Annotated in this window: 52 protein-coding genes (1 of these 52 only partly in view); 28 read left to right on the forward strand and 24 right to left on the reverse strand. The window is 59.3% G+C overall.

Annotated features, from left to right (window positions below; translation table 11 throughout):
• The first annotated feature begins 111 nt into the window (after positions 1-111).
• From AC1Q8Q_RS09315 to AC1Q8Q_RS09335, 5 genes are all read left to right on the forward strand, one after another.
• Positions 112-753: a thiol:disulfide interchange protein DsbA/DsbL gene (locus AC1Q8Q_RS09315; protein ID WP_020798035.1), complete on the forward strand. Its 642-nt coding sequence runs from the start codon at positions 112-114 to the stop codon at positions 751-753.
• A gap of 14 nt (positions 754-767) precedes the next feature.
• Positions 768-1,646, forward strand: coding sequence for an endonuclease/exonuclease/phosphatase family protein (locus tag AC1Q8Q_RS09320; protein WP_020798034.1), 879 nt, complete (start codon positions 768-770; stop codon positions 1,644-1,646).
• Entirely contained in the window at positions 1,643-3,634 is a 1,992-nt protein-coding gene (locus tag AC1Q8Q_RS09325) for a GGDEF domain-containing protein (protein ID WP_151143774.1), read from the forward strand. The genes AC1Q8Q_RS09320 and AC1Q8Q_RS09325 overlap by 4 nt, the downstream gene beginning before the upstream one ends.
• 102 nt (positions 3,635-3,736) lie before the next feature.
• Positions 3,737-4,516 (forward strand): N-acetylmuramoyl-L-alanine amidase, encoded by a 780-nt coding sequence (locus AC1Q8Q_RS09330; protein ID WP_033038845.1) that lies wholly within the window; start codon positions 3,737-3,739, stop codon positions 4,514-4,516.
• A 75-nt stretch (positions 4,517-4,591) separates the two neighbouring features.
• Positions 4,592-6,202, forward strand: coding sequence for an EAL domain-containing protein (locus AC1Q8Q_RS09335; RefSeq protein WP_020798031.1), 1,611 nt, complete (start codon positions 4,592-4,594; stop codon positions 6,200-6,202).
• A 7-nt stretch (positions 6,203-6,209) separates the two neighbouring features.
• On the opposite strand, the gene AC1Q8Q_RS09340 is transcribed toward AC1Q8Q_RS09335, so the two are convergent.
• Positions 6,210-7,994: a KinB sensor domain-containing domain gene (locus AC1Q8Q_RS09340; protein ID WP_151143773.1), complete on the reverse strand. Its 1,785-nt coding sequence runs from the start codon at positions 7,992-7,994 to the stop codon at positions 6,210-6,212.
• Between the two features lie 10 nt (positions 7,995-8,004).
• Positions 8,005-9,351 (reverse strand): sigma-54-dependent response regulator transcription factor AlgB, encoded by a 1,347-nt coding sequence (gene algB, locus AC1Q8Q_RS09345; protein WP_020798029.1) that lies wholly within the window; start codon positions 9,349-9,351, stop codon positions 8,005-8,007.
• A gap of 435 nt (positions 9,352-9,786) precedes the next feature.
• On the opposite strand from algB, the gene AC1Q8Q_RS09350 reads away from it, so the two are divergent.
• The 4 genes from AC1Q8Q_RS09350 (at position 9,787) to AC1Q8Q_RS09365 (ending at position 13,624) form a co-directional block, all read left to right on the forward strand.
• A complete protein-coding gene (locus AC1Q8Q_RS09350) occupies positions 9,787-10,074 on the forward strand; it encodes a hypothetical protein (RefSeq protein ID WP_083349947.1) in 288 nt (95 codons plus the stop codon).
• Positions 10,075-10,145: 71 nt separating this feature from the next.
• A complete protein-coding gene (locus AC1Q8Q_RS09355; RefSeq protein WP_020798027.1) occupies positions 10,146-10,310 on the forward strand; it encodes a DUF1328 domain-containing protein in 165 nt (54 codons plus the stop codon).
• 662 nt (positions 10,311-10,972) lie between these two features.
• Positions 10,973-12,304 carry a glutamate/aspartate:proton symporter GltP gene (gene gltP, locus AC1Q8Q_RS09360; protein ID WP_020798026.1) on the forward strand — a complete coding sequence of 444 codons (1,332 nt, stop codon included), beginning with the start codon at positions 10,973-10,975 and terminating at the stop codon, positions 12,302-12,304.
• Positions 12,305-12,394: 90 nt separating this feature from the next.
• Positions 12,395-13,624, forward strand: coding sequence for a nucleoside recognition domain-containing protein (locus AC1Q8Q_RS09365; RefSeq protein ID WP_033045657.1), 1,230 nt, complete (start codon positions 12,395-12,397; stop codon positions 13,622-13,624).
• A 128-nt stretch (positions 13,625-13,752) separates the two neighbouring features.
• Here AC1Q8Q_RS09365 and AC1Q8Q_RS09370 read toward each other — a convergent pair whose 3' ends face one another.
• The 9 genes from AC1Q8Q_RS09370 to AC1Q8Q_RS09410 form a co-directional block, all read right to left on the reverse strand.
• On the reverse strand, positions 13,753-14,379 hold the full coding sequence (locus tag AC1Q8Q_RS09370) for an ABC-type transport auxiliary lipoprotein family protein (protein WP_492614990.1): 627 nt from the start codon (positions 14,377-14,379) through the stop codon (positions 13,753-13,755).
• A complete protein-coding gene (locus AC1Q8Q_RS09375) occupies positions 14,376-15,314 on the reverse strand; it encodes an MlaD family protein (RefSeq protein WP_020798023.1) in 939 nt (312 codons plus the stop codon). The genes AC1Q8Q_RS09370 and AC1Q8Q_RS09375 overlap by 4 nt, the downstream gene beginning before the upstream one ends.
• A 1-nt stretch (position 15,315) precedes the next feature.
• Positions 15,316-16,119: an ABC transporter ATP-binding protein gene (locus AC1Q8Q_RS09380; RefSeq protein WP_020798022.1), complete on the reverse strand. Its 804-nt coding sequence runs from the start codon at positions 16,117-16,119 to the stop codon at positions 15,316-15,318.
• Positions 16,116-17,264 carry an ABC transporter permease gene (locus AC1Q8Q_RS09385; RefSeq protein WP_020798021.1) on the reverse strand — a complete coding sequence of 383 codons (1,149 nt, stop codon included), beginning with the start codon at positions 17,262-17,264 and terminating at the stop codon, positions 16,116-16,118. Before AC1Q8Q_RS09385 ends, AC1Q8Q_RS09380 begins: the two co-directional genes overlap by 4 nt.
• Positions 17,265-17,318: 54 nt before the next feature.
• Positions 17,319-18,347: a DUF5924 family protein gene (locus AC1Q8Q_RS09390; protein ID WP_168757032.1), complete on the reverse strand. Its 1,029-nt coding sequence runs from the start codon at positions 18,345-18,347 to the stop codon at positions 17,319-17,321.
• Positions 18,348-18,411: 64 nt separating this feature from the next.
• A complete protein-coding gene (locus AC1Q8Q_RS09395; RefSeq protein WP_020798019.1) occupies positions 18,412-19,788 on the reverse strand; it encodes a M16 family metallopeptidase in 1,377 nt (458 codons plus the stop codon).
• Positions 19,789-19,954: 166 nt separating this feature from the next.
• Positions 19,955-21,613 carry a Na/Pi cotransporter family protein gene (locus tag AC1Q8Q_RS09400; protein ID WP_168757031.1) on the reverse strand — a complete coding sequence of 553 codons (1,659 nt, stop codon included), beginning with the start codon at positions 21,611-21,613 and terminating at the stop codon, positions 19,955-19,957.
• A 213-nt stretch (positions 21,614-21,826) separates the two neighbouring features.
• Positions 21,827-22,594, reverse strand: a complete 768-nt coding sequence (locus AC1Q8Q_RS09405) for a TerC family protein (RefSeq protein ID WP_020798017.1) — start codon at positions 22,592-22,594, stop codon at positions 21,827-21,829.
• Positions 22,595-22,679: 85 nt separating this feature from the next.
• Positions 22,680-23,987 carry a CitMHS family transporter gene (locus tag AC1Q8Q_RS09410; protein WP_020798016.1) on the reverse strand — a complete coding sequence of 436 codons (1,308 nt, stop codon included), beginning with the start codon at positions 23,985-23,987 and terminating at the stop codon, positions 22,680-22,682.
• A gap of 409 nt (positions 23,988-24,396) precedes the next feature.
• Between AC1Q8Q_RS09410 and AC1Q8Q_RS09415 the strand changes: the two genes are divergently transcribed.
• On the forward strand, positions 24,397-24,798 hold the full coding sequence (locus AC1Q8Q_RS09415) for a GFA family protein (protein WP_020798014.1): 402 nt from the start codon (positions 24,397-24,399) through the stop codon (positions 24,796-24,798).
• Here the strand turns inward: AC1Q8Q_RS09415 and AC1Q8Q_RS09420 are convergent, their stop codons facing one another.
• Positions 24,799-25,125, reverse strand: a complete 327-nt coding sequence (locus AC1Q8Q_RS09420; protein ID WP_008064666.1) for a DOPA 4,5-dioxygenase family protein — start codon at positions 25,123-25,125, stop codon at positions 24,799-24,801. It lies immediately after the preceding gene.
• 85 nt (positions 25,126-25,210) lie between these two features.
• Here AC1Q8Q_RS09420 and AC1Q8Q_RS09425 point away from each other — a divergent pair, with 85 nt between their 5' ends.
• Complete coding sequence (locus AC1Q8Q_RS09425) at positions 25,211-25,873, forward strand: NAD(P)-dependent oxidoreductase (RefSeq protein ID WP_020798013.1); 663 nt, start codon at positions 25,211-25,213, stop codon at positions 25,871-25,873.
• Here the strand turns inward: AC1Q8Q_RS09425 and AC1Q8Q_RS09430 are convergent.
• On the reverse strand, positions 25,870-26,820 hold the full coding sequence (locus AC1Q8Q_RS09430) for a choline sulfate utilization transcriptional regulator (RefSeq protein ID WP_020798012.1): 951 nt from the start codon (positions 26,818-26,820) through the stop codon (positions 25,870-25,872). The genes AC1Q8Q_RS09425 and AC1Q8Q_RS09430 overlap by 4 nt on opposite strands.
• Positions 26,821-26,934: 114 nt before the next feature.
• Here AC1Q8Q_RS09430 and betC point away from each other — a divergent pair, with 114 nt between their 5' ends.
• The 3 genes from betC to AC1Q8Q_RS09445 all read left to right on the forward strand — a co-directional run bounded on the left by betC (position 26,935) and on the right by AC1Q8Q_RS09445 (position 31,120).
• Positions 26,935-28,449 (forward strand): choline-sulfatase, encoded by a 1,515-nt coding sequence (gene betC, locus AC1Q8Q_RS09435; RefSeq protein WP_492614991.1) that lies wholly within the window; start codon positions 26,935-26,937, stop codon positions 28,447-28,449.
• 16 nt (positions 28,450-28,465) lie between these two features.
• Positions 28,466-29,386, forward strand: coding sequence for a choline ABC transporter substrate-binding protein (gene choX / locus AC1Q8Q_RS09440; RefSeq protein WP_492614992.1), 921 nt, complete (start codon positions 28,466-28,468; stop codon positions 29,384-29,386).
• Positions 29,387-29,551: 165 nt separating this feature from the next.
• Positions 29,552-31,120 (forward strand): SulP family inorganic anion transporter, encoded by a 1,569-nt coding sequence (locus tag AC1Q8Q_RS09445; RefSeq protein ID WP_033045433.1) that lies wholly within the window; start codon positions 29,552-29,554, stop codon positions 31,118-31,120.
• A gap of 121 nt (positions 31,121-31,241) precedes the next feature.
• Here AC1Q8Q_RS09445 and aroE read toward each other — a convergent pair whose 3' ends face one another.
• Both aroE and hemF read right to left on the reverse strand, forming a co-directional pair.
• Positions 31,242-32,063: a shikimate dehydrogenase gene (aroE, locus tag AC1Q8Q_RS09450; protein ID WP_033045432.1), complete on the reverse strand. Its 822-nt coding sequence runs from the start codon at positions 32,061-32,063 to the stop codon at positions 31,242-31,244.
• A 13-nt stretch (positions 32,064-32,076) separates the two neighbouring features.
• Positions 32,077-32,991, reverse strand: a complete 915-nt coding sequence (gene hemF / locus AC1Q8Q_RS09455; protein ID WP_168757029.1) for an oxygen-dependent coproporphyrinogen oxidase — start codon at positions 32,989-32,991, stop codon at positions 32,077-32,079.
• A 162-nt stretch (positions 32,992-33,153) separates the two neighbouring features.
• On the opposite strand from hemF, the gene AC1Q8Q_RS09460 reads away from it, so the two are divergent.
• Positions 33,154-34,131 (forward strand): NADPH:quinone reductase, encoded by a 978-nt coding sequence (locus AC1Q8Q_RS09460; RefSeq protein ID WP_020798006.1) that lies wholly within the window; start codon positions 33,154-33,156, stop codon positions 34,129-34,131.
• Positions 34,132-34,246: 115 nt separating this feature from the next.
• Here the strand turns inward: AC1Q8Q_RS09460 and tsaC are convergent, their stop codons facing one another.
• The 3 genes from tsaC to AC1Q8Q_RS09475 form a co-directional block, all read right to left on the reverse strand.
• Complete coding sequence (gene tsaC / locus AC1Q8Q_RS09465) at positions 34,247-34,804, reverse strand: L-threonylcarbamoyladenylate synthase type 1 TsaC (RefSeq protein WP_020798005.1); 558 nt, start codon at positions 34,802-34,804, stop codon at positions 34,247-34,249.
• A 54-nt stretch (positions 34,805-34,858) separates the two neighbouring features.
• On the reverse strand, positions 34,859-35,965 hold the full coding sequence (gene dprA, locus AC1Q8Q_RS09470; protein WP_020798004.1) for a DNA-processing protein DprA: 1,107 nt from the start codon (positions 35,963-35,965) through the stop codon (positions 34,859-34,861).
• Positions 35,966-36,044: 79 nt separating this feature from the next.
• Positions 36,045-37,070: a LysM peptidoglycan-binding domain-containing protein gene (locus AC1Q8Q_RS09475; RefSeq protein ID WP_168757027.1), complete on the reverse strand. Its 1,026-nt coding sequence runs from the start codon at positions 37,068-37,070 to the stop codon at positions 36,045-36,047.
• A 175-nt stretch (positions 37,071-37,245) separates the two neighbouring features.
• Between AC1Q8Q_RS09475 and def the strand changes: the two genes are divergently transcribed.
• The 5 genes from def (at position 37,246) to AC1Q8Q_RS09500 (ending at position 41,922) form a co-directional block, all read left to right on the forward strand.
• On the forward strand, positions 37,246-37,752 hold the full coding sequence (def, locus tag AC1Q8Q_RS09480; RefSeq protein ID WP_008064647.1) for a peptide deformylase: 507 nt from the start codon (positions 37,246-37,248) through the stop codon (positions 37,750-37,752).
• 69 nt (positions 37,753-37,821) lie between these two features.
• On the forward strand, positions 37,822-38,781 hold the full coding sequence (gene fmt / locus AC1Q8Q_RS09485) for a methionyl-tRNA formyltransferase (protein ID WP_492614993.1): 960 nt from the start codon (positions 37,822-37,824) through the stop codon (positions 38,779-38,781).
• Complete coding sequence (gene rsmB, locus AC1Q8Q_RS09490; protein WP_020798001.1) at positions 38,778-40,088, forward strand: 16S rRNA (cytosine(967)-C(5))-methyltransferase RsmB; 1,311 nt, start codon at positions 38,778-38,780, stop codon at positions 40,086-40,088. Before fmt ends, rsmB begins: the two co-directional genes overlap by 4 nt.
• Positions 40,089-40,110: 22 nt before the next feature.
• Complete coding sequence (trkA, locus tag AC1Q8Q_RS09495) at positions 40,111-41,484, forward strand: Trk system potassium transporter TrkA (protein ID WP_020798000.1); 1,374 nt, start codon at positions 40,111-40,113, stop codon at positions 41,482-41,484.
• A 123-nt stretch (positions 41,485-41,607) separates the two neighbouring features.
• Entirely contained in the window at positions 41,608-41,922 is a 315-nt protein-coding gene (locus AC1Q8Q_RS09500; protein ID WP_020797999.1) for a tetratricopeptide repeat protein, read from the forward strand.
• Positions 41,923-41,947: 25 nt separating this feature from the next.
• On the opposite strand, the gene AC1Q8Q_RS09505 is transcribed toward AC1Q8Q_RS09500, so the two are convergent.
• Positions 41,948-42,835 carry a lysophospholipid acyltransferase gene (locus tag AC1Q8Q_RS09505; RefSeq protein WP_020797998.1) on the reverse strand — a complete coding sequence of 296 codons (888 nt, stop codon included), beginning with the start codon at positions 42,833-42,835 and terminating at the stop codon, positions 41,948-41,950.
• Positions 42,836-42,875: 40 nt separating this feature from the next.
• The gene (tag, locus tag AC1Q8Q_RS09510) at positions 42,876-43,433 is read right to left on the reverse strand and encodes a DNA-3-methyladenine glycosylase I (RefSeq protein WP_033045429.1); all 558 of its coding nucleotides are present in this window, start codon (positions 43,431-43,433) and stop codon (positions 42,876-42,878) included.
• 81 nt (positions 43,434-43,514) lie between these two features.
• On the opposite strand from tag, the gene glyQ reads away from it, so the two are divergent.
• The 4 genes from glyQ (at position 43,515) to AC1Q8Q_RS09530 (ending at position 47,905) form a co-directional block, all read left to right on the forward strand.
• The gene (gene glyQ / locus AC1Q8Q_RS09515) at positions 43,515-44,468 is read left to right on the forward strand and encodes a glycine--tRNA ligase subunit alpha (RefSeq protein WP_003213601.1); all 954 of its coding nucleotides are present in this window, start codon (positions 43,515-43,517) and stop codon (positions 44,466-44,468) included.
• Positions 44,465-46,519: a glycine--tRNA ligase subunit beta gene (gene glyS / locus AC1Q8Q_RS09520; RefSeq protein ID WP_020797996.1), complete on the forward strand. Its 2,055-nt coding sequence runs from the start codon at positions 44,465-44,467 to the stop codon at positions 46,517-46,519. The genes glyQ and glyS overlap by 4 nt, the downstream gene beginning before the upstream one ends.
• A gap of 6 nt (positions 46,520-46,525) precedes the next feature.
• Complete coding sequence (gmhB, locus tag AC1Q8Q_RS09525) at positions 46,526-47,059, forward strand: D-glycero-beta-D-manno-heptose 1,7-bisphosphate 7-phosphatase (RefSeq protein ID WP_033045461.1); 534 nt, start codon at positions 46,526-46,528, stop codon at positions 47,057-47,059.
• Between the two features lie 66 nt (positions 47,060-47,125).
• On the forward strand, positions 47,126-47,905 hold the full coding sequence (locus AC1Q8Q_RS09530) for a lysophospholipid acyltransferase family protein (protein WP_020797994.1): 780 nt from the start codon (positions 47,126-47,128) through the stop codon (positions 47,903-47,905).
• A 264-nt stretch (positions 47,906-48,169) separates the two neighbouring features.
• On the opposite strand, the gene gyrB is transcribed toward AC1Q8Q_RS09530, so the two are convergent.
• The 4 genes from gyrB to dnaA are packed head-to-tail and all read right to left on the reverse strand — an operon-like array spanning position 48,170 to position 54,376.
• A complete protein-coding gene (gyrB, locus tag AC1Q8Q_RS09535; protein ID WP_033041074.1) occupies positions 48,170-50,587 on the reverse strand; it encodes a DNA topoisomerase (ATP-hydrolyzing) subunit B in 2,418 nt (805 codons plus the stop codon).
• Between the two features lie 5 nt (positions 50,588-50,592).
• Positions 50,593-51,696 carry a DNA replication/repair protein RecF gene (gene recF, locus AC1Q8Q_RS09540; protein ID WP_008064628.1) on the reverse strand — a complete coding sequence of 368 codons (1,104 nt, stop codon included), beginning with the start codon at positions 51,694-51,696 and terminating at the stop codon, positions 50,593-50,595.
• Positions 51,697-51,716: 20 nt separating this feature from the next.
• Positions 51,717-52,820, reverse strand: a complete 1,104-nt coding sequence (dnaN, locus tag AC1Q8Q_RS09545) for a DNA polymerase III subunit beta (protein ID WP_020797992.1) — start codon at positions 52,818-52,820, stop codon at positions 51,717-51,719.
• Positions 52,821-52,858: 38 nt separating this feature from the next.
• The gene (gene dnaA / locus AC1Q8Q_RS09550) at positions 52,859-54,376 is read right to left on the reverse strand and encodes a chromosomal replication initiator protein DnaA (RefSeq protein WP_033041071.1); all 1,518 of its coding nucleotides are present in this window, start codon (positions 54,374-54,376) and stop codon (positions 52,859-52,861) included.
• A gap of 567 nt (positions 54,377-54,943) precedes the next feature.
• Here dnaA and rpmH point away from each other — a divergent pair.
• The 4 genes in view from rpmH to yidC are tightly spaced (at most 16 nt apart) and all read left to right on the forward strand, a layout consistent with a single transcriptional unit that may run on beyond the window.
• The gene (rpmH, locus tag AC1Q8Q_RS09555; protein ID WP_003213577.1) at positions 54,944-55,078 is read left to right on the forward strand and encodes a 50S ribosomal protein L34; all 135 of its coding nucleotides are present in this window, start codon (positions 54,944-54,946) and stop codon (positions 55,076-55,078) included.
• Positions 55,079-55,094: 16 nt separating this feature from the next.
• A complete protein-coding gene (rnpA, locus tag AC1Q8Q_RS09560; RefSeq protein ID WP_197677877.1) occupies positions 55,095-55,496 on the forward strand; it encodes a ribonuclease P protein component in 402 nt (133 codons plus the stop codon).
• Complete coding sequence (gene yidD, locus AC1Q8Q_RS09565) at positions 55,489-55,734, forward strand: membrane protein insertion efficiency factor YidD (RefSeq protein ID WP_080725322.1); 246 nt, start codon at positions 55,489-55,491, stop codon at positions 55,732-55,734. Before rnpA ends, yidD begins: the two co-directional genes overlap by 8 nt.
• A gap of 2 nt (positions 55,735-55,736) precedes the next feature.
• Positions 55,737-56,934 carry the 5' portion of a membrane protein insertase YidC gene (yidC, locus tag AC1Q8Q_RS09570; protein WP_492614994.1) on the forward strand. The gene runs 482 nt beyond the window's last position, so 1,198 of the gene's 1,680 nt are visible here — the first part of the coding sequence; its start codon is at positions 55,737-55,739; its stop codon lies beyond the right edge, outside the window.

The following is a 56,934-nucleotide window of genomic DNA, read 5'->3' on the forward strand; positions in this document are numbered from 1 at the left end:
CTTTGGCCGCCCTTTTTTGTGGCCGCTGCCGTTACACTACAGAACTCAAGCCCGCCATGACCTGTCTGAAATCAGGTCTCGCGAGGCGAAAAAATTGTCCAGGAGTAAAGCATGCGTAATCTGATCATCAGCGCCGTTTTTGCCGCTGCCAGCCTGTTCGGCATGACTGCCCAAGCCGCTGAAGCCCCCGCTGCACCTTATGTCGAGCTGAGCAACCCGGTGCCGGTCGCCGTGCCCGGCAAGATCGAAGTGGTGGAGCTGTTCTGGTACGGTTGCCCGCACTGCTACGCCTTTGAACCCGTGATCAACCCATGGGTTGAAAAACTGCCTTCGGACGTGAATTTCGTACGTATTCCGGCCATGTTCGGCGGCCCATGGGATGCACACGGCCAGATGTTCCTGACCCTCGAAGCCATGGGCGTCGAGCACAAGGTCCATGCTGCAGTGTTCGAAGCCATCCAGAAAGAACACAAGAAGCTGACCGACAAGAACGATATGGCGGACTTCCTGGCTACCCAGGGCGTCGACAAGGACAAGTTCCTCGCCACGTTTGACTCCTTCGCCATCAAGGGCCAGATCAACAAGGCGCGAGAGCTGGCGAAAAAATATGAAATCACCGGGGTTCCGACCATGATCGTCAACGGCAAATATCGTTTTGACGTAGGTTCCGCCGGCGGCGCTGAACAAGCCCTGCAACTGGCCGATAAACTGGTCGATCAAGAGCGAGCGGCTAACAAGGCTGCCGCCAACTGAGCGAGGCGCCCGCCATGCGCCGCTGGGGAACCGAACGCATCGTTGGCCTGCATGATCCGCGGGTCAACGAACATCACCTGGAATCGACAGGCCTGCCCGCCGACAGCCGTCTGCGCTTGCTCAGCTTCAATATCCAGGTGGGTATCAGCACCGAGCGGTATCGGCATTACCTGACCCGGGGCTGGCAACATCTGTTGCCGCACACCGGGCGTGCCGACAATCTGCAAAAGATCGGCAATCTGCTGGGTGACTTCGACCTGGTCGCCCTTCAGGAAGCCGATGGTGGCAGCCTGCGTTCAGGCTACGTCAACCAGGTCGAACACCTGGCCCAGCTCGGCGCCTTTCCCTACTGGTATCAACAACTCAATCGCAATCTCGGACGCCTCGGCCAGCACAGCAACGGTGTGCTCAGTCGCCTGCGGCCTTGGGCGATCGAGGATCATCCACTGCCAGGGCCGAAGGGTCGCGGAGCGATTCTGGTGCGCTTCGGCGAAGGTCCGGAAGCGCTGGTGGTGGTCATGATGCACCTGGCACTGGGCGCACGAGCCCGCAGCATGCAATTGGCTTACATTCGCGAAGTCATTGGCGGTTACAAGCACCAGGTGCTGATGGGCGACATGAACACCCACGCCAGTGACCTGCTGCAACACTCTCCATTGCGCGACCTCGGGCTGCTGGCCCCGCAAATGGAAGCGACGTTCCCCAGCTGGCGCCCGCAGCGCTGCCTGGACCATATTCTACTGAGCCCGAGCCTGACCCTTGAAAAGGTCGAGGTGCTGGCACAACCCATTTCCGATCACCTGCCGGTCGCGGTAGAGATTCGTCTGCCGGGTTCGCTCACGGCCGATGCATTGCCCGCGTTGAGTCCTGCCCCCCGCGGATCCCATGAATGAGCGACGAAGCACAACGCTGGAAAGAGAAGTACCTGCAAAGCATCGAACAACAGGAAAAGCTCGAACGTCGCTGGGATGCCAGGCTAGACCTGTTGCGCCGGGGACTGGTGCGCAGCACGCTGGCAGCGGAAGGCACCGACCGCGCCGTTGACCAATGCATGAAGGAGATGCGCGAAGTCGTGCGCACCGACGACATGGACGCCGGACTCGCCGCCCTGCTGCCTCGCCTGGAAAAAGCCGTACTCGACTCCGAGCAGCGTCGGGAAACCCGGGTCAACCAGACCAGCGCCGCACTCACCGCCCTGGTCACGCAGCTGCAAACATTACCGCTACCCCGGGAAGTGAGCCGCCCCCTCAAGCACTTCGCCAAACAACTGGACAGTCGCGTCAGCCAGGCACGCGAGATCCCGCTACTGCTCGGCGAGCTGAGCGGACTGCAGGGCAAGGCCCTGAGCCAGCTGGAAAGTCCGGCGGAACCGGAACGACCGGGACTGCTGCAGCGGCTGTTCGGTCAGCGTGACACCGAAGAGGCGACCGTCCCCGCAGAACACGCTCTTATCGTGCAGACGGCCGAAACCGTTCCGGCGTCCGTGGTCGCAACCCGACCGGTCATTGCAGACACCGTGCCGCAGGTGCTGCAAGTAACGCCAGATACGACCCAGCCCATTGCTGTTGCGCCAGCCCTGGAGCCACAGCAAGCGCCGGCCCGGCCTGCGCAAGTCATGGCCGAAGCCGAATCGCTACAACCCGTGAGACTGTCCGAACCTGTCGGCACTCCCACCCTCCCAGCTGAAACGGCAGTCAATCCCGACGAATTGAGCCCGGCGGTACTGCTCGATACCCTGCCGCTGCCCTCGCCCATCGCCCAGGCACTGGCTGCGATCGATCCGCAGCAGCCCGAGCAAGACATGCTCTACGCCCTGCCCGACTCGCCCGAGCCGTCCTATAGCTCGGTGGCCAAACACATCGAAGATACCTTGCTGGGCTTGCTCGAGGATCTGACAGTACCGGAGCGTCATCGCCCCCAAGCCGAATCAATGCGTGAACGGCTGAAAAATGGCCTTAACTGGTACGAGTTGCTGCCGATTCTCGACGATCTGGCGACTTTGATGCTGGCAATCTCCGACGGTGGCCAACACGAATTCGAAGCTTATCTGCAGCGGCTCAACGAACGCCTGGAATCGTTCCAGAGCAACTTGCAGGCCGCCAGCGCCGGCCATGCCGACAGCCGATCCGCCGCACATGCGATGGACACGCAGATTCGCGAACAGGTCGACGGCTTGCAGAACAGCGTGCAGGAAGCGGCCGATCTGGATGATCTCAAGCACGTGCTGGAAAACCATCTGGAAGTCTTGCTCGGCACCATGGACCAGCACCGCCAGCAGCGCGATGAGCGCGAGCAGGAAGTGGCGGCCCGCCTGCAGAGCCTGGCCGAGCGGGTTGCCCATATGGAACAGGAAGCCCAGGGATTTCGCGAGCACCTCGAAGAGCAACGCCAGAAAGCCTTGATCGATCCGCTGACCGGACTGCCAAACCGCGCGGCCTGGAGCGAGCGCCTTGAGTATGAGATCGGCCAATGGCAGCAACACGGCAACACCCTGATGCTGGCCATGCTCGACCTCGATCACTTCAAGCGCATCAATGATAATTACGGGCACCTGGCGGGCGACAAAGTGCTGAAAATCATTGCCAGCGTGTTGCGTAAGCGCCTGCGCCCGACAGACTTCATTGCGCGATTTGGCGGCGAGGAATTTGTCCTGCTGATGCCATCCACCGTCCCGGCGAACGGCATGAAACTCCTGGAAACCCTGCGCGCCTCTATCGAAGCCTGCCCTTTTCACTTCAAGGGTGAACCGGTGACCATCACCCTCTCCATAGGCCTGGCGGCTTTCAGGGCCGGCGAGCATGGCGATGCGGTGCTCAAAAGAGCTGATCAGGCGCTGTACCGTGCAAAAAATGCCGGGCGCAACCGGGTGGAGCTGGGCTGAGCGCTTATCGCTCCATGTTGTTCAAATCGTTGCGATGGCCCAACACGCACAAGACAGTACGTTACACTGTTGCATTACTGTCTTTAGCGTGTTGGCTTCCCCATGAAATATCTTGCTCTCATCGTGTCGCTGATCCTGCTGGCCGGCTGCGCCAGCGGTCCCCGCTACGACACCAGCCATGCTTCGGCCAATCACGACAGCCGTATTCAGTTCGTCGTGCTCCACTACACCAATGCATCACAGGAGCGCTCGCTGCAACTGCTAACCCATGGCGAAGTTAGCAGCCACTACCTGATCGGCGACGACAAGAAGGCGACCATCTACAAGCTGATGGATGAAAACCTGCGGGCCTGGCACGCCGGAGAAAGCCAATGGCAAGGCCGGACCTGGATGAATTCCAGTTCCATCGGCATCGAAATCGTCAACCCGGGCTTCAAGGACACCCCGACCGGGCGCCTGTGGTATCCCTACTCCGAAGCGCAGATCGAGTCCCTGATCGTCCTGCTCAAGGACATTAGCCAGCGCTACGCAATCAGTCCTCGCAGCATTGTCGGGCATAGCGACATCGCCCCCTTGCGCAAGCTGGATCCGGGGCCCTTGTTTCCCTGGAAGCGCCTGGCTGAGCAAGGGTTGGGTATTTGGCCGAACGAACAAGCCGTAGCCCGTCAGCAGACCCGGTTCGAAACACAGCTGCCGAGCATCAGCTGGTATCAGGCACAACTGGCACGCGTCGGTTATGACACACCGCAAACGGGCGAACTGGACGTCGCCACCCGCCACGTGCTGGCGGCCTTCCAGATGCATTTCCGACCGTCGCGCTTCGACGGTACGCCGGATGCACAAACCGCCGCGCTGCTTCAGGTTTTAAATCAGACAAAATAATGACGATCGCCCGACGGTCAGCGCGTTTCTCAAATAGCAGCTATAACTCATTGGTAATTCGTCGGATATTACATAATGACTGTTGCTCGAGAGACACTTCGCAGCTGGTTCTATCGCCCTTGGTTTCTGGCGATGCTGGCTGCTGTCTTGAGCGCTACGTTGATGATGGCCGGCAGTTACTTCGTTGCCATTCACCAGGTTGAGCAAAACGAAAGCTGGGAAATGAACGCCCAGGGTGAACGTTTTCTTGCTCGTCTGGAGCAACTGTTCGGGCAATTGCGCGAAAGCCTTGACGACCTGGAAGCCCAGCCGTTGCGCAGCTGCGATGACGACATGATCGCGACTTTGCAGCAGGTCACCTTCAATTATCGCTTCGTCTATGAGGCAGCCTACATGGACGCCTCGCGAATCTGTTCCAATCGTCCGCGCCAGGAAGGTTTGTCATTGATACGCCCACCGGACATCAAGGGCCCCACCTACAGTTACTGGTTGAATACCACCACCGAACCCGATGAAAACCGTGCCGCGCTGATGCTCGGACGCGGCAATTTCCGGGTTGCGACATCTCGCGGCCATTTGACCGACATGGTCGACCTTTCGCCGGGAAGCAGCCTGCTGGTGGTACTTGACCATGGCACCCGGGCAATTCCGGTACTGGGCGTCTCGCAAGCCTGGCCACCGAGCCAATGGCCGCCAAAAACCCGCGATGCGCTGCAAGTCACCCAGACACGCTTGATTTACCGCATGCCCACCGACAACCCGGAATACCAACTGGTGCTGATCAGCCCGCGCAGTGGCACCCATATACCGCCCGTGTGGTGGTGGTTGCTGCCTGCCTGTCTGCTATTGGCTCTTTGCGTAGGTTTCCTGGTGTTTTTGCTGGTGCGCCAGCGCCAGTCACTTGACGCAGAGCTGACGGGAGCCATCCGCCGAGGTGAGTTGCAGGTGCTCTATCAGCCGATCTTTGACCTCGACAGCCGCAACTGCGTCGGGGCCGAAGCCTTGCTGCGCTGGCGAAGGCCGGACGGCACCCTGACCAGTCCCGACCTGTTTATCCCGATGGCAGAGAACACCGGGCAAATCCGCCAGATGACCGACTTTGTCCTGCAACGCCTGCTTGAGCAACTGGGGCAACTGCTGCGGGCCAACCCGCAGTTGTACATCTCGGTCAACCTGGCGGCCTGCGATGTCATGATCCCGCGGATCGGCCAAGTGATGGCTCGCTTGCTGACCCTGCACCGGGTCGCGGCGAAGCAGATTGCCTTTGAAGTCACCGAACGCGGATTGATCGATGTGGTGGTGGCCCGGGAAAACCTGCAAGCCTTGCGGGATGTCGGGCACCAGGTACTGATCGATGACTTTGGCACCGGCTACTGCAGTCTCGCGTATCTGCAGACCTTGCCGGTGGATTGCCTGAAAATCGACAAAGCGTTCATCGATGCGCTGGGCCATGACGCAGCGAGCAGCGGTGTTGCGCCGCATATTATTCACATGGCCCAGTCATTGCATTTGAAGGTGATTGCCGAAGGCATCGAACATGAAGCCCAGGCGGCGCTCCTCAGCAGTGAGGGGGTGAGATTCGGCCAGGGTTGGCTGTTTGCCCATGCATTAAGTGCGGTGCAGTTCATTGAGCTGATAACCCGAGGCCGCCGACTGGCCGGTCGACGCCTGGATGACGAAGCGTAAAAAGCGCTTACACCGTCAACGTCATATAAAACTGAGTCCCCTGCCCCGGTCTCGAGTAAACACCCATTCGTCCTCCATGCAGCTGCACAATTTCCTTGCACAACGCCAAACCGAGGCCGGCCCCGCCTTTCTTGCGGCCGACCTGGACAAACGGCTCGAAGATCCGGCCCTGTTGGCCATAGGCGATGCCTTCACCGTTATCTTCGACGCTGATGATGACCCGCTCCCCATGACGCCTGGCTTGCAGTCGTATCCGCCCGCCGGTGGCGGTATGACGCAGTGCATTATCGATCAGATTGTCGAGCACCCGGTCCAGTTGCGCCTGATCGGCTTGCAACCGTGGCAAGGGCCCCTGGACTTCTACCAACAGCTCGACACCCTTCTCTCGCGCCCCGTCGGTAAAACGACTCTGCGCTTGCTCCAGCAAATCCTCGATGGAGCATGGCGCCAGAGTGAGTTTCTGCAAGCCGTTCTGGTAACGGGAGAAATTCAGCAAGTCATTGATCAGTTGCATCAGCCGCTGCATTTCTTCGTTTACCGTGTCCAGCAGGTCCGCCTCCCGGGACTCCGGTGGAAAATGCGAGCGCTCGCGAAACAGCCCAAATGCCATGTGCATACCAGTCACGGGCGTGCGCAGTTCATGGGAGGCGCGCAAGACGAACTCGCTACGCACCCGTTCGAAGGCACGTTGTTCAGTCACATCGTGCAGCACCATCACTGCACCAAGAATATGCCCTTGGGTGTGGATGACTGGCGTCAGGCTATACGTCAGCAACCGCGTCTCGCCATCGACCTCGATGCTCAGGTCATCCGGCATACGTTCCAGCGTACCGCCACGCAGTACCAGCTGCAGTTGCTCATCGAGTTCGGGATGCTCAAGCGCCTCACCCAAGCCTCGCCCGAGCCGATCGGAGTCCCAGCCTAACTGGCGCTGCGCTACAGGGTTAAGGTGCTCCAGATGCCCCTGGCGATCAATCATCAGCAAGCCATCGTCGATACCGTCGAGCACCGCTTGCAAACGCTGCTGTCCCGCCAGCAACTCATCGACGTTAGTGGCCTGATGTTCACGCAACGCCTCCGCCATGATCCCGAAGCGCCGGGTCAGCTGATTCAGCTCCACGGCCGAAGACACCGGCAGCGTGACGTCGAAATCACCCTGGCCAATACGATCCGCTGCCTGCGCCAGAGCCTCGATGGGCTCACCGAATCGCCGGGCGATGGCGTGTGCGGTAATGAAGCCGATGATCAACACCGCCAGCCCAACCAGGCCAAGCAGCCCGGCGATCAGCAGTGCACGCTCACGGGCTTTGCGTTCGACAGTGCTGATGTCATCCAGCGCCCGCTTGTGCTCCGTGATCAAGCCATTGCGCAATAGATTGAATTTTTCGGTCAGCTCATCGTTGCCACTGAGTACGCGCGTCGGGTCAGCGGACACTTCATACGCACCCATAAAGCTCAAATAATCGGCCTTGGCCTTTTTGAAGCCGTGGGTTTCATCTGAGGGTTCCTGGGCAATGCCTTCCTCCAGCAACTCAAGGTAACGCTGCTTGGACGCCTCGAGGGCGGCGGGATCGCTTTTTTCACTGAGCATGATGAGCAGCTGATCACCCAGCGTCTGTCGCAATTTGAGCCCCAGGTCCAGAGTGACGAAGTTGTTGCGCACCAACGCTTCCTGGCTCCCAGCCATCTGCAGCACACTGACAAGACCGAGCAGTAGCCCAAGCAGTGCGACAGTGATCAGTGCAGAAATGCTGAGGAAAAGCCGGGTCTGCAACTTCATCGCCGGTTTCATCGCCGCGAACTCACAGGTTGTACTGCTTGCGCTTGCGGTACAGCGTCGACGCATCGATTCCCAAGGTCTTGGCGGCTTGATCCAGCGTGCCTGCGGTGGCAAGGACGGCACCGATATGGGCCTTTTCCAGCTCATCCAGGCTTAACGGCGCACCAATACGCGGTGCGTTGTTGATCGGCGCTTCGGCCATGCCCAAGTGGCTGATCTCGACCCGCTCCTGCGGGCAAATAATGCTCGCACGCTCCACTACGTTACGCAGCTCGCGAATGTTCCCCGGCCAGCGGTAACCCAGGAGCGCTTCACGGGCCTCGTCGCTGAAACCCCGCGCCGGACGTGCATATTCCTTGACGAAACGGGCCAGAAACCGGTCTGCGAGGTTGAGAATGTCTTCCCGGCGTTCGCGCAGTGGTGGCAGGTGCAACGTAATGACATTGAGCCGATACAACAGGTCCTCGCGGAAGCGCCCGTCGCGGACCATGTCTTCCAGGTTCTGGTTGGTGGCCGCAAGAATGCGCACATCGGCCCGGCGCGTGACGGGGTCACCCACCCGCTCGTATTCCTTGTCTTGAATGAAGCGCAGCAACTTTGGTTGCAAAACCAAGGGAAAATCACCGATTTCGTCGAGAAACAAGGTTCCGCCATCAGCTTGGTTAACGCGCCCCAAGGTGCTTTCACTGGCACCGGTAAATGCACCCCGGCTGTGGCCGAATAACTCGCTTTCCATGAGCTCGGCCGTCAGCGACGGACAGTTGATGGTGATACAGGATTTTTTCGAGCGCTTGCTCCAGCCGTGAATCGCCTGGGACAACTCGCCTTTACCGGTGCCGGACTCCCCAAGGATCAGGATGTTGGCATCGGTATTGGCCACCTGGCGGGCGGTCTCGAGCACGACCTTCATGGCCGGGCTGTGAGAGTCCAGACCTTCCTTGGGTTTACGCATCTCACCTTCCAGAGCCTCCAGACGAGCCGACAATTGCCGCACTTCCAGCTGTTTGGCCGTGGCCAAGCGCAATTGATCGGGGCTGCACGGCTTGACCAGATAATCCGCGGCACCCGCCTGAATCGCATCAACGGCGGTGTCTACGGCCGAATGCGCGGTGACGATCACCACGCGCATCCATGGGGCCTGGATGCGCATCTGTGCCAGAACGTCCAGACCGTTGTCCTCCCCCAGGCGCAAATCGAGGAAGCACAGGTCGAAAACTTGACGTTGCAGCAAGGCTTCAGCTTGCGCAGCGCTGTTAGCGGTCGCAACGCTGTAGCCTTCATCTTCAAGGCAATAGCGGAAGGTTCGCAGGATGGCAGACTCATCATCTACCAGAAGAATGCGGCCTTGATGCTCAGTGGCGGATTCCATTTTCCTACGCTCCTTAAAGAATGATCTTGGTTAGTCCCGGAAAAATCGGGCAAGTTGCATGGTTTATTCTGATCCATTCCTGCCTTAGCAGGGTAGCTAACTCCTGTCCCCTCGCTGCAACGCCCGAAATTAGCTTACTGGAACGCAAAACCCCTTTATCAGAGATGCCTTGCGTCCATTTCTGACAGCCGCGCCCTCCTCTCAATTCAAAAAGATTGCGATGTGTTTGCCAAGAGTCGTGCATTACGCACGACCGGACGAGGGCTCATCGTGCAGGATGCGTCGACTCACATTCACACGACAAACATAACTTGTTGTTTTTAAAGGTTTTTTTTAATAAAAAAAGCTGGCATGCAGGCTGCAATAACCTGATTAACGCAGGGCAAGAAACAAATGCCCTCAGTCTGATTTCCCCAGCGTGGGAGGAGCTTCAGGATGAATCGCCAACTTGCCGCCCAATTGCATTTCTCGCCACTGCATGTTCAGCAAGGCCTGTTTGCGGTACTTGCACTGGTGATCACCTTGATCGCCGGTCAACAGTTTCTTCTATGGGAACAGAGTCAGCAGCCAGAAGCCCCGCGCATTTCGTTTGAGCATCCGACCCAAACCCATTTCAGCGCGGCAGGCAGCGGTTTGGTAGATAACACCCCGATGAGAATGATGGACGTCGACCAGGCGCAACCGGCCAATGAGATGCCCCGTCAGGAACGCTGGGTGTTCTGAGCACATCAACTTGGTGCGCTCGACGCGCCGGGATAGCAACACCTCTTAATAGAAGCGTAAGGAGAATCATCATGTTGAGCTGGGCAATCACGTTCCTGATCATTGCCATTGTCGCCGCCGTCCTGGGCTTCGGTGGTATCGCGGGCACCGCCACGGGTATCGCCAAGATTCTCTTTGTCGTGTTCCTGGTGATGTTCATTGCATCTTTCTTCTTTAGCCGTCGCGGTCGTGGCTGAACAAAGTTCAAGACGCGAAAGAAGCACATCGCTTCTTTCCCACTGCGCCACCTGAGGAAGGAAAGGCGCATGACCAAGGGGTCGGGACGTTCTGCCTGCTTCAGGGGCGGAGTGACCTACGGGTACAGGGAGTGCCTGCGCAAGGGCCGGGTCAGGTAAAGCTGCCACGCAAGTTCGCCGGCCGAGTTGGGTTCGACGAGCTTGCGTAGTGCTTGAAGGTTGCAGCACCTGCGGGAAAAGTCCCCAAGGGCGTCATGAGCGACCGTACATCGAGAAAAATCGCCTTTCTTTTGCGCTCATATCTCTGCGCAGATCTGCTGAATTCCAATCATTTTGACACCCTTCCCCGCTGTTCAAAAAACATACAATCTGCTCTGTGATGGCCGGTTCACGGCACTTATGCCTGCCAATATGTCGTATTCGAACCGGTTGGGACGCGCGTTTCACTCAAAAAACCTCATGCCGATTCGGCATAGGGTAGGCGTTTACGGCATTAGACGTCGCTTCCTTGCATCGGAATAGTTGCGCCTTTTTTCGCCTGCCAGAGAGCCACTAACAAGCGCTCCGGGGCTCCTTATACGGGGGCAAGTGCACTAACGTTTTCGCCACAAGCGAAGCCGTTCATGCATCTGCCCGAGTCAAACTGAAGTAAGGGTAAAGATATGAAGAAGGCAAAGCTTAGCCTCGCCTGGCAGATCCTCATCGGTCTGGTATTGGGGATTGCAATCGGTGCGCTGCTCAACCATTTCAGTGCCGAAAAAGCCTGGTGGATCAGCAACGTCCTGCAACCGGCAGGCGATATCTTTATCCGTCTGATCAAGATGATCGTAATTCCGATCGTCATCTCTTCCCTGATCGTCGGCATTGCTGGCGTCGGTGACGCCAAGAAACTTGGGCGCATCGGCCTCAAGACCATCATCTACTTCGAGATCGTCACCACCATCGCCATTGTGGTGGGTCTGCTGCTGGCCAACCTGTTCCATCCAGGTGCCGGTATCGACATGAGCACCCTGGGCACTGTGGACATTTCCAAGTACCAGGCAACAGCTGCTGAGGTTCAGCATGAACATGCGTTCATCGAAACCATCCTCAACCTGATCCCGTCGAATATCTTCGCGGCCATGGCTCGCGGCGAAATGCTGCCGATCATTTTCTTCTCTGTGCTGTTCGGCCTCGGTTTGTCGAGCTTGCAGGCGGACCTGCGCGAACCGCTGGTGAAGATGTTCCAGGGCGTTTCGGAAAGCATGTTCAAGGTCACCCACATGATCATGAACTACGCACCGATCGGCGTATTCGCACTGATCGCGGTGACCGTGGCCAACTTCGGCTTCGCTTCCCTGCTGCCACTGGCAAAACTGGTCATCCTGGTTTACTTCGCCATCGCCTTCTTCGCCTTCGTGGTGCTGGGCCTGATCGCTCGACTGTTCGGCTTCTCGGTGCTCAAGCTGATGCGCATCTTCAAGGATGAGCTGGTACTGGCCTACTCCACCGCCAGCTCCGAAACCGTGCTGCCGCGTGTGATCGAAAAAATGGAAGCCTATGGCGCGCCCAAAGCCGTTTGCAGCTTCGTCGTGCCAACCGGTTACTCGTTCAACCTGGACGGTTCGACCCTGTACCAGAGCATTGCGGCCATCTTCATTGCCCAGCTCTATGGCATCGATCTGTCGATCAGCCAGCAATTGCTGCTGGTGCTGACCCTGATGGTCACCTCCAAGGGCATCGCCGGTGTACCTGGCGTGTCCTTCGTAGTCCTGCTCGCTACCCTGGGCAGCGTCGGCATCCCGCTCGAAGGCCTGGCATTCATCGCCGGTGTCGACCGTGTCATGGACATGGCACGTACCGCTCTGAACGTGATCGGCAATGCCCTGGCCGTGCTGGTCATCGCTCGTTGGGAAGGCATGTACGACGACGCCAAGGGCCAGCGCTACTGGAACTCCCTGCCGCACTGGCGCAGCAAGGAAAAGCTGCCAGCGGGTGAAACCTCCAGCAACTAATGTAATACCAGACAAACCCCGGAGAAATCCGGGGTTTGTCGTTTCTGGCCACCCCGCTATCATTCGCGCATCTTTTGGGGGATTTGACTGATGCTTAATGGCCTGTGGCTTGGCTTCTTCATCGTGGCTGCCGTGTCGGCGCTGGCGCAATGGTTGATCGGCGGCAACGCCGGGATCTTCGCGGCGATGGTGGAAAGCATCTTCGCCATGGCCAAGTTGTCCGTCGAAGTCATGGTCCTGCTGTTCGGTACCCTCACCCTGTGGTTGGGCTTTCTGCGGATCGCCGAGAAGGCCGGGATCGTCGAATGGCTGGCCAAGGCCCTCGGGCCGCTGTTCTTGCGCCTGATGCCGGAAGTCCCGCCTGGCCACCCCGCCATCGGTCTCATCACCCTGAACTTCGCCGCCAACGGCCTGGGCCTGGATAACGCCGCCACGCCCATCGGCCTCAAGGCCATGAAGGCGCTGCAGGAGCTCAATCCCAGCGATACGATTGCCAGTAACGCGCAGATCCTGTTCCTGGTGCTCAACGCCTCCTCCCTGACCCTGCTGCCGGTGACGATCTTCATGTACCGCGCCCAGCAAGGTGCGCCCGACCCGACACTGGTGTTCCTGCCGATCCTGCTCGCCACCAGTTGCTCGACCATTGTCGGTTTCCTGGCCGTAGCCTTCATGCAACGCCTGCGCGTCTGGGACCCGGTGGTGTTGGCGTACCTGATTCCCGGCGCCCTCGCCCTCGGCGGTTTCATGGCGCTTCTGGGAACGATGTCAGCGACCGCACTGGCGGGTTTGTCTTCGATCCTCGGCAACTTGACGCTATTTTGCTTGATCATGCTGTTTCTGGTGATTGGCGCGTTGCGCAAGGTCAAGGTCTACGAAGCGTTCGTCGAAGGCGCCAAGGAAGGCTTTGACGTGGCGAAGAACCTGCTGCCGTATCTCGTGGCGATGCTGTGCGCCGTAGGCGTGTTGCGGGCGTCCGGCGCCCTGGATTTCGGCCTGGACGGGATTCGTCACCTGGTGGAATGGGCCGGCTGGGACACGCGCTTCGTCGATGCGCTGCCAACGGCGATGGTCAAACCCTTCTCCGGCAGCGCCGCCCGGGCGATGCTGATCGAAACGATGAAAACATCGGGTGTGGACAGCTTCCCGGCACTGGTGGCGGCGACGGTTCAGGGCAGTACAGAAACCACGTTCTATGTGCTGGCGGTGTACTTTGGCGCAGTAGGCATCCAGCGAGCGCGGCATGCGGTGGGGTGTGCGTTACTGGCGGAATTGGCCGGTGTACTGGGCGCCATCGGGGTCTGCTACTGGTTCTTCGGCTAACCACAATCCCCTGTAGGAGCGAGCATGCTCGCGAAAAACGTCAACGATAACGCGGGGTGTCTGGTAACCAGCGTTGCTTTGGCGTCCATCGCGAGCATGCTCGCTCCTACAGGGGTTTTGCGCCAGGTTCATGGCCTTGGGGGCGGTGCGACTTTTTGCCCTTGCTCAACCGCCCACGCCACCACCTGCGTCGTCAGTTGATCGCTGGCCTGGCCAAATCCGGCCACCACCGCCGGCACCTTCACATCACTCAAAGGCTGGCGCACTTCAAAACGCTTGCTGGCGAGGATTCGCTGGTCATAACCACGCACCAGTAACGCGTCCAAGCGCACGATCACGCCGGCGTTGGTACCCTGATATTCGGTCTGAAACGCCTGCAAGCTGCCACCCAGCTCCAGATCCGCCTGAAAGTTGCTGTCATCGGTGCTAAGCAGCGTCACCCGACCATCACGCTGGAAACCATCGAGCAGGCGATTGCGCATCAGCACCGGCGCCGGGTCGCTCCAACGTGCGCCCTTATAGCTGCTGATCACGTCACCCTGGGGGATGACGGCGATGTTGGGGCTGTTCAACGCTTCACTGGCCTGGGGTTTGTTCAGGCGCAACGACCAGCGCTGCGGCGTGGCGTGAGCAGGCGCCACACTGCTTTGCGCCGAAGGCAATCGATAGAGTTCGAAGGGTTCGGGCTTGGGCAGGATCGAGCAGGCGCTGATCAACGTGAAGCTGGCGAAGAGGGTGAGGGCGGACAGCTTCATGGGGTGAATTCCTTGTTCTTGTCACTGCCCAGCAGGTAACCGCTGGGGTTGGCCTCAAGGCGTTGGGAGATGGAGCGCAACGAGGTCAGGGTTTCACGCAGCTCGCGTATTGCCGGGGCCAGGCCATTGAGGCCCTGCATGCCGCTGTTCAACGAGTCCTGATTGGTGCTGAGCAGCTTGTTGATCGTCGCGCTGCTCTGCTCCAGGGATTTCATGGCTTGTTCGGCGCTGCCGAACATCTGCTTGCCCTGATCATTGAGCAAGCCGTTGGCGCTGCGCATCAGCGTCGACGTCTGTTCCATCATGGTGCTGGCCTGTTTGCCGACCGCCGCCAGTTGCTGCATGGCCTGGCGGATATCGCCACGCTGGTCGGCGATGGTGCCGGTGGTGACTTCAAGATGCTCCAGGGTCTTGCTGATGCGCTCGATGTTTTCCGTGGAAAACATCAGGTTGGCGTTGTGCATCAGCATGTTCACCCCGGCCATGAGGTCGTTGCTGTCATTGAGCAATCGGGCGATGGGCGAGGGCGAAGCGACAATGGTCGGCAGTTTGCCGTCCTTGCCCTTGAGTGGCGGGCTCTGGGGCGTACCGCCGCTGAGCTGGATGATCGATGTTCCGGTGACCCCGGTCAGCGCCAGCTTGGCCTGGGTATCTTCCTTGATCGGTGTGTCGCCACCCAGACGAATCCTGGCCAGCACCCGACGCGGGTCTTTCGGGTCCAGCCGCAGCAGCACGACATCGCCGACCTTGATCCCGCTGTACTGCACCGGGCTGCCCTTGGATAGACCACTGACCGCCTCGTTGAACACAACCTCGTAGTCCTTGAACTCGGTGTCGACACTGGACTTGGCCAGCCAAAGGCCAAAGAGCAGGGCGCCTGTCACCACAATCACGGTGAACAGGCCGATCAATACATGATGGGCTCGGGTTTCCATGTCAGACCTCGTTGAGCTGTTGAGCGGCCGTCAGCGCCGCGCGGCCGCGAGGGCCATGGAAGTATTCGTGAATCCATGCATCGTCGGTTTCCGAGACGACATCAATGGCATCGGCCACCAGCACTTTCTTCTGCGCCAGCACCGCCACGCGGTCGGTGATGGTGTAGAGCGTGTCGAGGTCGTGGGTCACCAGGAACACGCTAAGGCCCAAGGCATCGCGCAGGGTCAGGATCAGTTGATCGAAGGCGGCGGCACCAATCGGATCGAGACCGGCGGTGGGCTCGTCGAGAAACAGGATGTCCGGGTCCAGCGCCAAGGCCCGTGCCAGTGCCGCACGCTTGATCATGCCGCCGGACAGGGACGCGGGGTACTTGTCCGCCGCCGACAGCGGCAAGCCAGCCAGGGCCAGTTTTACCGCCGCCAAGTGCTCGGCATCGTCACGGCTCAATCCCGCGTGTTCGATCAGGGGCAGGGCGACGTTCTCGGTCACCGTCAACGAAGAGAACAGGGCGCCTTTCTGGAACAGCACTCCAAAGCGCCGTTCGATCAGGGAGCGCTCGTGCTCAGGCAGGGTCGGCAGGTTTTTACCGAAGACTTTCACCACGCCCTCGCTGGGCTGGCGCAAACCGACGATGCTGCGCAGCAGCACGGACTTACCGCTGCCGGAACCACCGACCACAGCCAGGATCTCGCCCTTGTACAGATCCAGATCGAGGTTTTCGTGCACGCTCTGGCTACCGAAACGATTGCACAGCCCGCGGACTTCGATCACCGCCTCGGCGGGCGCTCGGGGTAAACGACTCACCAACTCATCTCCATGAAAAACAGCGCGGCCACGGCATCGAGCACGATCACCACGAAAATCGACTGCACCACGCTGGACGTGGTGTGAGCGCCGACGGACTCCGCACTGCCGCTGACTTTAAAGCCTTCCAGGCAACCGATCGCTGCAATGAGAAACGCGAAGATCGGCGCTTTGACGATCCCCACCAGAAAGTGCTGGACGCCGATGTCCGATTGCAGCAGCGACAGAAACATCGCTGGCGAAATATCCAGCGCTACTGCGCAAACGACGCCGCCACCGATAATCCCCGAGACCATCGCCAGAAAGGTCAGCATTGGCAAGGCGACCAGCAACGCCAGGACCCTCGGCACCACCAGCAACTCGATCGGGTCGAGGCCCAGGGTGCGAATGGCGTCGATTTCCTCGTTGGCCTTCATCGAGCCGATTTGCGCGGTGAACGCACTGGCGGTGCGCCCAGCCATCAGGATTGCGGTCAGAAGCACACCGAATTCGCGCAAGAAGGCAAACGCCACCAAGTCCACCGTGAACACACTGGCGCCGAACGTGGTCAACACCGTCGCCCCGAGAAAGGCCACCACGGCGCCCACCAGAAAGGTCAGCAGGGCAACGATGGGCGCGGCGTCGAGACCGGTCTGTTCGATGTGCGCCACCATCGGCGTGATGCGCCAGCGGCTGGGGCGAAACAGACCACGCACGATGGTTTCCAGAATCAGGCCGACGAACCCCAACAATTGCAGGGTGTCCTGCCAGACCGCGTCCACCGCGCGGCCGATGCGGGTCAGCAATTGAATGCCGACGCTGATTTCGGGCTCCTTGAGCGGCACGCAGAAATCCGTCATCGACTGATAGACGGTTTGCAACAACGCGCGGTCGGCAGTGGAGAGGGTGCAATCGGGATGTTCGGCGGATCGACCCAGGCGCTCGGAACCCAACAGTTCCACCAGCAGCGAGGCGCCGGCCGTATCAAGGGCCCCGAGGCCATTGAGGTCGATATGGGTGCTGTCGTCGTACTGGCCTTCGAGCTTTTCACTCAGGTGCTTGAGGTCGGCGTAATGGGCAAGCGTCCAGTCTCCCGTCACCCGAATCTGAGGCGGGGAGTGCGAGGTGTCCAATTGGGCATTGCCGGCCACTGTGCTGCTTGTCATAAGCTCCGTGCTTTTTCGGCTATTACGCAGAGCTATGTAATAACACGAACTCACTCACTTTTCTTTGACCGGTGTGCTGTCTAATACCTTGAAGCGCAGCACACCGATCAATTGGCCGTCTTCGGTCAACACCCGCACCTGCCATTTGCCTGCCGGATTGCCAGGAAAATTCTGCTTGTGAGTCCAGGCCCGGTAGCCTTCCTTGCGTCCACCGTGAATATCGAGAGGGATGCGATCGACCTCTTTGCCGTTGAATTGCCAGACGTGATAAATCCGCTCGTCCAGTCCGCGTGGCGCATTGATCGCCGTGTAGGCATAGAGGCCACCGCCGCGAATCTGCTCGGTGCTGACTTCTTCGAGGCTGGCGCCGGGGGTGCGATCCTGCATCTGCGTGCTGATGGCCACGTCGGTCATCCACAGGGTCGCGGGCGGTACCCACGAACGCAGTACCCAGCCGACACCGCCGATACCCACGGTAATACTCAGGATCGCCAGGGCATTGCGCACGGTGCGGATCGGAAAGATCGACGCGAGGCTGGGGAACGACAACAGCACGGCGATGCCCAGTGCCCATTTGAAGCTTTGCGAGGTGGTCAGGTGCATGATCACCGGCAATGCGGTGAGGAGGGCGGCGAACAGGGTCAGGGTGTGCAGCGCCAGGAACGCCCAGCGCCGGGGTGCCAGCCACTTGTAGTAGAGCGGGTCGATGATGGAAATCAGCGCCGCGATACCCAACAGCCCGGTGAAGAAAAACTGGCCGCTGTTCCACGTCGTGGTGATGAAAAAGAACGGCAGGACGAAGAACAGGCTTTCCTGGTGAATCATCTGCGTCGCATAACGCAGAAGAGGCTGGGGAATTTCCCGCTTGAAGATTCTGGTGAACAGCTTGGTCAGGCTGTTTTCCAGCATTAGCCAGACCCAGCTGATCAGCATGATGGTGGTGATCCAGCTCGCCAGACCCTGCTGGCGATCCACCAGAATGAAGCTGCCGATTCCGGAGATAAAGCCACCGGCCGCGATGACCCCGGGGTAACGCTTCATCAGCTCGAGGATGCGCTGGACGAAGAGGGTCAGGGTCGGCATTCGGCGGTTCACATTAGTCGTAGGAAAAATCCCTGACAGGTTACCGCCTCATCAGCGAAAGTGCTTACTTTCTGCGATGAAAACGCCACGCCGCCAGGCTCAGCAGCAACAATCCCGACAACCCGGCGATCATCCACATCAATTGGTCATAACTCACCAACGGTTTTTCGATCCGCACATAGCCCGGTTGCAAGAGCAATTCGCGCATGGCCTTGTTCGCTTGCGCCAGCGTGACGGCTTGCAATTCCCTGACCGGGTTGGCGAAACGGCCGTCTGCATAGTCTCCCAAGGAACTCCAGTAGTAATCGGCCAGGGCGCTGTTGCCTTGAACGGCCCACGACTGGCGGGCGATGGCGGCCTGTTTGAGGCGATTGAAGGTCTCGGCGTTGAGACCATCCTTGAGCAAACCGGCCTTCAGCTCATCCAGCACCTCTTGCGCTTCGGCCACGTCGTCGCGATCCAGGTCGGCATTCAGGCTCATGAAGCCAACGCCGCCAAACACCTCACGCTCGGCCCAGGGACCATAGGACAAGCTGTGCGCCAGGCGCAGTTGGCGATAGAGTGCCCAGTCCAGATAGTCCTTGAGCAGGTCGAAGGTTTCGTCGTGCTGATTGTCCAGCACCGGCTCCGGTACCAGCCAGTGCAGCTTGGCCCCACCACCGACGAAGCCGCGAATCAGGTTGCGCTCATGGGCCGCGCTGGCCTGGATTTGTGGCAGGGGCGGGTGCTCTGTCGGGTCGATGGCGGTCAACGCGCCATAAGCCCGATCCAGATAGGCCGGCAGCAAGCGGTCGAGGTCGCCGACGACAATCAGCGTCATGTTGTTGGGCGCGTACCAGCCCTTGCGCACATTCTCCAGCTGTTCGCGGGTCAGGTGATGGACTTGCGCACGCTCAGGGCATTTGAGGCCCAGTTCCACGGCCAGTTGTTTGCTGGCGGTATTGCCCAGGTCCTGGCGATCCAGCCAGCGTTGCAGGTGGGTGTAGTGGCCACCATCTTCACGCTCGACCACTTGCTTGGCGGCGTGGATGGCGTCGTCGTCGAAATGAGTCTGCGTCAGCAACGCCAGCAGCAGATCGAGCACCTTGCGCTGGTTTTTCGCCGGGGCCTCGATCACAAAGGTGGTGTCGGCGTTGCTGGTGAAAGCATTCCACTCGCCACCCAGCGCCTGCATGCGCTCCTCCAGGCCGCCTTCACCGCTGGCGTCGATGCCGCTGAACAGCAGGTGTTCGAGCAGGTGTGGCAGTTCTTTATCGGCGCAACCGAAATCATCCAAGCCTACCCCGACCACCAACCGGATCGCCACGTGGCCGCGCTCAGGGGCGGGCTTGAGCACCAACTGCAAACCGTTGCGCAGGGTGTAGCCTTCGACCTGGAAACGATCCAGGGCAAACGAAGGGAATGAGCCAAGCAACAGACAGGCGAACAACAGACAACGCATAACGAGCTTCCAGACGGCTGATTGGAGATCCGTGTCGCTTTCCAGGCAGCCATCGCGAGCAGGCTCGCTCCCACAGAGGCTTCTCAAATCAACTGTGGGAGCGAGCCTGCTCGCGATGATCTTGAACCCGAAACCAATGTTACTGACTGACCACCGTGCCAGACGTTCAAGGCGAATGCGTGATGTCAGCCAAATCGTCGACGGCCAGCGCGCCAGTGTCGGAAGTTTCCAGCACCACGTAGGCACTGCTGCAAAACAGCGAATTCAAACGCTTCATGTCGGCAATCAACTCCAAGTGCAGCGAACTGGTCTCGATACTTTGCACGATCTTACGTTGCAAACGACTGACATGCGCGTGGGCCAGGCGGCGTTCCTGTGCGCGAAAGCGACGTTTCTCACGCAGTAACTGGCGGGCACTTTCCTTGTCGGCACTCAGGAAAACCGACAAGCCCAGGCGCAGGTTGGAGATCAACTGGCTGTGCAGCCCGGCCAACTCTTCCAGACCCACTTCGGAAAACGACCGGCGCTGGGAGGTTTTCTGTTGCTGGACTTTGCGCAGCATGCGCTCGATCAAGTCACTGGCAAGCTTGAGGTTGATCGCCAGCTCGATGATTTCCGCCCAGCGCCGGCTGTCCTGGTCACTCAAGTCTTCCCGGGGCATTTGCGCCAGGTACAGCTTGATCGCACTGTAGAGCGCCTCCACGTCATCACTCAGACGACGCACCTCCTGGGTCACTGCAGTTTGCTTGCCGTGCAGCACGTCGAGCATGGCTTCCAACATGTTGTCGATCAGATCGCCCATGCGCAGGGTTTCCCGGGCCGCGTTGGCCAATGCCAGGCTTGGCGTGACCAATGCTGTCGGGTCAAGGTGCCGGGGTTTGGCCATACCGTTGGTTTGCGGACGTTCGGGCAGTATCCACGCACAGAACCTGGCCATCGGCCCGACACTGGGCAGCAGGATCAGGCAACGCGCCGTGTTGTAGAGCAGGTGGAAGCCGATGACCATTTCCTGGGGGCTGAAGTCGAGGCTGTCGATCCAGTGCACCAAGGGGTCGAGCACGGGAATGATCAGCAACAGCCCGATCATCTTGTACAACAGGCTGCCCAGCGCCACCTGGCGGCCGGCGGCGTTCTGCATGCTGGTGCTGAGGAACGCGAGAATGCCGCTGCCGATGTTGGCGCCGATCACCAGGCCGATGGCCACCGGCAGGCTGATCACGCTGGCGCCGGCGAGGGTTGCGGTCAGCAGGACCGCCGCCAGGCTGGAGTAGGAAATCATCGCGAACAACGCGCCGACCAGGGCGTCGAGCAAAATGTCGCCGGTCAGAGAGGCGAAAATCACTTTCACCCCTTGGGCGTTGGTGATCGGCGCGGCTGCTTCGACAATCAGTTGCAGCGCCAGAATGATCAACCCCAGGCCGATGCTGACCCGGCCCATTTGCCCTAGTCGCGTCTGTTTGCGCGACAGGAAGAAAATCACCCCGAGAAAAATCAGCAGTGGCGAGAGCCATGACAGATCGAAGGTCAGCACCCGTGCCATCAACGCCGTACCGACATCGGCCCCCAGCATGGTTGCCATAGCAGGGGTCAGCGCCATCAGGCCCTGGCCGACGAACGACGTGACAAGCATCGCCGTGGCGTTACTGCTCTGGACCATCGCGGTCACGACGATCCCCGAGATGAACGCCAGCCAGCGCTTGGACATGTTCTGGCCGATGACGTGGCGCAGGTTGGAACCGTAGACCCGCAAGATGCCGGTTCGGACGATATGCGTGCCCCAGATCAGCAAGGCCACGGCTGAGAGCAAATTGAGCAGGGTGAGCATGCTGGCCCCCTGTGGTGGTAGCGCCCCAAAGGAGCAAGTTGGCGGTGCCGCGCGACATTCTACGTTCTGTAATTAAGCTGTAGTTGGCTAACGGTCTGGGCGCCAGCATCGCATAGCTAAAGAAGCGATTGAAATGAAACTGTCATGAAAACAGTTTGATGCAGACAAAAAAGGGGCCTCTCAAGGCCCCTTTTGTTCAGCACAACATTCCAGTTACTGCCCCGGAATGTCCTTGCGCAGTTTCACCGGGTCCTGCTGCTTTTTCTTTCTTGCAATGGCGGTGCGCATCTTGATGTTGATCGCTTCCACCGCCAGCGAGAACGCCATGGCGAAGTAGACGTAGCCTTTTGGCACGTGCACGTCGAAGGATTCGGCGATCAGCACCGTACCCACGATCAACAGGAACGACAGCGCGAGCATCTTCAGCGAAGGGTGCTTGTCGATGAACGCGCTGATCGTGCCCGAGGCTAGCATCATCACCAACACCGCCACGACAATCGCCGCCACCATGACCGGTACGTGGGAAACCATGCCGACGGCAGTGATCACCGAGTCCAGGGAGAACACGATGTCGATGATCGCGATCTGGATGATGGTGTAGAGGAAGTTGCCGCCCTTCATCGAAGGCTCGTCATCGGTTTCGTCTTCACCTTCCAGCGCGTGGTACATCTCTTGCGAGCTTTTCCACAGCAGGAACAGGCCACCGAAGAACAGGATCAGGTCACGCCCGGAGATACCCTGGCCGAACACTTCGAACAAGTCGGCGGTAAGGCGCATGACCCAAGTGATCGACAACAGCAACAGAATCCGCGTGATCATGGCCAGCGCCAGGCCGAAAATCCGGGTGCGCTGTTGCATGTGCTTGGGCATCCGGCTGACCAAGATCGAAATCATGATGATGTTATCGATACCCAGGACGATTTCCAGGGCAGTCAGGGTAAAGAAGGCAACCCAGATTTCAGGGTTGGTCAGCCATTCCATGTGTATTCCTTTGAGCGATTGTTAAACCAAAAAGGGCCCCGACTTCAAACCGCGAAGCCTGGACCCGAAATGGTGAGTCTTGGGCTTATAGAGTGCTGAACAGCGGAAAAATCCCCATCAGCAATGCGGCAACCAGTATGCACATGCAAACCAGCACTGCCCACTTCAGGGTGAAGCGCTGGTGATCACCAAAATCGATGCCAGCCAGGGCCACCAAGAGGTAAGTCGATGGTACCAGCGGGCTCAACAAGTGGACGGGCTGACCGACGATCGAGGCACGTGCCATTTCCACCGCGGTAATACCGTAATGGCTGGCGGCTTCGGCCAGTACCGGCAACACTCCGTAATAAAATGCATCATTCGACATGAAGAAGGTGAATGGCATGCTCACCAACGCCGTGATCACTGCCAGGTATGGGCCGAGGAAGTCCGGAATCACCGACAGCAGGCTTTTGGACATGGCATCGACCATGCCTGTGCCCGACAGGATACCGGTGAAGATACCCGCGGCAAAGATTAGCCCGACCACCGCCAGTACGCTACCGGCGTGGGCCGCGACGCGATCCTTCTGCTGTTGCAGGCACGGGTAGTTGACGATCATCGCGATACTGAACGCCACCATGAACAGCACCGGCAGCGGCAACAGGCCGGCGATCAGGGTGCACATCAGGACCAGGGTCAGGGCGCCGTTGAACCAGATCAAGCTTGGCCGACGTGCATCCGGGAATTGCGAAACGGTGATCTCGCTGTGATCGACCTCATCGCCGACCAGATGCAACTCTCCCAGACGCGCACGTTCACGTTTGCCGTAGAAGTAGGCAATGGCAAGGATGGCCAGGACACCGGCGGCCATCGCGGGAATCATCGGCACGAAGATGGCCGATGGATCGACGTGCAGCGCACTGGCGGCACGGGCGGTCGGGCCACCCCACGGAGTCATGTTCATCACGCCACCGGCGAGGATGATCAAGCCGGCCATGATCCGCGGGCTCATGCCGATACGGCTGTAGAGCGGCAGCATGGCGGCCACGCAGATCATGTAGGTGGTCGCGCCGTCACCGTCGAGGGAAACGACGAGCGCCAGGACGGCGGTACCCACCGACACTTTCAACGGGTCGCCCTTGACCATTTTGAGGATCTTGCGCACGGCCGGGTCAAACAGGCCGGAGTCGATCATCAGGGCAAAATAGAGAATCGCGAACATCAGCATCACGCCGGTTGGCGCGAGCTTGGTAATGCCTTCGAGCATCATCGGGCCGATTTTCGGGCCGAAACCGCCAAACAAGGCGAAAACGATCGGGATGATGATCAAGGCGATCAACGCGGACAGGCGCTTGGTCATGATCAGGAACATGAACGTGATGACCATGGCGAAGCCAAGGAAAGTCAGCATGGGAATACTCCAGGCGTAGCGCGGCTAGGGAAATGGGCGGATCGGATGGGATCAGCGCAGAACGGGAAGCACGAGACGTACGGGCGGAGTTGCAGCGAAGCGGCGGATAGAAGAGGACATCAGGGTCACCATTGTTGTTGTTTAATGGGCTGGGCGAACAATCGAACATTCGCTTTAGCCAACCGGTCTGTTGCCGGCAGTGAGGGCGATCCTAATCGTGGAAGCTTTCAGCCAGCTTTCGCCGATGAAAGCATTGACCGGATGTGCAACCGGTCGTCGGACCGGGGCAGAGAGGGGAAACCGAGTTGTGCCCTTCGCGAGCAGGCTCGCTCCCACAATGATTTTGATCCCCTGTGGGAGCGAGCCTGCTCGCGAAGACGTCAGTGAAAACGCATCTGGAGGAAAAGGAATGGTCGACTTTCACACAGGCGGCTGCCACTGCGGACAACTGCGATATCAATTCAGCGGGCCTTTACACGATATCGCCCATTGCCATTGCTCGATTTGCCGGCGGGTCAGCGGCGGGATCGTGACCACCTGGATCACTGTGCCGGCGACAACCTTTCAATGGCTCGCGGGAAAACCGGCGCGGTACGACTCTTCGCCAACCTGCGCGCGCTATTTTTGCGGCAACTGTGGGGCGCAACTGGCATTGGAGACTCACCTGAGCCCGGGCAGCATCGACGTGACCATCGCCACCCTCGATCACCCGGAGCGGGCCCCGGCCGAACGCCACATCTGGACCGACAGCCGCCTGCCGTGGTTGCATCTGGATGAGCATTTACCGGGCGAAGCCGAAGAAACACTCTGATCAGAAAATAGACAGGTCGAGCGGGCGAATCGCGCCCATCCAGATCGCGTGCTCGCTGTGATCCAGCAGATCGTTGCCGGTGTCGGGGTGCAGGAACACCACCAACCCCTTGCGGTTGAGCGCCAACCACGGCAGCACATCACCGATCAGTTCAGGGCCGAACGCCAGTTGGCAGCTCCAATCCGGGTGCGGGCCGACGGGGCGTTCGTGCACCCGGCCCATTTTCAGCGGGAACAATTGTGCCGCTTGCTCACACAGGGCCCGCGCCTGGTCGATGGTGCTGGCATCGAAATAGACATGGGCGTGGTAACCCTTGATCCGTTGCATCTGAATCCCTCCAAAACCGAGTCGAACCCTCACCGTTTCCTAAAGGTCAAATGCCATACAGGAAAGAGAACAAGGGAGTTCAGCCATGAAAAATGCCGAAACCCCAGTGGTGAAAGTGGTGCTTTATGGTGCCATGAGTAGCTTGGGCAGTGCGCTGATGGCTGAAATGTTGCGGCGCCAACATGAAGTGATCGCCATTCTCGATGACTTGACGGCGCTGGCGCCGCGCCCGGGTTTGCGTACCAAGGCCGGCGACCTGTTCGACGCACAACGGGTCAAGCAAAGCGTGGCCGGCAGTTCGGCGGTCATCTGTTTATTAGACGCACCGGGGTTGCCATTCAATAGTGAACACGTGGAAAAAAACATTGTGCCCGGCCCGGTCGAGCAGGTGCTGGCGGTGGATGCATTGCTTGATGGCATGCAGGCAGCAGGCATTACCCGATTGTTTCTAGTGGGGGATTTCGAGGTGCTGGACGATCCGGAGTTCGAGGACGGGTTGCAACGCCACGCCGCCGAAGAAATCCGCGAAGCGCTACAAAGCAGCCCCTTGCACTGGACGATGGTAAACGCTCCGCGCGGGGTGCCGGGGCTGACCATCGAGCACTTCAGTCAAATCGGCGGCAACCTTGAGCCGGGACTGGCCGAGCCGCTCGCACGTTTGGCCCGCACGGCAGTGGGGATCGCTGATGAGTTGCATCTGAACCTGCATATTGGCGAGCACGTTAATTTTGTTGCCACCGATAGCTAGATCGCAATTGAGGGCAGTGCCATCCCGTTCAACGATTGCGCACTGCTGGCCTGCTCGGCCATCAACCAATCGACAAACTGCTGGATCAAGGCGCCACGCCGTTTGCGTTGTGGTAACACGACGTAATAACCCAGCCTGGAGATCACCGTTTCGGCAATCGGTCGACACAACAAACCTTGTGCCAACAAGTTATCCACAAGGTGCCGCCAGCCAATCGCCACGCCCTGGCCGCCAATGGCGGCCTGAATCAACAAGGTGTAATTATCGAAACGCAATTGGCCGGGCGCCGGGGGCGAAGTGATGCCCAACTCGCGAAAGACACCGCTCCAGTCAAACCAGTGGCTGCTGTTTTCGCCACGCAGGTGCAGAAGTGGAAACTCCAACAATGATCGAGCGGGTAGGGGCAGGGTGCGATCATTGAGTACTTGCGGGCTGCACACCGGGAACACTTCCTCGCTGAATAGCCAATGACTCTCTCCCTGTTTGAAGCGGCCATCGCCGAACAGCACTGCTACATCGATATCGCTGCGCAACATGTTATGGCTACGTTCACTGGTCACCAGACTGACGTCGACCTGTGGGTTGGCCGCGTGAAAGCGGTGCAATCGAGGCATCAGCCAATAGGCGGCAAAGGCAAAATCGGTGGCGACTTGTAGCACTTCATGCTGATGCTGGGCGCTGATCGCGCTCAATCCTGCATCGATATTCTGCAAACCCAGCTGAACTTGCTCGAAAAGGATAGCACCTGACTCAGTCAGTTCAATGCCGCGATAGATGCGGTCGAACAGTCGAGCCCCCAACTGCTCCTCCAGTCGCTTGATTTGCTGGCTGACCGCCGGCTGCGTGGTTCCCAGCTCGACCGCCGCCGCCGTAAAGCTGCGTTGACGGGCCGCTGATTCGAAAGCGCGGAGCAAATCCAGAGAAAGGTCACCAAGCGCGTCATACATAAGCTGTGCTTATCCTAGTCATTGCCGCCCGTGGGCTTTACCGCAAAGTGTGTGGGTTACATCCTCGACCCCAGCACTCTCGCATAAACATCCACTATGGAATGCCGCGATCACATGAAGCGCAAGAACATTCTTTTCATCATGGCCGATCAAATGGCCGCGCCAATGTTGCCGTTCTACGGTCCTTCGCCTATCAAATTGCCTAATCTGAGCCGCCTCGCCGCCGAGGGCGTGGTATTCGACAGCGCTTATTGCAACAGCCCGCTGTGCGCACCTTCGCGCTTTACCCTGGTCAGCGGCCAGCTGCCGAGCAAGATCGGGGCTTATGACAACGCGGCGGATTTCCCGGCCGATGTGCCGACTTATGCCCATTACCTGCGGCGCCTCGGCTATCGCACTGCGCTGTCAGGCAAAATGCATTTCTGTGGTCCGGACCAATTGCACGGCTATGAAGAACGCCTGACCAGCGATATCTACCCAGCCGACTACGGCTGGGCCGTGAACTGGGACGAACCGGACGTGCGTCCGACCTGGTACCACAACATGTCGTCGGTTCTCCAGGCAGGCCCTTGCGTGCGCACCAACCAACTGGATTTCGATGAAGAGGTAGTGTTCAAGGCCCAGCAGTACCTGTTCGACCACATTCGCGAGGATGGCGAGCAGCCGTTTTGCCTGACGGTTTCGATGACTCACCCCCACGACCCGTACACGATTCCCAAGGCTTTCTGGGACCTGTACGACGACGCCGACATTCCTTTGCCGGAAACACCGGATCAACACGAACTCGATCCGCATGCCCAGCGATTGCTCAAGGTTTATGACCTGTGGGACAAACCATTGCCTGTGGATAAAATCCGCGACGCTCGCCGCGCCTACTTCGGTGCTTGCAGCTATATCGACAGCAACGTCGGCAAACTCCTGCAAACCCTTGAGGATACTGGGCTAATCGATGACACCATCATCGTATTCTCCGGCGACCACGGTGACATGCTGGGCGAACGGGGCCTCTGGTACAAAATGCACTGGTATGAAATGGCCGCTCGTGTCCCCCTGTTGATAAGTGCTCCAGGGCAATTCGGCGCCGGCCGGGTCAGTGCATCGGTATCCACCGCCGACCTGTTGCCGACCTTTGTAGAACTGGCCGGCGGCACCCTTGAACCGGGCTTGCCGCTCGATGGCCGTTCGCTGGTTCCGCATCTGCAAGGGCAGGGCGGACACGATGAAGTGTTCGGCGAATACATGGCCGAAGGCACCATCAGTCCATTGATGATGATTCGTCGTGGCGCTTACAAATTCATCTACAGTGAAGATGACCCTTGCCTGCTCTTCGATGTAGGCAATGACCCGCGAGAACTGGAAGAACTCAGCAAATCGCCGCAACATCGTCAACTTTTCGACGAATTTCTCGCCGAAGCTCGCGCCAAATGGGACATTCCAGCTATCCATCAACAGGTGCTCGCGAGCCAGCGGCGCCGGCGTTTCGTCGCCGATGCCCTGACCATCGGCAAGCTGAAGAGCTGGGATCACCAGCCACTGGTGGATGCCAGTCAGCAATACATGCGCAATCACATCGACCTCGACGATCTGGAGCGCAAAGCACGTTATCCACAACCCTGCCAAAACCAATAATGTTAAGGGGAAGTCCATGCAAAAGTTATCCACAGTACTGACGGTCGGACTTCTGGCCCTGGGCAGTGCATCGGTGTATGCCGATCAAAGTTGCGAGATGGTGAAAATGGCCGACCCTGGCTGGAGCGATATCGCCGCAACCAACGCCATTACCGGGTTTCTGCTGGACGGCATGGGCTACAAGGCCAAGGTCGACACCCTCGCGGTGCCGATTACCTTTGGCGGGCTCAAGGATGGCCAGGTGGATGTTTTCCTCGGCAACTGGATGCCGGCGCAGCAGGGTTTCTACGACAAGTTCATCGCCACCGGGGACGTCACGCAACTGGCGAAGAACCTCGACGGCACCGAGTTCACCCTCGCTGTCCCGGATTACGTCTGGGATGCGGGTGTGCATAACTTTGCCGACCTGAACAAATACGCCGACAAGTTCGACCACAAGATCTATGGCATCGGGTCTGGTGCACCGGCAAACATTTCGCTGCAAGAGATCATCAAGAAAAATGATTTCGACATGGGTCAATGGAAACTGATCGAATCCAGCGAGCAGGCCATGCTTGCGGAAGTGTCCCGCGCGGTGAAGAAACAGAAGTTCGTGACCTTCCTCGGCTGGACACCGCACCCGATGAACGTGCAGCTGAAAATGCATTACCTGAAGGGTGGCGAGAAATACTTCGGCGACACCGGCAGCGTCCACACCCTGACCCGCAAAGGTTATGCACAGGCCTGCCCGAACGTCGGCAAGCTGCTCACCAACCTGAGCTTCACCCAAGAGATGGAGAACAGCATCATGGCCGAGGTGGTGAACAAGAAAGTCAGCAATGCCGATGCGGCCAAGGCGTGGATCAAGGCCAACCCGGCAGTGCTGGACAAGTGGCTCGATGGCGTGAAGACCGTGGATGGCAAGGATGCGTTACCGGCAGTGAAAGCCAAGCTCTAACTCCCGCCACTGATCGTTCCCACGCTCTGCGTGGGAATGCATCCCGTGACGCTCCGCGTCGCACTCCAAGGGCAAACGCGGAGCGTCCATGGCGGCATTCCCACGCAGAGCATGGGAACGATCAGCGTCTGTTAACCTTGTGCAAAACCCAATCCGAGAGGACCCATGGCCCTTCCCAGCCGCCATTCACTCTTCCCATTCCTCACATGGTTACCCAGGCAAACCCGCGCCAGCGTCGGTCGTGACCTGATCGTCGGCCTCAGTGGCGCGATTCTCGCGTTGCCGCAATCCATCGCCTACGCACTGATTGCCGGCCTCCCACCGGAATACGGCTTGTATGCGGCGATCATCCCGGTGTTGATCGCTTGTCTGTGGGGCTCGTCGTGGCATTTGATCTGCGGTCCGACGGCGGCCATTTCCATCGTCCTGTACGCCAGCGTCAGTCCCCTGGCCATTCCTGCGACGCAGGACTACGTCACCGTGATCCTGTTGCTGACCCTTCTGGCAGGGATTTTCCAGTGGCTGCTGGGGTTGCTGCGCTTTGGTGCGCTGGTCAATTTCGTCTCTCATTCGGTGGTGCTTGGCTTCACCCTCGGCGCGGCGGTGGTCATTGCCGTTGGCCAGTTGCCCAACTTGCTGGGGCTGGAGCTGCCCAGCCAGGCCACCGCACTGGACAGTTTCATCACACTGACCACACACCTGGGTGAAGTGGATAAACCTTCGCTCATTCTCGGATTGGCCACCGTGGCGGTCGGGCTGATCCTCAAGCTGTGCTTGCCGCGCTGGCCGACGCTGTTGATTACCCTGGTGCTGGCTGCCGTGATGGTCTGGCTTTGGCCCTCCATGTTCGGTCACGTAAAACTGGTGAGCGCCTTCACCGGTAAGCTACCGCCTTTTAGCCCATTGCCGTTGGACCTCGACCTGATCCTGCGCCTGCTGCCCAGTGCCGTGGCGGTCGGAATGCTCGGGCTGGTCACCAGCCTGTCGATTGCCCGTTCGCTGTCGGCGCGCTCGCAACAGTTGCTCGACGCCAATCAGGAAGTCCGCGCCCAAGGCTTGTCCAATATTGTCGGCGCGTTTTTTTCCGGATCGCTGTCGGCCGGCTCCTTCACCCGTTCAGGCCTGAGCTACGAAGCGGGGGCCTGTTCGCCGTTGGCGGGAGTCTTTTCGGCTTTGTGGGTAGCGTTGTTCGCCGTCTTCGGTGCCAGTCTGATCGCACACATTCCCATCCCGGCCATGGCCGGCAGTATTTTGCTGATCGCCTGGGGCCTGGTGGACCATCGTGGCATTCGTGCGTTGCTACGGGTCAGCCGCGCCGAGTTCGTGGTCATGGGCCTGACCTGTGTCGCCACGCTGCTGCTGGAACTGCAGACAGCGATCTATGCCGGGGTGCTGGCATCGCTGTTCTTTTACCTCAAGCGCACCTCGCAACCACGGGTGCAGCATTTGCGTGACGGCGATGAAGACATTCTGCGGGTCGGCGGCTCGATCTTCTTCGGCGCCAGCCACTACCTGCAAGTTCGCCTGCAACGAATGCAGGGTGCACGCGTGGTGATCGAGGCGCAGCAGATCAACTTCATCGACTATTCAGGGGTTGAGATGCTGCATCAGGAAGCACGGCGGTTACTGCGCCAGGACCGCAGCCTGACCCTGCGCCGGGCTCGGCCGCAGGTGGTGGATGAATTGAGGAAGCTGGAAGGGGCAGAGAAATGCCCGATCCGGTTTGAAGACTGAAACAACCTAATACGTGTAGGAGCGAGCCTGCTCGCGATGGACGTCAACGATAACGCGTGCATTCAGGATGCATGCGTTGTCCTTGGGTTCTTCGCGAGCAGGCTCGCTCCTACAGGGGGTCTTACTCAGCCAGTTGCCGACGAAGTTCGGCCAGCACCGGCGCCGTATCCGGACGCACGCCGCGCCACAGGAAGAAGGCTTCCGCCGCCTGCTCGGCCAACATCCCCAGCCCATCCATCGACACCGCCGCGCCATGCTCGCTGGCCCAACGGCAAAACGAGGTCGGCTCCTTGCCGTACATCATGTCGTAGCACACCGTCTTGCCCGGTTCGATCAGGCTGGTGGCAATCGGCGGAACATCGCCCGACAGACTCGCGGACGTCGCATTGATGATCAGGTCTACCGACTCTTGAAGCCAGTCATAACCACTGGCCGATACCGGGCCCAGATCGCAGAACAGTTCGGCCAGCAACTCGGCCTTGTCCACCGTACGGTTGGCGATGACCACCGACGCCGGCTGCTCAGCCAACAACGGCTCCAGCGCACCGCGCACTGCGCCGCCGGCACCGAGCAGCAGGATGCGCTTGCCCTTGAGGCTGAACCCGGCATTGACCGTCAGGTCCCGTACCAGGCCAGCACCGTCGGTGTTATCGCCCAGCAAACTGCCATCTTCCAGCTTGCTCAGTGTGTTTACCGCGCCGGCCCGCTGTGCCCGCGCCGTGAGTTTGTCGGCCAGGCGATAAGCCTCTTCCTTGAACGGTACTGTCACATTCGCGCCACGGCCTTCGAGGAAAAACGCCCGGGCACAGCTCGAAAAATCATCGAGGGGCGCCAGTGAAGTGCTGTAGTCGAGTTTCTGCCCGGTCTGCTCGGCGAACAGACGATGAATCAACGGCGATTTGCTATGGCCAATCGGGTTACCGAATACGACGTAACGGTCCATCTGGATTCCTCGTTCAGGCCTTGGCCAACCAATCGCGATCTTGCAGGAAATACTCAGTCAGGCGTGCTTCTTCGCTGCCAGGCTCGGCTTTCCAGTCGTAACCCCAGCGGACTTGCGGCGGCAGCGACATGAGAATCGACTCGGTGCGACCGCCCGATTGCAGCCCGAACAAGGTGCCACGGTCGTAGACCAGGTTGAATTCGACGTAACGCCCACGACGGTACTCCTGGAACTCCCGCTGCTTGGCGGAATAGGCGTCGTTTTTGCGGCGCTGCACGATTGGCAGGTACGCCTCGATGTAGGCGTCACCGATAGCACGCATGAACGCGAAGCTGGTGTCGAAATCCCACTCATTCAGGTCATCGAAAAACAAGCCGCCGATTCCCCGCGGTTCGTGGCGATGCTTGATGTAGAAGTAGCTGTCGCACCAGGCCTTGTAACGCGGGTAGACGTCCGCACCGAACGGCGCACAGGCCTGTTCGGCGACGCGGTGCCAGTGCACGCAATCTTCTTCATTCCCGTAGTACGGTGTCAGGTCGAAGCCGCCGCCAAACCACCAGACCGGCTCTTCACCTTCTTTTTCGGCGATGAAAAACCGCACGTTGGCATGGGAAGTCGGTACATGTGGGTTGTGCGGGTGGATCACCAGCGACACACCCAGGGCCTCGAAACCGCGTCCGGCCAGTTCCGGCCGGTGGGCACTGGCCGACGGTGGCAAACCGCTGCCGAAAACGTGGGAAAAGTTGACGCCGCCCTTTTCGATGACCGCGCCATTTTCGACCACGCGGGTGCGTCCGCCACCGCCGGCAGGCCGGGTCCAGGCGTCTTCGACGAAGCGCGTGCCGCCGTCTTCGGCCTCCAGGGCAGCGCAAATACGGTCTTGCAGATCGAGCAGGTAGGCTTTTACGGCCTCGGTGCGGGTAGTCATGGCATCACCTTGGATCGGGCAAAGCTACGCGGCGCTCCACAGGAGCCAGCCTGCGCAAATGGGCGCGTAGCATACCACCGCCGAAGCGCTCGTCGCAGTTGACGCAGATCACGCTTCGCAGTCCCATAGGGCGCTTGGTAAAATAATCTCAGGAGAGTGCAGATGGCAAAGCGTATCCAGTTCCGTGCCCACGGTGGCCCCGAAGTGCTTGAGTATGTCGATTATCAGCCCTCCGAGCCCGGCCCGCAGCAGGTTCGCGTGACCAACAAGGCCATAGGCCTGAACTTCATCGACACCTATTACCGCAGCGGCCTCTATCCGCCACCGGCCCTGCCATCGGGTGTCGGTTCGGAAGGCGCGGGCGTTGTCGAAGCGGTCGGTAGCGAAGTGACCCGATTCAAAGTCGGCGATCGCGTAGCTTACGGCAGCGGCCCGTTGGGTGCCTACAGCGAGGTCCACGTCTTGCCCGAGGCCAACCTGGTACACCTTCCGGACGCCATCAGCTTCGAGCAGGCCGCGGGTGTGATGCTCAAGGGCCTGACCGTGCAGTACTTGCTGCGCCAGACCTATGAACTCAAGGGTGGCGAGACCATCCTGTTCCACGCCGCTGCCGGTGGCGTCGGTTCCCTGGCCTGCCAATGGGCCAAGGCCTTGGGCGTCAAGTTGATCGGCACCGTGAGCTCGGCGCAGAAAGCCGCGCTGGCCAAGGCCAATGGTGCCTGGGCGACCATCGACTACAGCCATGAAAACGTCGCGCAACGCGTACTGGAATTGACTGACGGCAAAAAGGTCCCGGTGGTGTACGACGGCGTCGGCAAGGACACTTGGCTGACCTCTCTCGACTGCGCGGCGCCCCGTGGGCTGGTCGTGAGCTTCGGCAATGCGTCCGGGGCGGTGGACGGGGTGAACCTGGGGATTCTGGCGGGGAAAGGCTCGTTGTACGTCACTCGGCCGACGCTGGCGACCTACGCCAATAACGCGGAAAACCTGCAGCGTATGGCCGATGAGCTGTTCGAGATGATCATCAGCGGTAAAGTGAAAGTGGATATCAGCCAGCGTTATCCACTGGCGGACGCAGCGAAGGCGCAGACCGAGTTGTCCGCGCGGCGTACGACCGGATCGGTAATTTTATTGCCTTGAAGGCCTCTTCGCGAGCAAGCCCGCTCCCACATTGGATCTTCAGTGACCACAGAATTGGTGTTCGACACTAATCAAATGTGGGAGCGGGCTTGCTCGCGAATGGGTCACCTCGGTCTTAATCGGGGCGCACAACATGCCCGGTCGCCAGATCCCGGATAACACTCGGGTTCTTGCGCCCACCCAGGTTCCCACCCAACACCAGATCAACCTGACCACGGAAATACTGCTCCACGCGAATCCGCGTGCGCGCTGCCGGCCGGCCCTGGGGGTTGGCGGACGTCGACACCAACGGCCCGACCAGTGCGCACAATTCCCGCACCTGCGGGTGATCGCTGACCCGCAGCGCCACCGTTTCATGCACGCCGGTAATCCACTGCGGCAGCATGTTCTGATGCGGCACCAACCAGGTGTTCGGCCCCGGCCAGGTGCTGGCCATGCGATCCATCCACAGCTCGGGAAAGTCGTCAAAGAGGAAGTCGAACTGGCGGATATTGTCGGCCACCAGTATCAGGCCCTTGTCCACGGACCGCCCCTTGATCAGCAGCAAACGATCCACTGCCTCTTCATCCCACGGGTCGCAACCCAGACCCCAGACAGCTTCGGTTGGGTAGGCAATCACCGCCCCTGCGCGAATTGCTCGTGCGGCTTGCTGCACACGCCAACTGTTGACCATGAAAAATTCTCCAGAATAAGGCTCTGCGCAGTTTACCGATCTTCCTCGTAAAACCTAGCTTACCCGCGCAAACCAGCGCCCGTTTTCGCAGACTGCGCGGCCGTCCATTTCCAGCTCCGTCAACGTCGCCAGGACCTTGGGCAAGGTCCAACCGCTGGCATCGGCCAGTGCTTCACTGGTGTGGGGGGCAGCGTGGAGCAGTACAAGTAGCGGATGACTCGTTACGGTCGCGAGTGTTTCTGTTGAAAACGGTAGCTGCTGCCAGCCGCGCAAGGCTTCGAGGATATGCTCTATGGTCTCCACCAGCACGGCGCCGTCGCGGATCAACTGATGGCAGCCGCGAGCACCGGGATGATGAATCGACCCTGGAATCGCATACACCTCGCGCCCCTGTTCCGCCGCCAGCCTGGCCGTGATCAATGAACCACTGGCAACACTGGCTTCGACGACCAGCACGCCGAGGGACAAACCGCTGATGATCCGGTTGCGTCGGGGGAAGTTGCTGGCGCTCGGAGCGGCGTCCAGCGGAAACTCCGAGAGCACCGCGCTGCCCGATGCGATCATTGCGTCCGCCAGGCGCCGATTGCGCTGTGGATAAAAATTTTCGAGTCCCGTGCCAAGTACCCCGACCGTTCGCCCGCCAACATCCAGTGCCGCCTGGTGCGCGGCTGCATCGATCCCCAGGGCCAGCCCGCTGGTGATGACAAACCCGGCACCCGCCAGGCTGCGAGAAAACGCGGCTGCGGTGTCCATGCCTGGCCGTGAAGCACGACGACTGCCGACCATCGCTAACTGCGGTTTTTCCAGGATCTGCGGATCGCCCGCCACGAACAACAACGGTGGCGCGTCGCTGATTTGCGCCAGCAGCGCCGGGTAGTCGGGCTGGTCCCACATCAGTAAATGCTGGTCCTGACGCTCTATCCAGGCCAATGCGTGGCTGGCGCCGTCACGAATTTCAGGGGAGCGCCGGGCCTCGCCACACACCTGCGGCAAGCCCAACGCTCGCCACGCACTGGCGGGTGCACTGATGGCTTTGGACGCCGAACCGAAGGCTTCCAGCAATTTCCGGAAACGCGCCGGACCAAGTTCCGGTAACCGGTGCAGACGTAAACGGGCTTCCAGTTCCGCAGGGGAAACCGATGAAACAGCGGGTATCGACATGGATCATCCTTGATCGTTATGAGCCCCATCGAAATGGGAATAAGCTGTGGATAACTCTGTTGGTAACTTGTGAAGTCCGCTAAGGATTCTGCACCTTGTCCAGCACCGCCAAAGAACGCGAGGCCTTCAGCACCAGTCCATAGCTGAGCTTGTCGTAGGTGCGAAAAACCATCAGAAGACCAGCGCGTTCATCCGGAATTTTCAATGGCTGGCCGGTGATCCGGTCACGCACGGTTTCGCCGGTTTTCATCACTACCAGGACATTCCCTTCGGCCAGGCCGTCGCGTTTCCCCTTGTTCAAGGTGACTACGTCCAGCGCACCGATCTGCGTGACCCCGCGTGGTACATCGATGATCAGGCCATTGACCTGGGTGTCGGGAGCGCTCGGCATGAACGTCGAATTGATCGAACGTTCTTCGCCGCTGAACAGGCGATCGCCGAGGCGCACCTCCTGGGTGGTGCGTTGCAGCACCAGCGTCGCGACGTCACCTTCAGTGGCGACGATCTCGCCACCGCCTATGTCATCGGCGTTGATGCCCAGGAATTCCTGGGTCTGCGGATCGGTGTAGACCTTGCCCTGACGAAAAATGCCGTACACCGGTTGAGCCGGGTCGATGAGGCCGCGGGCGAAGATACGGTCGCCGGTGCCGCTGAGTACGCGTTCGGCATCACCGGCAACGATATAAGGCGCCTTGTCGAAATCCTCGGCGTTGTCGACGATGCGGTTACTCAGCAAAAAGCTGTTGATCGATTTCAGCGGGATGCTCGGTATGGCGTCGGCCACCGGGCTGCTGCGCACCCGTGGCGAAAGCTTAATGGTGCCTCGCGAGGTGCCGCGGTTGAGGCTCAGTCGTGGTTGGCCGTTGACGTAGACCAGCGATAGCGTGTCCCCGGGGTAGATGAGATTCGGGTTTTCAACCTGTGGATTGACCTGCCAGAGTTGCGGCCACTGCCAGGGCTCACGCAGGTACTTACCCGATATGTCCCAAAGTGTGTCGCCCGCAGCGACGGTGTACTGCTGTGGAAAACCCTCCCGAAGTTGCACTTGCCCGTGCGCAAAACCTGCCGAGGCCAGAAGGAGCAGGGCGAGTAGTGATTTCCTCATGCGATGAATCCCTTTATTATGTACGTTCGCGTAAAACGCCAGAGCCCTCGGTGGCTCGCTCCCCGCTTGCTTATGAAAAGAAGGGAGCTACGTTTTACAACGGTAGCCTGCATCTTCTCCGGAGCAGCCAGGCCATCGACCCGACTTTACTTCACACGTGCAGTAATCAAAGCTTATGGCCATTTTAAACATCCTCGAATTCCCTGACCCGCGCCTGCGTACGATCGCCAAGACAGTGACCGTAGTGGACGACGAAGTGCGTCAGCTGGTCGATGATATGTTTGAAACAATGTATGAAGCGCCAGGCATCGGCCTCGCCGCGACCCAGGTCAACGTGCACAAACGTATCGTCGTGATGGACCTCTCCGAAGACCGCACCGAACCACGGGTGTTCATCAACCCCGAGTTCGAGCCCCTGACCGACGAGATGGAGCAATACCAGGAAGGCTGCCTCTCGGTGCCGGGTTTCTACGAAAACGTCGATCGCCCGCAAAAGGTCAAGGTCAAGGCCCTGGACCGCGATGGCCAGCCATACGAACTGATCGCCGAAGGCCTGCTCGCCGTTTGCATCCAGCACGAATGCGACCACCTCAACGGCAAATTGTTCGTCGACTACCTGTCCACGCTCAAACGTGACCGTATCAAGAAGAAACTGGAAAAACTTCACCGCCAGAATGCTTGATGCCCCTCTTCAAAGGCTTGCTGCGGCAAGCCTTTTTCTTTTCAAGATGCTTTGTAATCGAGAGCTTTCATGACTGAGCCACTGCGCATTGTCTTTGCCGGCACCCCGGATTTCGCCGCCGAACACCTCAAGGCCCTGCTCGACAGCCCTTACGAGATCGTTGCGGTCTACACCCAGCCGGATCGTCCGGCGGGTCGCGGGCAAAAGCTGATGCCGAGCCCGGTCAAGCAACTCGCCCTTGAAAACAATATTGCGGTGTTACAACCCCCGACCTTGCGCAATGCCGACGCCCAGGCCGAATTGGCCGCACTGAAGCCGGACTTGATGGTGGTGGTTGCCTACGGCCTGATCCTGCCGCAGGTGGTGCTGGATATTCCGCGCCTGGGTTGCATCAATAGCCACGCGTCCCTGCTGCCTCGCTGGCGCGGTGCGGCGCCGATCCAGCGTGCCGTCGAAGCCGGTGACAGCGAAAGCGGCGTGACGGTAATGCGCATGGAAGCCGGCCTCGACACCGGGCCGATGCTGCTAAAAGTCATCACGCCGATCAGCGCCCAGGATACCGGTGGCAGCCTGCACGACCGTCTGGCCGAAATGGGTCCGCCCGCCGTGCTCCAGGCGATTGCCGGCCTCGCCGCCGGTACGCTGGAAGGTGAAGTGCAGGACGACAGCCTGGCCACCTACGCACACAAATTGAACAAGGATGAGGCGCGCATCGACTGGACGCGGCCAGCAGTTGAGCTGGAGCGTCTGGTTCGCGCTTTCAATCCTTGGCCAATCACCCACAGCACACTGAACGGCGAAGCGTTGAAAGTGCTGGCGGCGAACGTGGCCGAAGGGCAGGGCACAGCGGGGGAAGTTCTTGCTGCCAGCAAAGACGGGCTGATCGTTGCCTGCGGTCAGCAGGCCCTGTGCCTGACCCGCCTGCAATTGCCCGGTGGCAAGGCGCTGAACTTCAGTGACCTGTTCAACAGCCGTCGAGAGAAATTCGCCATCGGCACCGTCCTCGGTCAAGCGGTGGACGCTCAATGAACCCGCGTTTGGCCGCCGCCAAGGCACTCGCCGCTGTCCTGAGCGGCAAAGCTTCCCTCAACAGTTCATTGCCGACACAACTGGACAAAGTCGAAGACCGTGATCGCGGTTTCACTCAGGATCTGGCGTTTGGCACCGCTCGCTGGCAGCCGCGCTTATCCGCGCTGGCGGCCAAGCTGCTGCAGAAACCGTTCAAGGCTGCCGACGCCGATGTTGAGGCGCTCTTGCTAGTGGGCCTCTACCAACTGCTCTACACCCGAGTCCCTCCCCACGCCGCGATCGGCGAAACCGTGGGTTGCGCCGACAAGCTGAAAAAACCCTGGGCCAAGGCCTTGCTCAATGCCGTACTGCGCCGCGCGCAACGGGAAAGCGAAACCCTGCTGACCGAGCTGGAACACGACCCGGTAGTGCGCACCGCCCACCCGCGCTGGCTGCAAAAATCGCTCAAAGCCTTCTGGCCCGAGCAATGGGAAGCCATTTGCACGGCGAACAACGCGCACCCGCCCATGATTCTGCGGGTCAACCGCCGCCATCACAGCCGTGATGCCTACCTTGGCCTGCTCAGTGAAGCGGGTATCGCCGCCAATGCATGCGTTTACAGCCGCGATGGCATCATCCTCGATGCAGCCGCCGACGTGCGCAGCCTGCCGGGCTTCGCCGAAGGCTGGATAAGCGTGCAGGACGAAGCGGCACAACTGGCTGCCGATTTGCTGGACCTGGCGCCGGGCCAACGCGTGCTCGACGCTTGCTGTGCACCCGGCGGCAAGACCTGCCATATCCTCGAAGCCGAACCCAAGCTGGCCGGCGTCGTCGCCGTGGACCTTGAAGCCAAACGCCTGGTGCGGGTGCGCGAGAACCTCGAACGCCTGAAATTGAGCGCCGAACTGATCGCCGCCGACGGCCGCGACACCGCCACCTGGTGGGACGGCAAGCCCTTCCAGCGCATCCTCCTCGATGCACCGTGCTCGGCCACCGGCGTGATTCGCCGTCACCCGGACATCAAGCTGACTCGCCAGCCCGATGACATCGCTGCGCTGGCGTTGCTGCAAGGTGAATTGCTGGACGCCCTGTGGATGACGCTGGAAGTCGGCGGCATCCTGCTCTATGCCACCTGTTCCACGCTGCCGACCGAAAACACCGAAGTGATCGAGGCCTTCCTCGCTCGCACCCCGGGCGCCCGCGAACTGGACCTGGCCACGACGGCCGGGATCAAGCAACTCCATGGTCGGCAATTGCTCGCCCAGGAAGGTGGTCACGACGGGTTCTACTACGCCAAGCTGATCAAGATCGCCGCCGCACGCGGCTAAACGGATTCAACGGAGTGACTGGATGAAAATCATCATCCTCGGAGCGGGGCAGGTCGGCGGTTCGCTGGCGGAGCACCTGGCAAGCGAAGCGAATGACATTACCGTGGTCGACACCGATGGCGAACGCCTGCGTGACCTCGGCGACCGACTGGACATCCGTACGGTACAAGGCCGCGGTTCGCTGCCCAGTATTCTGCGCCAGGCTGGCGCCGATGATGCCGACATGCTGGTCGCCGTGACCAGCAGCGATGAAACCAATATGGTGGCCTGCCAGGTTGCCCATACCCTTTTCCATACACCGACCAAGATCGCCCGCGTGCGTGAAGCGGCGTACCTGACCCGCAACGAATTGTTCGACAACGAAGCGATCCCGGTGGATGTGCTGATCAGCCCCGAGCAGGTGGTCACCAACTACATCAAGCGCCTGATCCAGCATCCGGGCGCCTTGCAGGTGATCGACTTCGCCGAGGGCAAGGCGCAGTTGGTTGCGGTGCGGGCCTATTACGGCGGGCCGCTGGTAGGTCAGCAACTGCGCCAGCTGCGTGAACACATGCCGAATGTCGAAACCCGCGTGGCCGCCATTTTCCGTCGCGACCGACCGATCCTGCCCCAGGGCGATACGGTGATCGAAGCGGACGACGAAGTGTTTTTCATCGCCGCTCGGGCGAACATTCGCGCGGTCATGAGTGAAATGCGCCGTCTCGACGAGACCTACAAGCGCATCGTCATCGCCGGTGGCGGGCAAATCGGCGAACGCCTGGCCGAAGCCATTGAAAGCCGTTACCAAGTGAAGATCATCGAGATGAATCCGGCACGCTGCCGACACCTCTCGGACACCCTCGACAGCACCGTGGTGTTGCAGGGCAGCGCTTCGGACCGTGACCTGCTGCTGGAAGAGAACATCGCCGACGCGGACATCTTCCTGGCCCTGACCAACGACGACGAGGCCAACATCATGTCGTCGCTGCTGGCCAAGCGCTTGGGCGCTAAGAAGGTGATGACCATCATCAATAACCCGGCCTACGTCGACCTGATCCAGGGCGGCGACATCGACATCGCCATCAGCCCGCAACTGGCGACCATCGGCACCTTGCTGGCGCACGTGCGTCGCGGCGATATCGTCAGCGTGCACTCATTGCGTCGCGGCGCTGCGGAAGCCATCGAGGCGATTGCGCACGGCGACGCGAAATCGAGCAAGGTGATCGGCAAGGCCATCGAAAACATCGGCTTGCCACCGGGCACGACGATTGGCGCGATTATTCGTGATGAAGAGGTCATTATCGCGCACGATGACACCGTGATCGCCGCCGGCGACCATGTGATCCTGTTCCTTGTGGATAAAAAGCATATTCGCGATGTGGAAAAGCTGTTCCACGTTGGACTCAGCTTCTTCTGACGATCATTCCCACGCTCTCTGTGGGAATACAGCCCGGGACGCTCCGCGTCCCAAAGCGGACGCAGAGCGTCCATTGAGGCGTTCCCACGTAGAGCGTGGGAACGATCATAAGAGGTGTCACCCATGATCGAATCCCTGGAAAAAATGCTCGCCAAGGGTGTGGATAACTCGTTACTGCGCTTCGGCCTGGGCAAGGGTTACCTGGATCTTGGGGAAAACGCCAAGGCCGTCGAGCATTTCCAGCGCTGCGTCGAGATCGATCCGAAGTACTCGGCCGCCTGGAAACTGTTAGGCAAGGCTCATCTGGCGCTGGCGGATGTCGCGGCTGCGCGACAAGCCTGGGAGAAAGGCCTGGAAGCCGCCCGAAACCACGGCGACAAACAGGCCGAAAAAGAAATGACTGTGTTTCTGAAGAAACTCGACCGTCAGGCGCACTGACTGCAGACAGCCCAAGCCATCCGGTTCAGTACCAGCGTTCTTCACCCGCAGGACGCTTCTTGAAGCGCTTCATGCTCCACATGTATTGGCTCGGATACGCCCGCACATAGCGCTCGACGACCTGGCTCATGGCTGCGCAAGAAGTGGCGGTATCGGTGCTGTACATGGCCTCGGGCGCGGCTTCCAGGATCACCTTGTAGCCCGAACCGTCCGGCAACCGCAGGGCATGCAGGAACACGCCCACCGCTTTGCCACCGGCGAGCATGTTCGGCACAAACTTGCTGGTCAGCGCCTGTACGGCGAAGAACGGCACGAAGATCCCCGCGGATTCGGCCGGTTCCGGGTCGGCTGGAATACCCACCGCACCACCTCTGCGCACTTCCTTGATCACACTGAGGATGCCTTCCTTGGTGGAAGCGGCCACCTTGTTGCCCAGTTGAACCCGTTGCTTTTGCAGCAACTCATCCACCGCCTTCAATTTTGGCGGGCGATAGAAAATGATCGGTTTGCACTGGCTGCAGTAGAAATGGTTGAGCACTTCCCAGTTGCCCAGGTGACTGGTGATGCCCACCACGCCTTTGCCGGAGGCGAGGGCGTCTTTCAATACGTCGAGGCCTTCCACCTCGCGAACCAGGTCGATGGAGCGCTGGGCCGGCCAGATCCAGGCACAGGCGCTTTCAGTCAGGGACTTGCCAATGTCCCGCAAGCTCTGGCCCACCAGGCGCTCACGCTCGGCGGGGTCCATATCGGGAAAGCACTTGGACAGATTGATCCGCACCACATCGCGGGAACGGTTCGGGGTTTTCCACATGACCCAGCCTATCGCCGAGCCCACGGCTTGAACGGCCCGCCACGGAAGCAGGGCAAACAGCCGCAGAGCGCCTACCAGCAAGGCGCCTTTCAACTTATCCACAGGTCACTCCTGATCTTGTGCTGTGCGCGAGGCGGCCATTCTAACCGCCGTTGACCAGCATCGCGTAGCGATCGCAATCGCGGGTGTGGTCCATGACCATGCCCGATGCCTGCATCAGTGCGTAGCAAATGGTCGGGCCAACGAAGGTGAACCCGGCCTTTTTCAAGCCTTTGCTCATCTCCACTGCCTCGGGTGTGATCGCCGGCACTTCGCTGCGATCCTTGAAATGATTGATCTTCGGCACACCGCCGACAAAGGACCAGAGAAACGCCACCGGATCCTCCAGTGCCATCCAGGCCTGGGCATTGCGTCGGGCCGCGTTGAGCTTGAGGCGATTGCGGATGATCCCCGGGTCGAGCATCAGTTCATCGATTTCCGCGTCGCTCATCTGCGCCACGCGCTGGACGTCGAAGCCGTACATCACCCGGCGATAATGCTCGCGCTTGCGCAGCACAGTGATCCAGGAAAGGCCGGCCTGGAACCCTTCGAGCAAAAGCAACTCGAACAATGCCTGCGCATCGCGTAGCGGCGTGCCCCACTCCTGATCGTGATAAGCCATGTACAGCGGATCTTCGGTACACCAAAAGCAGCGTGGCATAGGGCTCCAGGGGGCGTGCGCAGCAACGAATCGGGTATACTCCCGCTCTTTAAATCGCAGCCCAAGAAACAGGTGAATTTCGTGAGCCAGCCTACGCCAGCCGTGCGTACCTTCCAAGACTTGATCCTCGCCCTCCAGCAATACTGGGCCGAGCAAGGTTGTGTGGTACTTCAGCCCTACGATATGGAAGTAGGCGCCGGCACTTTCCACACCGCTACATTCCTGCGCGCCATTGGCCCGGAAACCTGGAACGCCGCTTATGTACAGCCAAGTCGTCGCCCGACTGACGGCCGCTACGGCGAAAACCCGAACCGTCTGCAGCACTACTACCAGTTCCAGGTGGTGCTCAAGCCGAACCCGGACAACTTCCAGGAACTGTATCTGGGCTCCCTCAAGCACGTGGGCCTGGACCCATTGGTGCATGACATTCGGTTTGTCGAAGACAACTGGGAATCGCCGACCCTCGGCGCCTGGGGTCTGGGCTGGGAAGTCTGGCTCAATGGCATGGAAGTGACCCAGTTCACCTACTTCCAGCAAGCGGGCGGCATCGAATGCTACCCGGTAACCGGCGAGATCACTTACGGCCTCGAGCGCCTGGCCATGTACCTGCAAGGCGTGGATTCGGTCTACGACCTGGTCTGGGCTGACGGTCCGTTCGGCAAAGTGACCTACGGCGACGTGTTCCACCAGAACGAAGTGGAGCAGTCGACCTACAACTTTGAACACGCCAACGTCGAGAAGCTGTTCGAATTGTTCGATTTCTACGAAAGCGAAGCCAAGCGCCTGATCGAACTCGACCAGCCGCTGCCGTTGCCAAGCTACGAAATGGTGTTGAAGGCGTCCCACACCTTCAACCTGCTGGATGCGCGCCGGGCGATTTCCGTGACTGCGCGTCAGCAATACATCCTGCGTGTTCGCACCCTGGCGCGTTCCGTTGCGCAAGCCTACCTGCTGGCTCGCGCCAAGCTGGGCTTCCCGATGGCGACCCCGGACCTGCGTGACGAAGTACTGGCCAAGCTGGAGGCTGCACAATGAGTGCTCTGGATTTTCTGGTTGAATTGGGCACTGAAGAACTGCCACCCAAGGCCCTGAACACCCTGGCCGAGGCATTCCTTGCCGGTATCGACAAGGGCCTGCAAGCTGCCGGCCTGAACTACGAGACCAAAACCGTATACGCCGCGCCACGCCGTCTGGCGGTGCTGATCACCTCGCTGGCCACCCAGCAGCCGGATCGCAGCATCAACCTCGATGGCCCGCCACGCCAGGCCGCGTTCGATGCCGAAGGCAACCCGACTCAAGCGGCACTGGGCTTTGCCAAGAAATGTGGGGTCGACCTGAGCGAAATCGATCAGAGCGGTCCGAAACTGCGTTACAGCCAGAGCATTGCCGGCAAGCCGACCGCGAGCCTGCTGCCAACCATCGTCGAAGATTCGCTGAACGACCTGCCAATCCCTAAACGCATGCGTTGGGGTGCGCGCAAGGAAGAATTCGTGCGTCCGACCCAATGGCTGGTGATGCTGCTCGGGGACCAGGTCATCGATTGCACCATCCTTGCCCAGAAGTCTGGCCGCGATTCCCGTGGTCACCGCTTCCACCATCCAGAAAGCGTGCGCATCGGTTCGCCGTCCAGCTACCTGGCCGACCTGCGTGCCGCTTACGTGCTGGCCGACGCCAACGAGCGTCGCGACATCATCAGCAAGCGCACCGAAGAGCTGGCCACCCGCCAGGAAGGCACGGCAATCGTTCCACCAGCCTTGCTCGATGAAGTGACCGCGCTGGTCGAGTGGCCGGTGCCGCTGGTGTGCTCGTTCGAGGAGCGTTTCCTCGACGTGCCGCAAGAAGCGCTGATCACCACCATGCAGGATAACCAGAAGTACTTCTGCCTGCTGGATGCTGAAGGCAAGTTGCTGCCACGTTTCATTACCGTGGCCAACATCGAAAGCAAAGACCCGCAGCAGATCATCGCCGGTAACGAAAAAGTGGTTCGCCCACGCCTGACTGACGCCGAGTTCTTCTTCAAGCAAGACAAGAAGCAGAAGCTCGAAGAATTCAACCAGCGTCTGCAGAACGTGGTGTTCCAGGAAAAACTCGGCAGCGTCTACGACAAGGCCGAGCGCGTTTCCAAGCTCGCCGCCTACATCGCTGCGCGCATCGGCGGCAACGCTTCGTGGGCCGCTCGTGCAGGCTTGCTGTCGAAATGCGACCTGGCCACCGAAATGGTCGGCGAGTTCCCGGAGATGCAAGGTGTCGCCGGCTACTACTACGCCCTCAATGACGGCGAGCCGGAAGATGTCGCCCTGGCACTGAACGAGCAATACATGCCGCGCGGTGCCGGTGCCGAATTGCCTGCCACCCTGACCGGTGCGGCCGTGGCCATCGCCGACAAGCTCGACACCCTCGTGGGGATTTTCGGGATCGGCATGCTGCCGACCGGTAGCAAAGACCCCTATGCCCTGCGCCGTGCCGCACTGGGCGTGCTGCGTATCCTGATCGAGAAACAACTGGATCTGGACCTGAACGACGCCGTGGCTTTCGCCGTGAATGCGTTCGGTTCCAAGGTCAAGGCTGCCGGCCTCAACGATGCCGTACTGGAATTCATCTTCGACCGTCTGCGTGCTCGTTATGAGGATGAAGGCGTCGATGTGGCCACCTACCTGTCGGTTCGTGCCTTGAACCCGGGCTCGGCCCTGGACTTCGACCAGCGCGTGCAAGCGGTGCAGGCTTTCCGCAAGTTGCCGGAAGCGGCGGCCCTGGCGGCGGTGAACAAGCGCGTATCGAACTTGCTGAGCAAGGTCGAAGGCTCGGTGCCGACCGTGGTGGAAGCCAAGTACTTCGACAATGCCAACGAGTTCTCCCTGTACTCGGCGATCCAGCAGGCTGACCAGGCTGTCCAGCCTATGGCCGCGGCACGTCAGTACAGTGAATCGCTGGCTCGCCTGGCTGCATTGCGCGAGCCGGTGGATGCGTTCTTCGAAGCGGTGATGGTCAATGCGGAAGACGCCAATGTGCGCGCCAACCGTTATGCACTGCTGGCGCGCTTGCGTGGCTTGTTCCTCGGCGTCGCCGATATTTCGTTGCTGGGGTAAGACTGTTTGAAACTGCTGATTCTCGATCGGGACGGGGTGATCAATTACGACTCCGACGCTTACATCAAGTCGGTGGAGGAGTGGATTCCACTCCCCGGTTCGATCGAAGCCATCGCGCAGTTGAGCAAGGCTGGCTGGACGGTGGCGGTTGCCACCAACCAGTCGGGCATCGCTCGCGGCTATTACGATCTCGCCACCCTCGACGCCATGCACGAGCGCTTGCGCTCACTGGTGGCCGAGCAGGGTGGTGAAGTCGGCCTGATCGTCTACTGCCCGCACGGGCCGGACGACGGCTGCGATTGCCGCAAACCCAAACCCGGGATGTTGAAAAGCATCGCCGCACATTACAACGTATCGCTGACTGATCTATGGTTTGTCGGCGATAGTCTCGGTGACCTGGAAGCCGCCAAAGCCGTCGATTCTCAGCCAGTTTTAGTTAAGACCGGGAAAGGCGAAAAGACTTTGGGCAAGACCCTACCGGCAGGCACTTTGATTTTCGACGATCTGGCGGCGATTGCCGCAGAACTTATCCACAATTAGAGCGCTTTCGACAGATCGGGAGTGCGCTTGAACAGTCGGGCAGTGCCCGTAACGGTAAACGTCGCCATGTCGATACTGCAGGCCATCAGAACATTTCTCTTTTACCTGCTGCTGGGCACCAGTTCCCTGCTGTGGTGCAGCCTGAGTTTTTTTATCGCGCCCTTTCTGCCGTTCAAGGCGCGCTATCGGTTCATCAACGTGTATTGGTGCCGATGCGCCTTGTGGCTGAGCAAGGTGTTCCTGGGCATTCGCTATGAAGTGAAGGGTGCCGAAAACGTTCCGGCACAGCCCTGCGTGATTCAGTCGAACCACCAGAGCACCTGGGAGACGTTCTTCCTCTCGGCCTATTTCGAGCCCTTGAGCCAGGTCCTCAAGCGCGAACTGCTCTACGTGCCTTTCTTCGGCTGGGCCATGGCCATGCTGCGCCCGATCGCCATCGACCGGGACAACCCGAAAGCGGCACTCAAGCACGTCGCCAAGAAAGGCGATGAATTGCTCAAGGATAACGTCTGGGTGCTGATTTTCCCCGAAGGCACGCGCGTTCCCTACGGCACCATCGGCAAATTCTCGCGAGGCGGTACGGCGTTGGCCGTTAATGCCGAGCTACCGGTGCTGCCGATTGCACACAACGCTGGCAAGTTCTGGCCAAAAAACGGTTGGGCGAAGAAGCAGGGTGTCATCACCGTGATCATCGGCGCGCCGATGTATGCCGAAGGAAGCGGACCACGCGCCATCGCCGATTTGAACGATCGGGTTCAGGCCTGGAACGAGCAGATGCAGCGGGAAATGGGCTCTCTGCCACCGACTCCACAAGCACCTGCTGCCAACGATCAGGTGGCTGTCTGAGGTTCTGTGGATAACCTGTGTACCGTTTGTGAGAAAAGTGCTGTTTTTTGATTCTAACTTGATGATTTATATAGATATTTCTTAAACCGTAAAAAAACCAAAAAACGTGCATAAGTTTTTTTTGGGCGCAAAAAAACCGGCTGATATAGCCGGTTTTTTTATGCCTGTAATGTGGGTGTTTCACACTTGCAGAGGATTTACTTTTTTCCACAAAAAAGGCCAACGCGCGACGTTGGCGTTTTTCGTTTGGCGATTGAACCGGGATCAGAAATCCAGGTTGGAAACCGCCAGGGCGTTGCTTTCGATGAAGTCACGGCGAGGCTCGACCGCATCACCCATCAGGGTGTTGAAGATCTGGTCCGCGCCAATGGCGTCCTCGATGGTTACTTTCAGCATCCGGCGAACGCTTGGGTCCATGGTGGTTTCCCACAGCTGGTCCGGGTTCATTTCACCCAGTCCTTTGTATCGCTGAATGGTGTGGCGCTTGGTGCTTTCAGCCATCAACCATTCCAGGGCTTCCTTGAACTCGGTGACCGCTTTCTTACGCTCGCCACGCTGGATGTACGCTCCATCGTCGAGCAGAGTGCTCAACTGAGCGCCCAGTGATACGACGGTCTTGTAGTCGTTGCTACCGAAGAAGTCGCGGTTGAACGTGACGTAGTTCGACAGGCCGTGGGAGATCAGCTCGACCTCTGGCAGCCAGACATTACGCTCACGGTCTTCACGCAGGCTGGCCTTGTAGACCAGGCCAGACTTCTCGACGGTGCGCAGACGCACTTCATACTGGGCCAGCCAATCCTGCATCGCTGCGTGATCGGACAGTTGCTCCAGGCTCACGGCCGGCAGGTAGATGAAGTGCTCGGTCAGTTCCTGTGGGTACAGGCGCGACAGACGCTTGAGGGTCTTCATCACCAGGCGGAAGTCATTCACCAGGCGCTCAAGGGCTTCGCCGGAGATACCCGGTGCCTCTTCATTCAGGTGCAGGCTCGCATCTTCCAGGGCCGACTGCGTCATGTACTCTTCCATGGCGTCGTCGTCTTTGATGTATTGCTCTTGCTTGCCCTTCTTGACCTTGTACAGCGGTGGCTGGGCAATATAGATGTAGCCGCGCTCGATCAACTCTGGGAGCTGACGGAAGAAGAACGTCAGCAGCAGGGTACGAATGTGCGAACCGTCGACGTCAGCATCGGTCATGATGATGATGTTGTGATAACGCAACTTGTCGATGTTGTACTCTTCGCGACCGATGCCGCAGCCGAGCGCGGTGATCAAGGTGCCCACTTCCTGAGACGAGATCATCTTGTCGAAACGTGCCTTCTCAACGTTCAGGATCTTACCCTTGAGCGGGAGGATCGCCTGGGTCTTGCGGTTGCGTCCCTGCTTGGCGGAGCCGCCAGCAGAGTCACCTTCCACGAGGTACAGTTCGGAGAGGGCAGGGTCCTTTTCCTGGCAGTCAGCCAGTTTGCCTGGCAGGCCGGCGATGTCCAGCGCGCCTTTGCGGCGGGTCATCTCACGGGCCTTGCGCGCCGCTTCACGAGCACGTGCCGCGTCGATCATCTTGCCGACAACCAGCTTGGCTTCGTTCGGGTTTTCCAGCAGGAAGTCGGAGAAGTACTTGCCCATTTCCTGTTCGACCGCGGTCTTCACTTCGGAAGAAACCAGCTTGTCCTTGGTCTGGGAGCTGAACTTCGGATCCGGCACTTTTACCGAAATGATCGCAGTCAGGCCTTCACGGGCATCGTCACCGGTGGTCGCGACCTTGTGCTTCTTCGCCAGGCCTTCGGCTTCAATATACGTATTGAGGTTACGCGTCAGGGCGGAACGGAAACCCACCAGGTGAGTACCGCCATCGCGCTGCGGAATGTTGTTGGTGAAGCACAACAGGTTCTCGTTGAAGCTGTCGTTCCACTGCAGGGCGATTTCTACGCCGATGCCGTCTTCGCGCTGGATGTTGAAATGGAACACCTGGTTGACCGGGGTCTTGTTGGTGTTCAGGTATTCAACGAACGCGCGCAAGCCGCCTTCGTACTTGAACAGTTCTTCCTTACCGCTGCGCTCATCCTTGAGGACGATGCCGACACCGGAGTTGAGGAAGGACAGTTCACGAATCCGCTTGGCCAGGATGTCCCAGCTGAAGTGGATGTTCTTGAAGGTTTCGCTGGAAGCCTTGAAGTGGATCTGGGTGCCGGTGGTTTCGCTGTCGCCAACGATCTTCATCGGTTCCTGCGGAACACCATGGACGTAGGTCTGTTCCCAGATCTTGCCGCTACGGCGAACGGTGAGGACGAGCTCTTCAGACAGTGCGTTCACTACCGACACGCCTACACCGTGCAGGCCGCCGGATACCTTGTAGGAGTTGTCATCGAACTTACCGCCGGCGTGCAGCACGGTCATGATGACCTCGGCTGCCGAAACGCCTTCTTCCTTGTGCACGTCTACCGGGATGCCACGACCGTTGTCTTTGACGGTGATGGATTCATCCGGGTGAATGATGATGCTGATGTCGTCGCAGTGGCCGGCGAGCGCTTCGTCGATCGAGTTATCGACCACCTCGAACACCATGTGGTGCAGACCGCTGCCATCGTCGGTGTCACCAATGTACATACCGGGACGTTTGCGTACGGCATCCAGGCCTTTCAGCACTTTAATGCTCGTTGAGTCGTACGTATTTTCTTCGCTCAATGCCTTCACTCCCGATGGTCGTGGGTCTGGGTGATACGGCCCTGTTCCACGTGGAACAGGGCGACTGGCGTTTCCGTCTGCCAGCCTTCCCTCAATAATTCGTGGTCTACACAGGTGATAAACACCTGGCAGCGTAAGTCTTCCAGCAAGCGGCAAAGCGCACGGCGATGCTGCTCGTCCAGTTCGGACGGCAAGTCATCCACCAGATAAATACACTGACCGCGTCGGGCCTGGCTGACCAGGTGACCTTGGGCAATCCGCAATGCGCAGACCACCAACTTTTGCTGTCCTCGGGACAGGATGTCCGCGGCATTGTGAGCGCCCAATCTGAGGCGCAAATCAGCTCGTTGCGGTCCTGCCTGGGTATGCCCCATCTGCTGATCCCGCTGAAGGGATCCGGCGAGCACAGCGCTCAGTTCACGGTCTTTGTCCCAGCCCCGGTAATAGCTGAGCGTTAGGCCCTCAAGCTCAACCAGTTCGCTCAAGGTCTGTTCAAACACCGGTTTCAAGGCTTTGATATAGGCGCGGCGGTATTCATCTATTTCAGCGCTGGCCTGGCACAGCTCCCTGTCCCAAACCGCTTGCGAAACGGCGTCAAGTGTACCATGCCGCAGCCAAGAGTTTCTCTGGCGCAGGGCCTTCTGCAGGCGTTGCCAGGTAGACATGAACCGAGGTTCCACGTGGAACACGCCCCAGTCGAGGAACTGTCGGCGAATCTTCGGCGCCCCCTCCAGCAAGCGGAAGCTGTCCGGGTTGATCAATTGCAGCGGCAGGATCTCGGCCAGTTGCGCCGCGCTACGCGCGTTCTGCCCGTCGATCCGGATCTGGAACTCCCCCTGGCGGTCCCGCGAAATGCCCAAGGCGCTGTGTCCGCCTTCGGCGAGTTCGACCTGGCCGAATACCGTGCACGCCAATTGTTCGTATTGAATGACAGGTAACAGGCGGGTGCTGCGAAACGAACGCGCGAGCCCCAGCAGATGAATGGCTTCCAGGACACTGGTTTTGCCGCTGCCGTTGGCGCCGTAAAGAATATTGATTCGGGGGGAGGGGGAGAAGGTCACCGGATGCAGATTGCGCACCGCGGTGACCGAGACGCGACTTAAGGACATCTAGCTTCTGCTGAACATGATTACAGGCGCATCGGCATGACGACGTAGGCCGAGTCGTCGTTGTCGGACTCTTGTACCAGCGCACTGCTGTTAGAGTCGGACAGGATCAGGCGAACCTGCTCGGTGGTCATCACGCCCAATACGTCGAGCAAGTAGCTAACGTTAAAGCCGATTTCCAGGGAGCCGCCGTTGTACTCTACGCCAACTTCTTCTTCCGCTTCCTCCTGCTCCGGGTTGTTCGCCTGGATCTTCAGCTGACCAGGGGCCAGTTGCAGGCGGATGCCGCGGTATTTCTCGTTGGACAGGATCGCCGTGCGGCTGAATGCCTCGCGCAGCGCCTGACGATCACCCAACACCAGCTTGTCCCCGCCTTTTGGCAGAACACGCTCGTAGTCCGGGAATTTGCCGTCAACCAATTTCGAGGTGAAGGTGAACTCACCGGTAGTTGCGCGAATGTGGTGCTGACCCAGGACGATGCTGACGATACCGTCCGGCTCGGTCAGCAAACGTGCCAGTTCAAGGATACCCTTGCGCGGCACAATCACCTGATGGCGGTCCGGCTGGCCGATATCAGCCTGCATCGAACACATCGCCAAGCGGTGACCATCGGTGGCCACGGCGCGAATAACGCCTGCCGAGACTTCCAGCAGCATGCCGTTGAGGTAGTACCGTACGTCCTGCTGGGCCATGGCGAAGCTGGTGCGTTCGATCAGGCGACGCAGTTTGGATTGTTCCAGGCTGCACGTCAGCGAACCCGGACCTTCTTCCACGGTAGGGAAATCGTTGGCTGGCAAGGTCGAGAGGGTGAAGCGGCTTCGACCGGCCTTCACTACCAGCTTCTGTTCATCGACCTTGATGTCGATCAGCGCGTCGTTCGGCAGGCTTTTGCAGATATCCATCAGTTTACGTGCAGGCACGGTGATGGAACCTGTTTCAGCAGGCTCTTCGAGCTGCACTCGACCAACCAGCTCGACTTCAAGGTCGGTACCGGTCAGCGACAATTGCTGGCCTTCGACAACCAGCAGCACGTTGGAGAGCACCGGCAAGGTCTGTCGGCGCTCGACGACGCCTGCGACCAGTTGCAGGGGTTTCAACAGGGCTTCGCGTTGAATGGTGAAATGCATGGTCTAGTCCCTTGCCTTAAAAGCTGCGCTGGTGTTCATCAAGTGGTCAGTGTACGCAGCAGGTTCTTGTAGTCCTCGCGGATGTCCGCGTCGGATTCCTTAAGTTCGTTGATCTTGCGGCAGGCGTGCAAAACAGTCGTGTGGTCACGCCCACCAAACACATCACCGATTTCCGGCAAGCTGTGGTTGGTCAGTTCCTTGGACAACGCCATGGCGACCTGACGTGGGCGGGCTACCGAACGTGAACGACGTTTGGACAGCAAATCCGAGATCTTGATCTTGTAGTACTCGGCGACGGTGCGCTGAATGTTATCCACAGAGACCAGTTTGTCTTGCAGCGCCAACAAATCCTTCAGGGACTCGCGGATCAGCTCAATGGTGATATCGCGACCCATGAAGTGCGAATGGGCGATCACGCGTTTGAGCGCACCTTCCAGTTCACGGACGTTGGAGCGAATGCGTTGGGCAATGAAGAACGCTGCATCGTGGGGCAGATCGACTTTGGCCTGGTCGGCTTTCTTCATCAGGATCGCGACACGGGTTTCCAGTTCCGGCGGCTCTACAGCCACCGTGAGGCCCCAGCCGAAGCGAGACTTCAGGCGCTCTTCAAGGCCTTCAATTTCTTTCGGGTAGCGGTCACTGGTAAGAATGACCTGCTGGCCACCTTCAAGCAGAGCGTTGAAGGTGTGGAAAAACTCTTCCTGGGAACGTTCCTTGCGGGCGAAGAATTGAATGTCATCGATGAGCAATGCATCCACCGAACGGTAGAAGCGCTTGAATTCATTGATCGCGTTCAACTGCAGAGCCTTGACCATGTCGGCCACGAAGCGCTCGGAATGCAGGTACACGACCTTGGCGTTCGGATTCTTCTTTAATAGGTGGTTACCCACAGCGTGCATCAAGTGGGTTTTACCCAAGCCTACACCGCCATAAAGGAACAACGGGTTGTAACCGTGCTTGGGGTTGTCCGCCACTTGCCAGGCTGCGGCCCGGGCCAGTTGGTTGGACTTACCCTCAACAAAGTTCTCGAAGGTAAAGGTGCGGTTCAGGTAGCTGGTGTGCTTGAGCGCGCCTTCAACCTGGACGGTACGTTGCTCGGCGCGAACCGGAGCCTGTTGCGAACTGGCGCCGGCCATGGGGTCGAAGCTGTCACGCGAAGGTTCTTGCTCGCTGACTTCAGCGGGCTTGGGCGTCGAACGCTTGTTCGATGGTGCAGGAGGTGGCACAGCTGCAGGCGCGGCAGCAGCCTGAACCTGGGAGGCCGCCGCTGCGGCCAGTGGCGCATTCGGCGCAGCGCGCGGAGCGGAACTGCGTTTGCTGCCTATTAATAAGGAAAGCGCAGGCGCCATACCGTTGCCGTGCTCGTCGAGCAATTCCAGGACGCGACTCAGGTATTTCTCGTTGACCCAGTCCAGGACGAAACGGTTGGGTGCATAGACACGCAACTCGTCGCCTTCGGCTTCGACCTGTAGTGGACGGATCCAAGTGTTGAATTGTTGGGCAGGCAGCTCATCGCGCAAAAGCTCCACGCACTGCTGCCAAAGTTCCACTGACACGGAGATCCCCTAAGTTGAAAGCCGGTGAGGCAAAAACAAGCGGCCATTGTAACGGCCAGACGCCGACTTATCCACACGTAGGTGAGTCGTGCACCGAGAAGAATCAAGGTTCCATACGGTAAAAAGACGACCAATGGTCTGTGCATAAGGTCTGTGGATAACCCCCTCTAAGCTCATTGCACAAGTGGGGGCGAAACTCGGTGGATAACCTGCCTGTGGATAAGGCTGCCTTTCACACACAGGTTTTCCGACAGTGCAGCACAGGCTGAACACGGTTTTCCACTGTAGTTGTCATTCTCTGTACAGCGTGTAAGACAAGGGCTTAAGGCAGTTATCCACAGATGAGGGTCGCCCTAGCCTTTATAAGCTTTACAGAAAAGCTTTAAATACTTTCCTTCTTTATTTTTATGTTTGTCGAAGGATCAGGGTCGGAGAAAACCTCTGGAGATCTATTTATAAGGAAACGTTGGTTGGAAATTGACCTAGAGGCTTGCTTTCTCTAGAATCCCCGGTCTCTTAAAACGGGGGCCATTCCGGCCCGTTGTGGACGAACCAGGTAACACGACAATGAAACGTACTTTCCAACCAAGCACTATCAAACGCGCTCGTACCCACGGTTTCCGTGCTCGCATGGCTACCAAGAACGGCCGTGCCGTTCTGTCGCGTCGTCGCGCCAAAGGTCGTGCGCGTCTGGCAGTTTGATAAGCCGGCACTGGAGGTGAGTCAGGACTTCAGTCGGGAAAAGCGTCTGCTTACTCCCCGGCATTTCAAGGCAGTCTTTGACTCCCCTACCGGCAAGGTACCGGGGAAAAATCTCCTGCTCCTTGCGCGCAACAACGATCTTGATCACCCCCGTCTCGGGCTGGTTATCGGGAAAAAGAGCGTAAAGCTCTCCGTCGAGCGCAATCGCCTCAAACGTCTGATGCGCGAATCGTTTCGCCTGAACCAGGATTTGCTGGTCGGCTGGGACATCGTTATCGTCGCGCGCAAAGGTTTGGGTGACGTAGAAAACCCCGAATTGATTCAGCATTTCGGCAAACTCTGGAAGCGTCTGGCACGCAGCACGCCGGTACCAGCAGTCAAAACCGAAACTGTAGGGGTAGACAGTCCAGATGCGTAAACTGGCACTCGTTCCGATCCAGTTTTATCGCTACGCCATTAGTCCCCTAATGGCCAGTCACTGTCGTTTCTACCCCAGTTGTTCCTGCTACGCGTTAGAAGCCATTGAAAATCATGGCCTTCTGCGCGGTGGCTGGCTGACCTTTCGTCGTTTAGGTCGCTGTCATCCGTGGAATCCCGGTGGTTATGACCCGGTTCCATCTATCCCTACCTCCCGTTCTTCTTCGATGGCCGAGTAATCATGGATATCAAACGCACGATCCTGATCGTCGCCCTGGCAATCGTGTCCTACGTTATGGTTCTTAAATGGAACCAGGACTATGGCCAAGCTGCCTTGCCGACTCAGAATGTTGCTTCCAGTACGACCGCACCGGGCCTCCCGGATACGGGCACTGGCAATAAAGCGTCCGTCAGTGACGACATTCCACACGCCGCAAACGATACCAGCGCACCTGCCGAAACTCCGGTTGCTGCAAGCACCGACCTCATCCAGATCAAAACGGATGTGCTCGATCTGGCCATCGATCCACAAGGTGGTGATGTCGCCCAACTGAGATTGCCGCTGTATCCACGTCGCCAGGACCATCCGGAAATTCCATTCCAGTTGTTCGACAACGGCAACGAGCGGACTTATCTGGCGCAAAGTGGCCTGATTGGCAGCAACGGCCCGGATGCAAGTCCTGCCGGTCGTCCGGTTTACTCGGCGGAGAAGAAGGTTTATCAACTGGCTGATGGCCAGGACCAACTGGTCGTGGACCTGAAGTTCAGCAAGGACGGCGTCAACTACATCAAGCGTTTCACCCTGAAACGCGGCCTGTATGACGTAACCGTTTCCTACCTGATCGACAACCAGAGCGCACAGCCCTGGTCCGGTGCAATGTTTGCGCAATTGAAGCGTGACGCCAGCTCCGATCCATCTTCCAGCACCGCCACTGGCACCGCGACTTATCTGGGCGCTGCCCTGTGGACAAGTAACGAGCCGTACAAAAAAGTGTCGATGAGCGACATGGATAAGGCTCAGCTGAAAGAAACCGTCACCGGTGGTTGGGTTGCCTGGTTGCAACACTACTTCGTGACCGCGTGGATTCCGGCGAAGGGCGAAAACAACGTCGTCCAGACCCGTAAAGACAGCAAAGGCAACTACATCATCGGTTACACCGGTCCTTCGTTGACCGTTGCTCCGGGTGCCAAGGCTGAAACCAGCGCTGTGCTGTACGCCGGTCCGAAAAGCCAGGCTGTCCTGAAAGAGTTGTCCCCAGGCCTGGAACTGACCGTCGACTACGGCATCCTGTGGTTTATCGCGCAACCGATCTTCTGGCTGCTGCAACACATCCACGCGATTGTGGGTAACTGGGGCTGGTCGATCATCTTCCTGACCATGCTGATCAAGGGGATCTTCTTCCCTCTGTCGGCTGCCAGCTACAAATCCATGGCGCGCA

It is taken from the genome of Pseudomonas sp. GW823-FHT06B06 (assembly GCF_058795195.1).

Excerpts from the sequence above, each read along its gene's own strand:
- trkA (WP_020798000.1), top strand. The coding sequence starts at position 40,111 with ATGAAAATCATCATCCTCGGAGCGGGGCAGGTCGGCGGTTCGCTGGCG.
- aroE (WP_033045432.1), bottom strand. The coding sequence starts at position 32,063 with ATGGACCGTTACGTCGTATTCGGTAACCCGATTGGCCATAGCAAATCG.
- AC1Q8Q_RS09375 (WP_020798023.1), bottom strand. The coding sequence starts at position 15,314 with ATGGAAACCCGAGCCCATCATGTATTGATCGGCCTGTTCACCGTGATT.
- AC1Q8Q_RS09390 (WP_168757032.1), bottom strand. The coding sequence starts at position 18,347 with ATGCCGACCCTGACCCTCTTCGTCCAGCGCATCCTCGAGCTGATGAAG.
- gltP (WP_020798026.1), top strand. The coding sequence starts at position 10,973 with ATGAAGAAGGCAAAGCTTAGCCTCGCCTGGCAGATCCTCATCGGTCTG.
- AC1Q8Q_RS09365 (WP_033045657.1), top strand. The coding sequence starts at position 12,395 with ATGCTTAATGGCCTGTGGCTTGGCTTCTTCATCGTGGCTGCCGTGTCG.
- fmt (WP_492614993.1), top strand. The coding sequence starts at position 37,822 with ATGACTGAGCCACTGCGCATTGTCTTTGCCGGCACCCCGGATTTCGCC.
- tag (WP_033045429.1), bottom strand. The coding sequence starts at position 43,433 with ATGCCACGCTGCTTTTGGTGTACCGAAGATCCGCTGTACATGGCTTAT.
- def (WP_008064647.1), top strand. The coding sequence starts at position 37,246 with ATGGCCATTTTAAACATCCTCGAATTCCCTGACCCGCGCCTGCGTACG.
- recF (WP_008064628.1), bottom strand. The coding sequence starts at position 51,696 with ATGTCCTTAAGTCGCGTCTCGGTCACCGCGGTGCGCAATCTGCATCCG.
- AC1Q8Q_RS09330 (WP_033038845.1), top strand. The coding sequence starts at position 3,737 with ATGAAATATCTTGCTCTCATCGTGTCGCTGATCCTGCTGGCCGGCTGC.
- AC1Q8Q_RS09415 (WP_020798014.1), top strand. The coding sequence starts at position 24,397 with ATGGTCGACTTTCACACAGGCGGCTGCCACTGCGGACAACTGCGATAT.
- AC1Q8Q_RS09530 (WP_020797994.1), top strand. The coding sequence starts at position 47,126 with ATGTCGATACTGCAGGCCATCAGAACATTTCTCTTTTACCTGCTGCTG.
- AC1Q8Q_RS09325 (WP_151143774.1), top strand. The coding sequence starts at position 1,643 with ATGAGCGACGAAGCACAACGCTGGAAAGAGAAGTACCTGCAAAGCATC.
- hemF (WP_168757029.1), bottom strand. The coding sequence starts at position 32,991 with ATGACTACCCGCACCGAGGCCGTAAAAGCCTACCTGCTCGATCTGCAA.
- AC1Q8Q_RS09355 (WP_020798027.1), top strand. The coding sequence starts at position 10,146 with ATGTTGAGCTGGGCAATCACGTTCCTGATCATTGCCATTGTCGCCGCC.
- AC1Q8Q_RS09370 (WP_492614990.1), bottom strand. The coding sequence starts at position 14,379 with ATGAAGCTGTCCGCCCTCACCCTCTTCGCCAGCTTCACGTTGATCAGC.
- AC1Q8Q_RS09350 (WP_083349947.1), top strand. The coding sequence starts at position 9,787 with ATGAATCGCCAACTTGCCGCCCAATTGCATTTCTCGCCACTGCATGTT.
- AC1Q8Q_RS09340 (WP_151143773.1), bottom strand. The coding sequence starts at position 7,994 with ATGAAACCGGCGATGAAGTTGCAGACCCGGCTTTTCCTCAGCATTTCT.
- AC1Q8Q_RS09500 (WP_020797999.1), top strand. The coding sequence starts at position 41,608 with ATGATCGAATCCCTGGAAAAAATGCTCGCCAAGGGTGTGGATAACTCG.
- dnaN (WP_020797992.1), bottom strand. The coding sequence starts at position 52,820 with ATGCATTTCACCATTCAACGCGAAGCCCTGTTGAAACCCCTGCAACTG.
- tsaC (WP_020798005.1), bottom strand. The coding sequence starts at position 34,804 with ATGGTCAACAGTTGGCGTGTGCAGCAAGCCGCACGAGCAATTCGCGCA.
- AC1Q8Q_RS09445 (WP_033045433.1), top strand. The coding sequence starts at position 29,552 with ATGGCCCTTCCCAGCCGCCATTCACTCTTCCCATTCCTCACATGGTTA.
- AC1Q8Q_RS09410 (WP_020798016.1), bottom strand. The coding sequence starts at position 23,987 with ATGCTGACTTTCCTTGGCTTCGCCATGGTCATCACGTTCATGTTCCTG.
- AC1Q8Q_RS09475 (WP_168757027.1), bottom strand. The coding sequence starts at position 37,070 with ATGAGGAAATCACTACTCGCCCTGCTCCTTCTGGCCTCGGCAGGTTTT.
- AC1Q8Q_RS09430 (WP_020798012.1), bottom strand. The coding sequence starts at position 26,820 with ATGTATGACGCGCTTGGTGACCTTTCTCTGGATTTGCTCCGCGCTTTC.
- AC1Q8Q_RS09315 (WP_020798035.1), top strand. The coding sequence starts at position 112 with ATGCGTAATCTGATCATCAGCGCCGTTTTTGCCGCTGCCAGCCTGTTC.
- algB (WP_020798029.1), bottom strand. The coding sequence starts at position 9,351 with ATGGAATCCGCCACTGAGCATCAAGGCCGCATTCTTCTGGTAGATGAT.
- AC1Q8Q_RS09405 (WP_020798017.1), bottom strand. The coding sequence starts at position 22,594 with ATGGAATGGCTGACCAACCCTGAAATCTGGGTTGCCTTCTTTACCCTG.
- AC1Q8Q_RS09385 (WP_020798021.1), bottom strand. The coding sequence starts at position 17,264 with ATGACAAGCAGCACAGTGGCCGGCAATGCCCAATTGGACACCTCGCAC.
- rpmH (WP_003213577.1), top strand. The coding sequence starts at position 54,944 with ATGAAACGTACTTTCCAACCAAGCACTATCAAACGCGCTCGTACCCAC.
- dprA (WP_020798004.1), bottom strand. The coding sequence starts at position 35,965 with ATGTCGATACCCGCTGTTTCATCGGTTTCCCCTGCGGAACTGGAAGCC.
- AC1Q8Q_RS09320 (WP_020798034.1), top strand. The coding sequence starts at position 768 with ATGCGCCGCTGGGGAACCGAACGCATCGTTGGCCTGCATGATCCGCGG.
- yidD (WP_080725322.1), top strand. The coding sequence starts at position 55,489 with ATGCGTAAACTGGCACTCGTTCCGATCCAGTTTTATCGCTACGCCATT.
- AC1Q8Q_RS09395 (WP_020798019.1), bottom strand. The coding sequence starts at position 19,788 with ATGCGTTGTCTGTTGTTCGCCTGTCTGTTGCTTGGCTCATTCCCTTCG.
- AC1Q8Q_RS09400 (WP_168757031.1), bottom strand. The coding sequence starts at position 21,613 with ATGCTCACCCTGCTCAATTTGCTCTCAGCCGTGGCCTTGCTGATCTGG.
- AC1Q8Q_RS09420 (WP_008064666.1), bottom strand. The coding sequence starts at position 25,125 with ATGCAACGGATCAAGGGTTACCACGCCCATGTCTATTTCGATGCCAGC.
- betC (WP_492614991.1), top strand. The coding sequence starts at position 26,935 with ATGAAGCGCAAGAACATTCTTTTCATCATGGCCGATCAAATGGCCGCG.
- AC1Q8Q_RS09460 (WP_020798006.1), top strand. The coding sequence starts at position 33,154 with ATGGCAAAGCGTATCCAGTTCCGTGCCCACGGTGGCCCCGAAGTGCTT.
- glyS (WP_020797996.1), top strand. The coding sequence starts at position 44,465 with ATGAGTGCTCTGGATTTTCTGGTTGAATTGGGCACTGAAGAACTGCCA.
- AC1Q8Q_RS09425 (WP_020798013.1), top strand. The coding sequence starts at position 25,211 with ATGAAAAATGCCGAAACCCCAGTGGTGAAAGTGGTGCTTTATGGTGCC.
- AC1Q8Q_RS09335 (WP_020798031.1), top strand. The coding sequence starts at position 4,592 with ATGACTGTTGCTCGAGAGACACTTCGCAGCTGGTTCTATCGCCCTTGG.
- choX (WP_492614992.1), top strand. The coding sequence starts at position 28,466 with ATGCAAAAGTTATCCACAGTACTGACGGTCGGACTTCTGGCCCTGGGC.
- rsmB (WP_020798001.1), top strand. The coding sequence starts at position 38,778 with ATGAACCCGCGTTTGGCCGCCGCCAAGGCACTCGCCGCTGTCCTGAGC.